This window comes from Boudabousia marimammalium (assembly GCF_001936115.1).
Lineage (GTDB): Bacteria > Actinomycetota > Actinomycetes > Actinomycetales > Actinomycetaceae > Boudabousia > Boudabousia marimammalium.
On record NZ_MPDM01000004.1, the window covers coordinates 1 to 57,671 of the forward strand.

Genomic DNA, 57,671 nt, shown 5'->3' on the forward strand with positions numbered 1-57,671 from the left:
CGACTTGCATGTGTTAAGCACGCCGCCAGCGTTCGTCCTGAGCCAGGATCAAACTCTCCGAACAAAAAACCATACAAAACATACAATCTTTCAAAAACGGAAAGAAAAACAACAAACACAAGACACCCAAAAAGACACCCAGCATCCATCATCAATCCCAACCAAAAAAACAGAATCATCAAAAATAAAGAAATCAACAAAAAATCAAAAAATAACAAAAACAAAACCACACAACCAAAAAAAGGCCATGCAATCCCATCAAGACATAAAAGAAAAAATAGACACACTATCGAGTTATCAAACAACACCCCCACAAGCCCCAAAAACGCGCAAAAACACACGCAATCAAAACAAGGAGGAAAACCCAGAAACCAGAAAAACCAGCCCCGGCAACCGCCACAATCACTCGCGACGACTGGATTAACTTTAGTGGAACTGCGTCCCAAACGCAAACCCAGAAGGAGTGCCCTCCGACACATTTCCCTATCCACCTGAGTCTAGCCGAAAGATAAGCTTCCGTCTAGTACCTTTCCGAAATTGAGAAAACCGCTCTCTCACCTGAAAAATGGTCAGAAAGCGGTTTCCCAAACGAAGCTATTACTTCACATGTCCAACACCCATATTGCGTCGCCCCTTCCGGAACAACACTAGATCACCAGGCAAAACATCGGCACTGGTTAACGGCGCATCCTCATCCTCGGCCTTCTCCCCGTTAACGTAAGCACCACCGGAAGCAACCGTGCGACGAGCAGCCCCACGCCCCTTTTCCAAGCCGGAATCGACCAAGAGATCAACGATAGTAGTCTCCCCCAGCACCACATCAGCAGAAGGCAAAGAAGCCGTCGCATCACGCAACGTACGCCCATCAAGGGTACGTAGATCTCCCTTCCCAAACAGAGCCTCTGAAGCGGCAATGACCTGGGCAGTCGCCTCCGCACCATGTACGAAAGTGGTTACCTCAGCTGCCAGACGACGCTGACCAATCCGCTGATGCGGCGCAGCGGCAGACTCAGCCACTAGCTGCGCAATCTGCTCGCGACCCAAGAAAGTGAACACCTTCAACAAGCGCTCAACGTCAGCATCCTCAGTACCCAGCCAGAACTGGTAGAAAGCGTAGGGTGACATCATGTCGGCATCCAGCCAAATCGCACCCCCCTCAGACTTGCCAAACTTAGTGCCATCCGCCTTCGTAATCAGCGGAGTAGTCAGCACATGCACCGACTTGCCCTCAGCCTTGCGAATCAAATCAGTGCCGCCAATCAAATTGCCCCACTGATCATTACCGCCAGTTTCTAAGACACAGCCGTAACGACGGTAAAGCTCTAGGTAGTCATTTGCCTGCAAAAGCTGATACGAGAACTCGGTGAAAGAAATACCCTCATCAGAAGCGAGGCGGCGGGCTACAGTATCCTTCGCAATCATGGTGCCCAAACGGAAATGCTTACCCAAATCACGAAGCAAGGAGATTGCAGTCATCTCCCCAGTCCAGTCATAGTTATTCACCATGCGGGCGGCAGCAGGACCCTCAAAATCAAGGAAACGCTCAATCTGCGCCCGAAGCTTCTCAGACCATTCGGCGACCGTCTTGGCCTCATTCAAAGTCCGCTCACCAGACATGCGCGGATCACCAATCAGACCGGTTGCACCACCGACCAAAGCCAAAGGCTTATGGCCAGCCATCTGCAAATGACGCATCACCATAATCTGAACCAAATGGCCATGATGCAAAGATGCGGCCGTTGGATCATAGCCGGTATAGAAAGTAATCGGACCTTCCTGCATCAACGCACGCAACTCGTCAAGGTCAGTGTGCTGCGCAATCAGTCCGCGCCACTCCAACTCATCTAGGACATCAACCACAAGAAACTCCCATGTGAAAACAACAGTTAACCAAATACCAAGATACTACTTCACCAAGCATCCGGCAGAGCAACGTGAGAAATGCCTAGGCGCGCTAAGAAAGACTAATCGGAGGTACCCGTGAAGGAACTCAACACCTTCATCAGTTCCTCTTGGAAAGCGCGTGCGGATTCTTCAGACTGGCAAATCACCAGTACTGTGTCATCACCAGCGATCGATCCGAGCACTCTCGGATCTTCGGCCTCGTCCAGCCCTGAGGCCAAGAACTGGGCTGCACCAGCATGGGTGCGTAGCACCACCTGATTGACTGCCTGCCCGGTGGAGACAATCAGCTCTGCAGCCAGTCGGAACAGGCGCTCAGACAGCTCAGCCACTTCTTTGTCTACCGCAATCGGGGAAATCCGGTACACCAAGTCCCCGTGCGCATCACGCACACGCGCGGCGCGCAACTCAACTAAGTCACGAGACACGGTAGTTTGAGTAACCGAGAAACCTAGCTGAGCCAGCCTATCAACCAACTGAACCTGGCTAGAGACCCGCGTAGTTGACAAAAAGTCCCTAATCGCGCGCAAACGCCCGGTTTTCGTCAATGGATATAACTCACTCATCGTGTTTTGTTTCCTCCTGCAGAGTAAGCAAACAGCTTAATATGACAATGATAGCCAGAACTAATAGCTTACGTCGTCCCAATCCACAAAATGTCAATTATGACAACTTTACCCAAGCAATGCGATAAACCCTTCAGACGCAAAGCGCTCTCCGTAACCTAGGCGGAACGGTGCTCTGCCCCGAACCGCTTGGCTAACGAAGCTAAAACCCGCTCCCTCACCGTTGCCTGCTCCTCAGCAGTCAAAGTATGGTCAGAGCCACGAGTCTGCAAGCTGAAAGCCAAAGACTTCTTGCCTTCGGGCAACTGGTCACTTCGGTAAACATCGAACAGGTAGGCATCCTCCAGAAGTTCCCCGCCAGTGCGCATAATATCAGCTAACAACTCACCAGCGGTAATCTGCTCATCCACAATCACAGCGATATCTTCCTTACCCATCGGGTAGGTGGAAATCGGTGAGACCTGCAACGGAGACAATCCAGTAACCTGTCCAAGGGCCTGCAAATCCAATTCGAAAGCACAGGCTCGCCGTGGCAGATTAAAAGCATCCACCACCCGAGGATGGAGCTCACCGGCGTACCCCACGGTCTGCTGTTTCTTACCGACCTTGATTCGCAACTGGGCGACCCGTCCCGGATGGAACGGAGCCAAAGAATCACGGGTAACAACCTCAATGCCCTGCCCCTGCAAGGCACGCGGATTAATATGCGCCGGCACTTCGCCCTCAAGAATCGGTTGCGCTACCAAAAGCTCCACCCCAATAGTCGAAGCAACCAACTGGGCTGATTCGATCGCGTCAGCCCAATCATAAGAACGGCGATCAACCAAGACGCCCTCGGGAGCAGTACTACCTGCCAACACGCCACCAACATGCCACGGTTGAGCCGGAACCTGAGACCTAATCGCCGCAACTTGCTCTACCGAGGGGGTCTGCACCTCAGGCATCACGGCTGCCGGGGTACCTGCCGGCCGCGTCACCATTCCCAGTTCGTACAAAGAAAGAGAAGAGTTACCGCGGGCGATGTTACGCTGCGCCACCGTCAAAAGAGTGTCCAAAATCGAAGTCCGCAACCTCGGCGCATCATTGGCAATTGGATTCGCCAGAGCAAGCGCCTGACGACGCGGATCATCCTCGGCGAAACCCTGCAAATCATGAGACTGCCCAATGAACGGATAGGAAATAACCTGCGTATGACCAGAGGCAGCCAAAGCTTGCGCGACCTGACGACGCAAAGCCACCGAGTCGGATAACCCGGCCTCGCTAATCCTTGCCTGGGGCACCACGGAAGGCAACTCATCGTAGCCGCCCAAGCGGGCAATTTCCTCCACCAGATGCGCTGAACCGACTAGGTCAGGACGCCAAGTTGGCGGCACCACGGTGAGGACATCTCCCTCACCAGAAACTTCACAGCCAATCTTGGTCAGAGCCGAAACAACATCATCACGGGAATACTCCACGCCAATCAGTTTCGTTGCGGCATCCACTTGGAACTCCAGCGAAGGCATCGCGACAGTATTGTCCTCATCGAAAACCTCAGGGCCAGCGATACCACCACCGTACTCGACCAAGAGGTCTACTACGCGCTGCGCAGCCACGGCCGGGAGCTGCGGATCCACGCCCCGCTCAAAGCGCTTGGATGCCTCACTGGGAAGATGATGACGACGCGCAGCACGAGCGATAGTAATCGGATCGAAATGGGCTGCTTCAATCAGTACATCCGTCGTTTTGTCAGTGACTTCAGAGGAAGCACCGCCCATTACACCGGCGAGGCCGAGGGCGCGTGAGCCTTCACCATCCGGCGAATCTGTAATCAACAGATCCTCAACATGAAGCTCACGTTTAGCCTCGTCCAAAGTAACGAGAGACTCTCCCGCTTTCGCGCGGCGCACCACAATGGGAGCAGACACTTGAGCTAAATCATAAGCATGCAGAGGCTGACCCAAATCCAACATCACATAGTTGGTAATGTCAACGGTCAAAGAGATTGGACGCATACCAGCGGCAACAATTCGGCGCACCATCCAATCAGGGGTGGGGGCCGCAGGGTTAACGCTACGGACGATTCGAGTGACAAAGCGATCACAGCCGATATGTCCGCGAATGGGGGCATCATCCTTAATTAGAACCGGAAAGCCCTCCGCATTGGCCGCAGGTACTTCCTTGACCAGATTGCCGACGAGGGCAGGGTCATGGAACTGAACGCCAGTCGAATGAGAATACTCACGGGCCACACCACGCATGGAGAAACAATAGCCACGGTCTGGCGTAATGTTGATTTCGAGGGTTTCCTCGCCCAAACCCAGCAGTTTGATTGCGTCAGTGCCAGGAGCAGGAACCTCTCCAGGCAGGAACTCTTCCAAGACAATGATGCCTTCAGCGCTGTCAGCCAGCCCCAGCTCAGCTTCTGAACAAATCATACCGTCTGATACATGACCATAGGTTTTGCGTGCTGCAATCGCAAAATCTCCGGGCAGAACTGCACCAGGCAAGGAAACCACCACATGGTCTCCGACTTTGAAATTGTGCGCGCCACAAATGATGCCACGGCTAGGCAATTCAGAAGGCTCAGCGCCAGTACCCGGAGCATCATTGAACTGTTCACCCACATCAACACGGCAATAATTGATTACCTTCCCGTTCGATTGTGCTTTGGGGTCTAGTGTCAATACCTTGCCGACTACCAGCGGGCCTTGCACTGCAGGAGGAACGATTCGTTCTTCCTCCAGACCGACCTTCACCAAATCGGCGGCCAGTTCAGCAACAGTGGCGTCAGCGGGGACATCAACATGCGCGCCCAGCCATTCAAGAGATACATATGGCATGATTATTTACCCTTCCCGGTGATACCGAACTGCTGAGAGAAACGAACATCGCCTTCGACAATGTCGTGCATGTCTGAAATGCCATGGCGAAGCATCAAGGTACGCTCAACGCCCATACCGAAGGCAAAGCCCTGATAAACCTTGGGGTCAATTCCGCAGGCGATTAGCACATTGGGGTTAACCATGCCGCAGCCACCCCATTCAATCCAGCCGGGACCACCCTTCTTTTGCGGGAACCAAAGATCCATTTCCGCGCTAGGCTCAGTGAAGGGGAAGAAGGAAGGACGTAGTCGAGTCTTCGCCTCTGGACCAAACATGTGGCGAGCAAAAGCATCCAAAACACCCTTCAGGTGCGCCATTGTCAGGCCTTTATCTACCGCGAGGCCCTCTACCTGGTGGAATACTGGGGAGTGCGTCTGGTCCAGCTCATCAGAACGGAAAACCTTACCCGGGCAAGCCAAGTAGATTGGAGGCTCCTGACTGGTCATTACGCGCGCCTGTACCGGTGAGGTATGAGTACGCATCACCAGATGGGAGGAATCTGCACTACCATCAGCCACAGAAGCAGGGTCCACATATAAAGTATCCTGCATCTGGCGGGCAGGATGATCGGGATCCAAGTTGAGGGCATCGAAGTTGAACCATTCGTGCTCAATCTCCGGTCCTTCACCAATCTGCCAGCCCATTGAACTGAAGAAGTCAGCAATCTCATCCATGACTAGCTCAAGCGGGTGCCGTCCCCCCGGCAGATGGCGCGGAGAAGCCACAGTCACATCCACTGTTTCCTCACGGAGCAGACGTTCTTCCGCCTCAACCTCAAGCACCTCGGTTCGGAAAGCTACCGCACGCTCAATAGCACCCTTCGCTTCACCTACCATTTTGCCCACTACCTTGCGGTCAGCCGGCGGCACATCCTTAATGGACTTCTTTGCATTAGCCAAGACTGAGCCTTCGCCCAGTGAACGATTCCTAACCTGTTTTAGTTCGGCGATAGAAGTGGCTGCTTCGATTGCAGACACGGCCTCCCTCACAGCTGCCTCGATCCGATCGGCCGATAGGACGTCGGAGTCGCGATCTGGCACTGTCATGGGTCCCCCTTGGAATAAGATTTGCATAGCAACGTGTAACATTCTAACTCTCTTAACAGACATTGACAGGGTTCGGCTTACGCGAAGCGTAAAATGCTAGGCAGGGAAAGCGCATTCGGGCTCTCATTGAGGTAATCTACAGGCATGAATTCACGAATCTTAGAACTAGCGCGCCGGGCCCCCCTCGGCAATCTGACCCCCGGAAAAATCTCCCCAATGCGTAGCGTTCCCGCTAGCATTGAGCGTCCCGAATACATGTTCCACGACGGACCAGAGGTGGTTACCGCATCAGATGTGAAGAGCCCCGAAACCGTTGAGAAGATTCGCCGCGCTGGAACCATTGCCGCGAATGCAGTGATGTTGGCGGGTTCCCTTGCGAAGCCCGGAGTCACCACCGAAGAACTAGACATAGCCGCCCATGAATACTTGATTTCTCAAGGCGCCTATCCGTCTACTTTGGGATACATGGGATTCCCGAAATCTTGTTGCACTTCAGTCAACGAAGTGATTTGTCATGGCATCCCCGATGATCGTCCCCTTGAAGACGGAGACATCATTAACATCGATATCACCGCCTATATCGATGGCGTTCATGGTGATACCTGCGCAATGTTCACCGTGGGTGAGGTTGATGAGGAATCCCAGAAACTAATCGATGTCACCTACAAGTCAATGATGCGTGCCATCAAAACAGTTAAACCGGGCCGTGAGATCAATGTAATCGGCCGCGTGATTGAATCATATGCGAAACGATTCGAATACGGGGTGGTACGCGACTATACCGGTCACGGTGTTGGTGAAGCTTTCCACTCCGGCCTGATCATTCCCCACTACGACTCAGCACCCGCATACTCGCAAATAATCGAACCCGGCATGGTGTTCACTATCGAACCGATGCTCACCCTTGGGACCATCGAATGGGAGCAGTGGGATGATGAATGGACGGTAGTAACCCAAGACCGCTCTCGCACTGCCCAGTTCGAACACACCATTGTGGTGACCGAGGACGGCGCTGAAATTCTGACCCTACCCGACAACGGACTGCCGCATGCAGCCAGTCAGCTTTAATCTGCATTGTTATCAAAGGAGATAATTATGAAAACCGCATTCGGTATCGATATCGGAGGCTCCGGTATTAAAGGCGCCCTCGTCAACCTAGAAACCGGCGGGTTTATTGGCGAGCAGTTCCTGATTCCCACACCCCAGCCTTCCACCCCGGAAGCAGTCACCGACGCCTGCGCTGAAATGATTTCTCATTTCAACTTGGCCCCAGACATCCCCGTAGGTATCACATTCCCTGCACCAGTTAAGAATGACACCGTTCGGTTCGTTGCCAATCTTGACCAGTCCTGGACCGGCGTTAACGTGCGTGACCTGATGCGGCAGCGGATTGGGCGCACGGTTACGGCTGTCAATGACGCCGACGCAGCTGGCTTCGCCGAAGCAGTCCTAGGCGCCGCTAAAAATGTTAAGGGCCTGGTCATTGTAACTACGCTGGGCACCGGGATTGGCTCCGCTTTCATCTACAACGGGGGGCTGATTCCCAACACGGAGCTGGGCCATGTCACATTGCGCGGGGACTCCGCTGAGAAGTATGCGGCTGCTTCCGTGCGGCGGATTGAAGATTTGTCGTGGCCAGATTGGACTGCCCGTTTGCAGGAATACTACGGCCATATCGACATGCTCTTCTCCCCCGACATGTTCGTGGTGGGCGGAGGGGTCTCAGAGAGGGCAGATATGTTCTTGCCTCACCTGAAGCTATCATGCCCAATTGTTCCCGCGAAACTACGCAATACTGCTGGAATTGTTGGCGGCGCAGCCTTGGCCGCCAAAGCTGAGGGACTAGCTTTCTAGATTCCTCAGCTAGGCTCCAGAGTAATTATCTGAGCAGACATGGTTGGGGATGAGTCGCCCGATACGCCGGGTTCTGTATTCGGTACCGTTACCGGTATTCGAATGACGGCCATTTCTCTAGGGCCTGTGTTACCACAGGTCTCAAGCAACCTACCCGTGAACTAGGCGAGCAGCTTACATTCACTGTTTGGTCTTGCTCCCGATGAGGTTTACCGTGCGAAGCCAGTCACCTGACTCCCGGTGGTCTCTTACACCACCGTTTCACCCTTACCCCTGCCGAAGGTATAGGAAGAGGCGGTCTGTTTTCTGTGGCACTATCTCGCGGGTCACCCCGGGTGGCTGTTAACCACCATCGCGCTCTGTGGAGCCCGGACGTTCCTCGGCAACACGAAGTGCTGACGCGACCGTCTGGACGACTCATCCGGTTCAACTGTACTATGAAAATCTGATGTTGATATTGTTACCGCCCAGTGAAGGCAAGAATTTTGATTCGGTTGAAGGCGATCGCCTAGACCTCGACGAACTGAGTTTCCCGCAGCTTAAACCAGTTAGAGAGCTACTTTTAGATGAGCTAATTGACCTATCTGAGAGCGGGTTCGCGCGTGAAATCATAGGCGTCGGCCCGAAAAAGGCTGCTGAGGTTGCATTCCATGCCCAGCTCCGGAGCGCTCCGACGCGTCCCGCCGCCGAAGTGTACTCTGGCGTCCTTTATGAGGCCGCCAGATGGGCTGATTGGCCGCTCAATGATGCCGCCGAAACCGTTTATGTTACTTCAGCTCTTTGGGGATTGGTCTCCCCCATTGACATGATTTTGCCGTACCGGCTGTCGATGGGAGTTAGCCTTCCGGAGGCAGGCGCAGTGAAGCAGCTTTGGAAACAGGCCCTGACACCGGTCCTTGATGAGCGGGCGGCCAATGAAATCGTCCTAGATTTCAGATCTGGCGCTTATCAGGCGGTTTGGCCACCCACACTGTCCACTGCACGCAGGGCAGGCACCAGTTTTGTCACCGTGCGCGTGGTAACTCGAAAAAACGGCGTGGAAAAGGTCGTCTCTCATCACGCTAAGCACGCCCGAGGCGAGCTGGCAGGGTACCTAATCTCAACAAATACCATGGTCACCTCCGTTGCAGAGGCTTTCCGAGCGGCGCAGGACCTTGCCGCAGCAGGTACCTCCACAGTAATCGAGGCAAGGCTTGAAGGCGCCGAGGGCGTCCACCAACTGACTCTGGTGACAGCCTAGAGCACGGTGAGAAATAGCGCTTTAGCGTCCAAGTTCTGGATCCAGCGCGGCAGCCACTAAAGTTACTTTACCGTCGGCGTGCCGACGCAAAATCGTGGTGGAAGCAAGCGGAATCTCCAAGCCCGCGATTACCGGCCCAGGCCAGTGCAGAGCGTAGGCGGCAATCACCCTAGTGACAATCTCGTGGCAGGCCACTACTACGGTTTCGCCTTCATGTCGTTTCCAAACATTCTCAGTGAACGAACCAAGCCGCTCGATCATGCTGCCTAGAGACTCCAGCCCGGGCCAGATGTCTTTTTCAAAGCGCATCCATCGTTTAGGCAGATCCGGATGGGTTGCGAACAGCTCAGTGATGGACTTCCCCAGCCCTTCGCCTACGTTAATTTCACGCAGTCTCTCATCAGTCTGAACCGGCAGTGCTAGGTTCTCGCCCAGTAACTCCCCAAGTTGCGCCGCCCGTTTCACCGGCGAGGCATACAGGGTAGTAGGTTCAGGAATCCAGCTGTACACGGTTTTGCCCAGTTTCTTAGTCAAGGCAGCCGCTCCTGAGATCTGGTGAAGGCCGGCTTCTGATAGCGGGGGATCAATTTCGTCGTATCCGCCACAAAGCAAGCCCGCTTCGGTATATTTGGTAGCTCCATGTCGTACTAAAACTAGGTAGGTGTCAGTAGCGGTTTCGGTAAGGGTAGATGACTGCGCAGCCATAGTGTTTTGATCCTCCTTGATCGGTGCACTCTGCTCTTCAGATTTTTGGGTTTCATCTAGGTTAGCAAAGATTTCACCATCTAAGGCAACTTGAGTAGCGTTCTCATTCGCGTTCAGAGAAGATAACGCCTTCTCAGAAGTTGCAGTCAGCTTTCGTGCTTGCGCGGCTTGGTCCTTTGCCGCTTCGGCAGCGGCCTGAACTTTATCCGCATCTGCTGGGTCATCTGGATTGAATCCTCGGTCCATGGCTTCATTAGCAAGGGCGTCTGCATGCTTGTTTTCCGCCCTCGGCACCCACTTGTAAGTAACCAGGCGGGCCGGATAGGCCCGTTGCGCGGCAATCGCTAAACGCTGCAGTGAACTGTCCTTAATCTTCCAGTTCCCGGTCATCTGTTCGACCACCAGTTTGGAATCAGCTCTGACCATGACTTGAGCAGCTTCCCCCCACTCTTTGGTCAAGGCAGCAACCTGCATTAACGCGTCAACTAGAGCCGAGTACTCGGCCACATTATTGGTCGCCTCGGCGATAAACACAGACCTGGTTAAGATTTCCTCTTCCGTGTCGGCATCGACAATCACTAGGCCATATCCGGCGATACCTGGATTCCCGCGAGAGCCTCCATCGGTATTAATAACCAGACGGCGCATCAGTCTTCCACCCGAACCAAGATCCACTCCATATCTTCACTGGTAATGACTTCGTCAGGAGCCGCACTACGAATCCGTTCCCACTCAGTAGCAGTGAACTGGATTGACATGCTTTCAACGACCCTGCCCCGTAAAGCAACCGCTCCGAGGCCGCCGGTGGATTTACGGATAGCATCATATTCTGCGGTGAGTTCAGGACCCACAATCTCCATCGCGGCGCGGCGCTTATCAATCAGCGGCTGAGCCTGAGATTTCAAGTCAGCCAGCAGCTCATCACGGTGTTTCATGGTTGCGGCAACATCCTCGTTGAGCGCAACTAGCTCTTTCTTACCGTTCTCCAAGCGGGTTTCCAGCTCAGCGATTGTTTCATCGCTTTCCATCTGCTGGTATTCCACCTTTTCTAGGCGCTTAGCAATGGTGTCAAGCTCATCTTGCATCCGCTGGAGCTCCTTCATATCACCTAGGCCTTTATCGAGACGTTCTTGAGTGAGTGCCTGACGGGATTTGAGACGTTCAACGTCAGCGGTGATTTTCTGTGCTTCTCGGCGCTGATCTCCCAGCTCAGATTGGGCGGTCGCAACGAAACGTGTCATATCGTCTCTACGGCCGGTGATCTCAGCTAGTTTTTTGTGTTCGGGCAGGTTTTGCGCATCATAGGTTAAGCGAGCGAGTTTAGTATCGCACTCTTGCATTACCAGCAGCTCCAGTTGCTGTCGCGGGCTTGCTTTCATTATTCACTCACTTTCAGTTGTGGGTAACCACAGAGTCCATGGTTCGGTTACAAGGTCGGATACTTTTACTTCACATGCCAGATTAGCGGCAGCGAATTCGCGTCGCAAACTCTTCGCCGCCACTTCACACCAAACCGATTCAGTGGCCCAATGGGAGGCGTTGATCAGGTAGGGTTTACCACCTTCTAGGTGCTCCGAGGCGGGATGATGTCGCAAATCGGCCGTGACGTACACGTCCGCTCCAGCAGCGCGCGCAGCGCCGAGGAAGCTATCACCGGACCCGCCAGATACGACCACCTTCTGAACTAAGTCCTCTAAGTCGCCACCGACGAGGAGGCCATTGGGGCCACCGGGCAGAGCTTTAGCTACTTGCTGCGCAAAAGCTCTCAGACTGATAGCTTCGGGAAGCTTGCCAACCCTCCCCAGCCCCGGATGCTGCACATCATCGCTGGGAACTAACGGCTCATTCGTTTGTAGCCCAATCCTTTCTGCCAATGCTTGAGCTACGCCTTCGGCGGCGGCATCCGCATTGGTGTGAGCATTCATTAAGGCGCAGCCGTTCTTGATTAGGCGATGCACTAGCGCGCCCTTAGGGTCGTTAGCAGGAAGAAATGAGGTTCCGCGCAGGTAGAGCGGGTGGTGGGTAAATAGTAGATCTACACCTTCCGCAATTGCCTGATCTACTGTGGCTGCTACTGGATCAAGAGCGATGAGGATACGCTCTACTGGTTGCTGGGGGTCGCCGGTAATCAGTCCAACTTTGTCCCATTCTTCCTTCAACTTTGGAGGATACAAGGAATCTATTAGGCTCACTACCTGCTCAAGAGAAGGGGTGTTATCGCTATTGCTCATGCAACCATCTTAACGGTAGTGGAATGAAAAATGTGTGGGCCCAGCCGGATTCGAACCGACGACCCCTTGGGTGTAAACCAAGTGCTCTAACCAACTGAGCTACGGGCCCTATCTAACTAAGAACGTACTGGCGAAGGTGCGCTCTCAGAAAGACAAGCATCCTTTTACGGACACCGGAACAGCGTACAGCAATCTCAACTGCTGTGCCACTTGAACACGGGAACAGCAACACTGACCTGCAGTTAGATATGGAGAAGTCTATTTACGAGGGCGTGACATCAACCTAGTGCCAGCCCAGCGTTTTCCTAGCGAAGCAGTTGAAGTTGTGGAAAGACCGGCGACCTTTGCGGCCTCAGCAATTATGAAAGGTTCCACATAAAGATCCTCGCCGGCTTTCGGCGTCAGCACCCAAATCAGCCCGCCATTATCGAGATTGCCGGCGGCGTCAACTAGCAGGTCAGTTAAGTCCTCGACCTCGCCATCTTCGGAACGCCACCAGATTAAGGCACCATCAACGACGTCGTCATAGTCTTCATCAACTAGTTCTTCACCAGTTTCTTGTTCGATTAAATCACGAAGCGTCGTTTCAGCGTCGTCATCGACGTAAAACTCTTGAACTACCGCACCTTTCGCAAAACCAAAGTGAGCGCGTGCGTTGTCGGCAGACACGGAAGGCTATCCCCTTTCATAAAAGCCGGAACTTCCGGCTTGTTTGCATTAAGCATAACTAATCAAGTTTTCATTGTCGATACAAGCAAATACAGATAACAAAGCGATAATTTAGTTATCTAGGACACCAGTCCTAGACTCGCTCCCCCTTTAAGCTATGGACTGTGCTCAAATTGTGGGTAAACTTAGGAAAGAAATTGGGTTGCCCGAAGACGGAGCAGCCGAGGCTATTGAAAAGGACCGTGAAGTAAGTGAGCGACACCAGCCCCTTGATTGATGGATTACTCAGCCAGGTTCCCGATCATGATCCCGAGGAGACCAGCGAATGGCTTGAGTCTCTAAGCGGACTGATTGAGGAGAAAGGCGGCCCCCGGGCCCGATACATTCTGTTGTCGATGCTCCGTGAGGCGCGGCTACACAATGTTTCCGTACCTACCTCGCTGAACACCCCGTTCGTGAACACCATTGGCGTTCACCAAGAACCTTACTTCCCCGGCGACGAAGTAACTGAACGTCAGATCCGCCGCTGGATTCGCTGGAACGCAGCTGTGCTGGTTACCCGCGCACAGCGCCCCGGCATTAAGGTGGGTGGACACATTTCCTCCTACGCCTCCGTGGCAACACTGTACGAGGTTGGTTTTAACCACTTCTTCCGCGGCAAGGATCACCCCGGCGGCGGCGACCATGTCTTCTTCCAGGGGCACTCTTCGCCCGGTAACTACGCTCGCGCCTTCTTAGAAGGGCGTCTCTCCGAAGCTGACCTAGACGGTTTCCGTCAGGAACACTCCAGTGAAAACGGTATCCCCTCATACCCCCACCCGCGCATGATGCCTGAGTTCTGGGAGTACCCGACCGTCTCCATGGGTCTGGGACCAGCTGAAGCAATCTACCAGGCATGGTTCGACAAGTACCTACACATGCGCGGCATCAAAGACACTTCACAGCAGCACACTTGGGCCTTCCTGGGTGATGGTGAAATGGATGAGCCTGAATCACGCGGCATGCTACAGCTAGCTGCCCAGCAGAAGCTGGACAATCTAACCTTCGTCGTGAACTGTAACCTCCAGCGTCTGGACGGCCCGGTTCGTGGTAACGGCAAGATCATTCAGGAACTCGAAGCCTTCTTCCGCGGGGCCGGCTGGAATGTCATCAAGGTGGTCTGGGGCCGTGAGTGGGACGTCTTGCTGAACGCTGATAAGGACCGCGCCCTCGTCAACTTGATGAATGAAACCCTTGACGGTGACTACCAGGCATTCCGCGCTAATGACGGTGCTTTCATTCGCGAGAACTTCTTCAACCGTGATCCGCGCACCAAGGAAATGGTGAAGGACTGGTCAGATGACGACATCTGGAAGCTCAAGCGCGGCGGACACGACTACCGCAAGGTTTACGCTGCCTACAAGGCAGCCATGGAGCATACCGATCAGCCGACAGTTATCTTGGCTCATACGGTTAAGGGCTACGCCCTCGGCACCCACTTCTCCGGCCGTAACTCAGCCCACCAGATGAAGAAGATGGCTGTTGACGACCTGAAGGCAATGCGCGATCTGCTGAAGATTCCTTTCACTGATGAGGAACTTGAGCGCGACCCTTACCAGCCCCCGTACTACCGCCCATCCGATGACGATCCGGCTTTGCAGTACATGATTGAACGACGTCGCGCACTGGGCGGCTTCCTGCCCTCCCGCCCGGTTCAGCATGCTGAGCTGGAAATGCCGAAGGAAAAGGTGTGGGGCGCTCTCAAGGGTGGCTCTGGCAAGATGGAAGTGGCCACCACTATGGCTTTTGTCCGGATGCTGAAGGACCTGTTGAAGGATAAGAGCTTCGGCAAGCACATCGTGCCGATTATTCCCGATGAGGCTCGCACCTTCGGTTTGGATGCTATCTTCCCGAGCGCGAAGATTTTCAACACTTTGGGCCAGAACTACACCCCGGTTGATGCGGAAATGATGCTCTCATACCGTGAAGCAACCAACGGTCAGATTCTGCACATGGGCATTAATGAGGCTGGTTCTGCCGCTGCCTTCCAGGTGGCTGGCACTTCCTACTCTACCCATGGTGTACCGATGGTTCCCGTTTACATCTTCTACTCGATGTTCGGTTTCCAGCGTACTGCCGACCAGTTCTGGGCAGCTGGCGACCAGTTGGCTCGTGGCTTCATTATGGGCGCAACCGCTGGTCGCACCACGCTGGCCGGTGAAGGCACCCAGCACATGGACGGCCATTCGCCGTTGATTGCGGGTACGAATACCGCTGTAGTACAGTACGATCCAGCCTACGCCTACGAGATTCCTTACATCTTCCGTGATGGTTTGGAGCGCATGTATGGCCCGAAGGGTGACCGCGATCCGAACGTCATGTACTACCTGACCATTTACAACGAGGCTATGCACCAGCCTGCAGAGCCAGAAAACTTGGATGTGGAAGGCCTGCTTAAGGGTATCTACAAGGTTGCTGAGGCCGAGGGTGAGGGCCCGCAGGTGAACCTGCTGGCTTCTGGTGTTGGTGTGCCGTGGGCAATGAAGGCCCGTGAACGTCTCCGTAACGAGTGGGGCGTTAAGGCTACCGTCTGGTCTGTGACCAGCTGGAATGAACTGCGTCGCGACGGCTTGGAGGCCGATAAGCACAACCTGCTGCATCCTGAGGAAGCTCCGCGCGAAGCGTATGTGACTACGAAGCTGTCTGGCGAGTCCGGCCCGTTCGTAGCTACCTCTGATTACGATAATCTGGTGCAAGATCAGATTCGTAAGTGGATTCCTGGCGAGTACGCGGTGCTGGGCGCTGACGGATTTGGTTTCTCCGATACCCGTCCTTCTGCTCGACGCCACTACTTCATTGATGCTGAATCAATGGTTGTATCTGCTTTAGCTAGCTTGGAAAAGACCGGACAGTACCGCGCTGGTGCTGCTCGCGAAGCGATTGAGAAATACGACCTGTTCAACGTCAATGCTGAGTCGACACAGAACCTAGAGTAACTCTAGACATAAAGTTTGATGGGGCGGAAAGGATTTCCTTTCCGCCCCATCAGTCTATTCAGGAGTGCGCGTAAGCTTACAAGCTAGGTCCCCTATACCCCATAGTCAGGGATGGGAAGGATTGGGGCAAACTCATCTGGCACAATATCGTCATCTTCGGGAATCTCAATAGTACCCGTGTACTGTGGCCGGGCCAGGTTCTCAGGCGAAAGTATCTCATCTACTTGTTCCTCACTGAGAAGACCCTTTTCAATAATCAGCTCACGGATTCCTTTCCCGGTTCGGGCTGCTTCCTGACCAATCATGTCACCGTTGTAGTGACCGATAATGTCATTGAAATAGGTGACGATGCCAATCGAGTTCATTACATAATTACGACCGGATTCCTCATTTGCTTCGATCCCCTCCACACAGTATTCACGCAGTGTCCGAACCGCCTGGGTAAGTAGGCTAAGGGACTCATAAAGCGATTGCCCAATCACTGGCTCCATAACGTTCAGCTGGAGCTGACCCGCCTGAGCTGCCATGGTGACTGTAATATCATTGCCGAAGACCTTGAAGCAGACCTGGTTCACTACTTCGGGAATCACCGGATTCACCTTGGCCGGCATGATCGATGATCCGGCGGCGCGCTGCGGCAGACGAATCTCCGCTAGGCCCGCCCTCGGCCCTGAAGAGAGCAAACGCAAGTCGTTACAAATCTTCGCAAGCTTCGTCGCGGTGCGCTTCAAGGTGCCGTGCATGGAAACGTAACGTCCTGTATCCTGCGTTGCTTCAATCAGGTTGGTAGCGCCCACCACCGGAGCGCCCGTAACCTCACGAAGACGCGCCACGACCCGTTCCTGGTATCCCGGAGGCGTGTTCAAACCGGTACCGATTGCGGTCGCACCTAGGTTAGTTTCTAGCAGTAGGTTCGCATTGTTCTCCAGCCTGCTATCTTCTTCCGCTAGGTTCACCGCAAAAGCCGCGAACTCTTGACCCAAAGTCATCGGGACGGCATCTTGCAGCTGGGTGCGCCCCATCTTGAGGACGTCACGGAACTCTAGACCCTTGTCTGCGAAAGCCTCGACCAGTTTCGCTAACTCGAGGCGGAAATCCTGCACGCCTTGATAGACTGCCAAGCTCAAACCGGTCGGGAAAGTGTCGTTAGTCGACTGTGAGCGGTTCAGGTGATCATTCGGGTCCAAGACATCGTAGTCTCCGCGCGGACGCCCCATCATCTCCAAAGCTAGGTTGGCAATAACCTCATTGGTGTTCATATTGACTGAAGTGCCGGCTCCACCCTGAAACTGGTCTATGGGGAACTGATCCATGCAAAGACCCTTGTCCAAAATTGCATCACAGGCGTTGACAATAGCGCGAACTCGCCATCTACGCATTGTGCCTAAGTCTCCGTTGGCGAGGACGCAAGCCTTCTTGACCATCACCATTGAGCGAATCATCGCCGGATAGTCATTGAGGGTTCGGGCAGAAATCTGGTAGTTCTCTATTGCCCTGAGAGTGTGAATACCCCAGTAGGCGTCTTTCGGGACTTCTCTGGCTCCTAACAAATCACGCTCTGTGCGCGTCTCCATTTTTCACTCCATCGTGTAGATAGTGTTCCGAGGGGATAACGGGCTTGGAATCACAAACCCGCATCTAGGATGTTCGTCCTAGACTTTACTTTACCTTCTCTTTCCAGTTTTGGGGAGCGATAATCGCTCTATATTTCTTGGATTGTTACCAGAATATCTCCAATGCTGTGCCAAGCTTCTACGTCTTGGTCAAGAAGTTCTACCTTTAGTTCGGTTTCAATGGTCGAAGCGATGGCACATCTGGCGATTTTTCCAATCTCAAGAGAGTCAAGGGAGGTCTCAGCAGTGAGCAAACTCGGATCAGTGTCAGTGTGCCTCAGTATGGCTGCTGTAGCGGTCTCCAGAGCTTTCTGGGTAAATGAGTCTGCCTCCGGCTGAGAAGCCACCGTCGTATCTTCATGAACCTCTGTAGGCGCATCCTCAGTCTCTGCTACTACCGGCTGGTCGCCTTCTTCTGCTTCTAGTTTCGCTTTAAACGCGGAGAGGGCAGATAAATCCACTACGGTCACCCCACCCGGTGCAACCAGCGCACTGGTACGCCGGCTCCCGCATAGCGGAAGGGTTCAAGTTCTTCATCCCAAGCCTGCCCGAGGGCTAGGTTGAGGGCTGCGCGTAGTTCGCTGTCACTATTAGCGCTTTCGAGGGCTCCTCGAACTCGCTCTTCTGAGACGACCGCATTCCCGTGCGCATCCATTTGGGCGTAAAAGATTCCGAGGGAAGGTGTATGGGACCAGCGGCCTCCATCTGTTCCGAGGGTGGCTTCTTCGGTGACTTCATAACGAAGGTGCTCCCACCCTCGCAATGCTGAAGCCAACCGTGCCCCTGACCCCACTGGACCAACCCAAGAAACTTCGGCCCTGAACATGCCGGGGGCTGCCGGTTGCTCAGTCCAGTCGAGGCGAACCGGAGCATTCAAGACGTCTGATGCAGCCCACTCCAGATGCGGGCACAGCGCCCGTGGCGCTGAGTGCACAAAAAGCACACCGCAGGTTCTTGACTCGTTCATGCTGTCTCCTTATACCTGAGAGTCGTCTTCCCCTACGTTCTCAGTTCGGATAGCCACGTGTCGGCGGTGTATCAGTACTCATTATACACAGATGGGGCGAAAAGCATACACCTACTCTCCCGCCCCATCTGGGTACCACTCAACTCTTTATTTCTCCTTAGGAGACTTTACGTTTAGCGGCGTAGATTCCGGCCGCTCCAAGCATCACTAGGACAGAGGAAAGCAATGCTATACCGCTACCCGCAATGCCGGTAACTGGCAGAGTACCAGCGCTTGGACCGGAGACAGTCGAGGTTGCTGTTGCCTCAGGAGAAGACACAGTGGCCTCAACAGAAGGCTCACCAGTTATTTCTGGGCTCGGATCTGGAGTGGGCACCACAAAGTTCTCTAAGCGACAAAGATCAATGTCTTGTAAAACCTTAGTCCCAGTATTTTCACTTCCATCTCCCTGCAAGAACTCAACTTGCTGAGCAGAACCACGAATCACCCAACGCCCCGGCACAGGCTGTAACACCTTAGGATTCCAAGTCTTAGCATCAACCGTTTGGGTATTAAAAGGATGCATAACCGCCGTACCGCGAATAGCTACCCTATTTTCTTCCGGAGTTGCTACGCTCAAATCACAGCTATCAAAATAGTTCACATTTACGGCGGGAGCCCACACATGCTTTACATCAAAGTCAGCATTAAAGTTCTTAGCGCGATAATCGTAGGAGTTACCTCCTGCGACCAAGACGTTCTCAACGGTAGAAGTAGTCGGGAACAGCGACAGCGGCTCCCCCGCCGAGTTAATCACCTCACCCACGTTACTAAACAATGAGGCGCTACCGCCGTCCACAATAGTTTTCACATTATTTTGTCCGATATTGTTTGGGTATAGGTAATAGACTGAATCCTCAAGAACCCTGATGAAGCTCTTTCCTGTATCGGATTCGCCCAGAGTCGCACTCCCGATAACCGCTTCATTACCTTTAAAAGTTATCTGCGAATCTGTGAGAACCACGCCATGACCTGCATCAGTCGTGTCTGAGCCTGAATGATCAATGATTCCTACCAAAGTGTTTTCAAAGTTTAGGTTAGCACCCTCTGCAGTCAATGCTTTCATCATGGAGCATGCTACTGGTTCCGGGGGTTTCTGGCAGGCAGGGATTCTTTGATTAGGAACATGTACGTCAAAGGTTGAGTCAACAGCTTGAATGGAAGCTCCGGGTTTCAAATCGACTGCGGCCTTCGCATTAGCACTAACATGGAAATGGCTATTAGAGATGTTTATAGGAGCCTCAGAGATAAAGGCACTATTCTCAATATTCCCGCCTTCTTGAATTATATGAAGGTAAGAGCTGTCTACTGCAACCTGTTTTACTCCGGCCCCGAAAACCATTGAATGCTCGGTGGTATCCAATGCCTCACTAACAAAAAGACCGCTGTCCTTGATGGAGAAAGTGCCATTCTGATTAGCTGCATCCACGCCTATTCCACTAGTGTATTTCGCACTAATGGAGCTGTCACCCACACCGTCACCAACGATAGACACATCAGCATTACCAGACACTTTAATTGCACCGTTCTTGGCATAAAGTATGTTGATTTCACCATGATTTAGCAACTCTAGATTGGCCGTAATATCCAGACCAGGTGCGCTCGGGCCGTTTACACTAACAACTACACCGTCATCAATTCTCATAGTAGTAGCCACCGTAACCTTAATCCCGCTGGTTAGAACTACGTTCTCCGAAAAATGAATGACACTAATATTAGGATCAGCAATAGCAGCGTTAATCTGCTCAGCCGTTGTCTGACTCGTCACTTCGAAAGTATTTTCATCAGCAGATGCCACGTCGACGCCAGCGCCGAGTAAAAGCGCAATTGCTGCGCCAACAGATAGTAATTTATTCATTTCTTTCCCCTTGCACTATTAGCCTAACAAAAACCTATTTACGTGCCCGTGATCTACGAGCAACAGATAAACTCAAAGCACCCCATAGTCCCAGCAATGCTATAGCCGCAAAACCAACCTGCAAGCTAACACCCGTGACAGGCAAAGTAGCACCGGCCGGACGAGATACAGTCGGGCTTACTGTTCCCTCAGGGGAAGACACAGTAGCCTCAACAGAGGGCTCGACAGTCATCTCGGGACTTGACACAGTAGCCTCAACACTTGGCTCAGTAGTAGGCTCAGGAGTTTCAGAAGTCGGCTCAGGAGTTGACTGCGGAGGCTTGGGGCAGATATCCAAATCCTGCAGGACAGTGGTTGCCTCAACTGTTGCGGTTGTAGCCTCATAGAAGGCTTGTTCAGGGCTAACTCCCATCACTACCCATTCTCCGCCTTCGACAGTAGTTGCATTGAAGTCGTTCTCAACTGCCGTACCGCGGATCAACTGCTTACGAGATTTCGGGGTGCTGGCCGGGGACGCATCGCAGGAAGCAAAGTAGCGTAAGTTTACTGCAGGAGCCCACACATGCTTATTTGCGTCCTCTGACGTTTTCGTAACATTGTAGGTGTAGGCATAGGGGTCGGAGATGCTGATACTGCCACCAGTCGCCTTAGAGACGAACTCTGTAAGAGCTTCTGCACCCGAGTTAATCACACCTGAAGTAGTAGGAGGCAACACAACAGTGCCAGAGTCTACCGTGGTCACAATTCGTGGGTCTAACGAAGCGCCATTACCGGCCCCGATTTCAACTTTTGAATCGCCATTAATTTTTAGCGTACTACCACTAGTCTGCTTGGCATCCACACCTGCTGAGTCAGCATAGACATGACTATTCGAAATTATGTAGTTTGCATCCTGGAACTGTAAAGACTGATGGGCCGCATTTGGATTGCTCCCTCCGGTAGTTTCTACACGCAGTTCCGAATCTTGAATGGTGACAGTATTACCTGCAGTGTTCAAGCCCACATAAGGCTTACAAACTGTGAAAAAGAAGAGTCTGTTACACTTTGCTTCAGCATTATTGGAGGTATGCAAAGAGATACCAGACCGCAAAATATTCAAAGGCGCACCATTCACAATGGAAAGATTGTAGTCGGAAGCCGTCTCTGACTGTAAGCTGCTGTCAATAAACTCAACAGGAGCCTCGGAGTAGATAGCCGCTCGCCAAGGTTTCACACCATTTTGTTTTAAAACATTGACTGAAGCGTTTTCAAAGGTGACCTGAGTGACCCCCTGATTGAAAATCATGGGGCCCTCTTTACCCTCTTGAGGCGACAGCACGAACAGGCTCACATTAGATACTTTAAAGAGCCCTTCTTGGCCTTGGGAATCAATACCGTAGCCACGGTTATTCGCAACAGTGAAGACACTGGAAGCTAGGTCATCACCAATCAAAGTGAAGTTAGCTTTCCCGTTAACATGAATGCCATAGTTCTTGAACTCATTTACTATCACTCTACCGTGATTCCGGAAGACCAAATCACTGGTCACGTTAAACCCGCGGCTGATTTTGTGCGCATTTCCGCTCAGATTAACTTCAACACCTTTGTCGACAAAAATCTCCGTCGGAGAACTGATGTTTATGGTACCGGTCAAATTCTTATTCTGCCCGAAATGAATCTGGTTGATTGCAGGATCTGCAATAGCCGCATTAATCTCTTGCACAGTCGTATCTGCACCCACATCAAAGACAGTAGGATCAGCTGACGCTAAAGCGACACCGCCCCAGATCCAAATCAACAGAGCTACCGCTCCAGCGACCACCTTTTTCATATTCAATCCATTCATAAACTCAGTTCACACATGAATCACAATAGCAAATATTGACTGCACATCAGGCACTTATAAGATATTTCACACAAAATATTTCTTTGCAAAACAATTAAGGACTACGCTAAAGCGTCAACTATCCCATCCTCAAGGCACCTCCAAAAAAAATCGGCCCTAGATCACAAGTCAAGGCCGCAAGCCCAGAATGAGCTGTCCGGTAGAATCTTCTACCTGCCAGAAGCATCCAGAGACAGTCCCTGAAGGGAAAGGAGAATGCACTTTGCTCACGCCTCCAGATTCGGTCGCACAACGCAAACCGCCGCGCGTCCTCAACATCTGAACGCGCGGCGGATACGTACTAGTGACTAACTACTTACTAAAGAAAGATGAGCTAGGGGAAGACTTTGTGGGTTCCATAATCTTACGAACCTCACGCATTGCTTTTGAACGTAGCTTGGGACTGAGACGATCTAGATAGAGATGCCCGTCGAGGTGGTCAGTTTCGTGTTGCAGAGCCCGAGCCATTAGCTCTTCACCCTCAACCACAATCTCATGCCCGTCAAGGTCGATGCCGGTTACCCTTGCATACCAAGCACGCTTGGTTGGGAACCAAAGCTCTGGAACCGACAGACATCCCTCATCGCCATCTTGATACTCTGAAAAATCTAGATCAGCAATTACGGGATTCAGAATGTATCCGACCTCGCCTTCAATATTCCACGAAAAAGCCCGCAAGCTAACACCAATCTGATTGGCGGCAAGACCAGCCCTTCCGTCCATATCTACCCCCTCCAGCAGATCCTCCACAAGGATTCGGACTGCCTTCGATTTCGGGTCGGTGATGGGAGCACAAGGAGTGCGTAGAACCGGATCGCCAATAATACGAATATCTCTAATGGCCATTACTTTGCCGCCTTTGCTGCCTTGATTTCGCTCAAAATAACGTCGACTGCGTCCTCGATCCGCAAAACGCGCTGCTCCCCGGTCTTACGGACGCGGAACTCGACTTCCCCGTCACGTAATCCCCGTCCGACCACCAACACATAGGGCATACCCAAGAGCTCAGAGTCGGCAAACTTTACACCAGCAGAAACCTTAGGGCGGTCATCCAGCAGCACATCCAGCTCTCCAGTCAGCAAGTCAGAGAGAGACTGAGCGGTGTCAAAGATCTCCTGGCCCTTACCGGTAGCCAAAACATGAATATCAAAAGGCGCCAAACCAAGCGGCCAGGCCAGCCCCTTCTCATCACAGTTCTGTTCTGCCAAAGCCGCCATCACACGGGAGACGCCGATGCCGTAGGAGCCCATGGTAACAACCTGAGATTTACCGTTCTCATCAAGTACCGTCAGGCCCAAAGCCTTGGCGTACTTGCGACCCAGCTGGAAGATATGTCCCACCTCAATGCCACGGGCCAGCTCCAAAGGACCAGAACCATCAGGAGCCGGGTCGCCAACGCGAATCTCCGCGGCCTCCATCGTGCCATCGGCCTCAAAGTCACGTCCTTTAACGACATGGAAAATATGAGCGTCAACCTCATTACCACCGGTGATCCACTGCGTGCCGTCCACCACGCGAGGATCCAAGAAGTAGCGGACTGAACCGCTCAGATTACCGTCCTTGTCCGTGGTGCGGTTAGCTGAGTTCGGACCCAAAACCTGCGGGCCCACATAGCCTAGGACCAGCTCAGGATGCTTCGCCAAGTCTTCCGGGGTGGCCATTTCAACCTCTGCGGGAGCAACGGAAGCTTCTAGACGCTTCATGTCAATCTCTCGGTCACCTGGAAGGCCAACACAAATAACTTCACGCTCACCGCCGGCATGAATCAACGTGACAAGCACATTCTTCAAAGTATCCGCAGCTTCCCACGGACGATCCTCCCGCGGAGCGATCTGATTAGCCATCTCCACTAGGTCAGCAATAGTCTTAGCTCCCGGAGTGGGGCGCTTCACCGGTTCCGGCTGTCCTGCAATCGGCAGGGCGTCAGGAACAACAGTAGTAACCGCCTCAGCATTAGCGGTGTAGCCACCAGGTGAACGGACGAAAGTGTCCTCACCGATCGCACAAGGATGCAAGAATTCTTCAGAACGAGAACCACCCATAGCGCCGGAAGTTGCTTTACAAATCGCTACTTCCAAACCCAGCCGGGCAAAAATCCGCTGATATGCGGCCCGCTGATTATTGTAGGAAGCGTCCAATCCTTCATCGGTCAGATCGAAAGTGTAGGCATCCTTCATAACAAACTCACGGCCACGAATCAGGCCCGCGCGCGGGCGCGCCTCATCACGGTACTTGGTCTGGATTTGATACAAGGTCAAAGGAAGATCCTTGTACGAGGAATACAAATCCTTCACCAGCAAGGTGAACATTTCCTCATGAGTGGGGGCCAACAGGTAGTCATTCTGGCGACGGTCCTGCAAACGGAACAGGTTCGGGCCGTACTCAGTCCAACGATCTGTAGCCTCATAGGGTTCACGCGGCAACAATGCGGGGAACAGAACTTCCTGCGCACCGGAAGCGTCCATCTCTTCACGCACAACCTGCTCAACCTTACGCAGTACCCGCAACCCAAGTGGCAGCCAAGTGTAAACGCCAGGTGCAACCCTGCGGATATAGCCTGCCCGAAGCAGTAGCTTATGGCTCATCACCTCAGCATCGGCAGGATCATCGCGCAAAGTGCGGACGAAATAAGACGACATCTTGTTTAACATTGCTAACCTGTTCTTTCCTGAAGCAAACGCCTACGCGATTACTTCTACCTCACCAGAGCCCTCTTCAAGGCCCATTTCTTCAGCTAATTCATTCGCTTTCGCGATTAAAGTCTCAACAATCTGATCTTCTGGCACAGTCGCCACGACTTTGCCCTTAATGAAAATCTGACCCTTTCCGTTGCCGGAAGCGCAACCCAAGTCAGCTTCCCGAGCCTCACCTGGACCATTAACGACACAGCCCATCACCGCGACCCGCAAAGGCACCTTCACGTCTTTTAAGCCTTCTGTGACTTCCTCGGCGAGGGTGTACACGTCCACCTGAGCGCGGCCACAAGAAGGACAAGACACAATCTCCAAAGTTCGCTCACGCAAACCCAGCGACTGCAGAATCGAAATACCAACCTTGACTTCCTCAACCGGAGGAGCCGAAAGAGAAACACGGATGGTATCGCCGATACCCTGGGACAACAGTGCACCAAAAGCAGTAGCAGACTTAATTGTTCCCTGGAAGGCAGGTCCAGCCTCAGTCACACCCAAGTGCAAAGGCCAGTCCCCCGCCTCAGAGAGCATCTCATAAGCACGAACCATGGTGACCACGTCATGATGCTTAACCGAAATCTTAAAATCATGGAAACCATGCTCTTCAAACAAAGACGCTTCCCAAATCGCTGATTCCACTAGTGCTTCAGGAGTGGCCTTACCATATTTCTTAAGCAGGCGTGGATCCAAAGAACCGGCATTCACACCGATACGCAAAGAGCATCCGTAGTCTGAAGCTGCCTTACAAATATCTTTCACCTGATCGTCAAACTTGCGGATATTACCGGGATTAACGCGAACTGCCGCACAACCGCCCTCAATGGCCTGGAAAACGTAGCGAGGCTGGAAATGAATATCCGCAATCACCGGAATATTAGACTTGCGAGCAATAACCGGCAGCGCTTCAGCGTCCTCAGGACGGGGGCAAGCCACGCGGACAATATCGCAACCAGTGGCAGTCAGTTCAGCAATCTGCTGCAAGGTGGCACCAATATCGTGGGTCGGTGTAGTAGTCATCGACTGAACAGAAATAGGTGCGTCACCACCAACGTACACGTCTCCAACCTTGATTTTTCGGGTCTTCTTTCGAGGACGAAGCACTTGCGGGGCTTCCTTCACCTTAGGAATTCCTAGGGAAACTTCTGTACTCACACCTAATTCCTGTCTTATGCCGATGCTTATCAAACAATTGGAGCTACAAAATCTGCTACTACCAGAATAACGGTCATTAGCAAAAGTAGCCCACCGACAAGGTAAGAAAGCGGAATTAATCGCGCTACATCAGCCGCCCCGACATCAGATTTACCCCGCATTCGGCGCCATTCTCGGCGAATCCACTCAAAAATCGCGCTAACTACATGGCCCCCATCAAGTGGCAACAAAGGAATCAGGTTAAAGATAAACAAAGCCATATTAAGGGAAGCCAGCAGCAACAAAATCATGCCGATCCGGTCAACGACCGAAACTGCCGGGTTCTCGGTGCCACCGATGCTGGCGCCCATCTGCACAATACCAACCACAGAGACAGGAACATTCCGGTTGTCTTGCTGCATGCCAAACATCTGGCTAATACGCACCCAAGTGGCCTGCGGTAGGCGCAACACCAAGCCAGCCGTCCCTTTGGCCTGCGCCCAAACGGTCTGCGCTACCTCAGAAACGCTGGCCTTCTCCTGCACGAAAGCCGGGGTAATCCCGACCAAGCTGCGACCAGCAGAAGCGTATGGAACCACCTGTAGGACTTGAGCATCCCCACTCCTGCTAATGGTCATCTGCAACGGCTCCCCCGCAGGGGCGGCACTGATCTGAGCGACTAGCTCATTCCAGCTAGCTACAGACTTACCATCCACCGCTAGGACCTTATCGCCGGCCTGTAAGCCTGCTTTCTGAGCGGGACACTGGCTACTCTCAGACTGACACACAGTCACCGAATCCACCACAGTCGTCGGAGCTGGCTGTCCGATCCCCAGCAGAGAAACGAAAGTCAAAATGATAGCCAAGAACAGGTTCATGAAGATACCACCAGCCATAATGACCAGCTTCTTCCACGGTGCAAGGAGATACATGGGGGCGAGCCCCTCATTCTCCTCCAACTCTGCCCGCATCTGCGCACGGGTCTCGTTAGCGATTTTAGCACCCCAGCTACCAATTAAACCACGATTCGAGACAACCGGCGTCGGACGAATCATACCTACAATCCGGACGAAGCCACCCAACGGGATGGCTCGAAGATGATAGGTGGTTTGTCCCCATTTGCGATGCACCAGGCTAGGGCCGAAGCCTACCGAATACTGCGGTACCCCGACACCAAATAGCTTAGCTGGAACCATGTGGCCAAACTCGTGCAAAGCCACTGAGACCACTAGGCCGAAGATTAAAGCAAGGGCGCCTAGCAAAACTCCCATTGTGCACCCCCGTAACAAAAACTGAACATTCTAAAGCCAATCATCAAAATAGTTTAGCGTGTAGCAATTAGGTGGCGGGCGTAAGACTGCGCCCAAGTGACCGCCGTAGATACCTCTTCGTGAGAAGTTCCCGGTAACGTCTCATGCTCAGAGCAGACCTCCTGAACCCTAGCAACGATGTCTAGAAAACCGATTCGCTCATCTCTAAAGGCCTGCACGCATACCTCGTTGGCAGCGTTCATTACTGCCGGCATTGTGCCACCTGCCGCGGCGCACTCTCGAGCAAGCTGCAAAGCTGGGAAAGTCTGCAAATCTACCGGCTCAAAATCCCAACTGAACGGAAAATCAAACAGGTTTGCTGGAGCGACCGCTTCCAAACGGTCCGGCCATGAGAGCCCTAAAGCAATGGGAATCAGCATCGAAGGAGGAGAAGTCTGTGCGATAGTTGACCCATCCTTCCACTGCACCATCGAATGGATATGCGACTGAGGATGGACTACCGGAATGATGTGTTCGGGAGCAATATCAAATAGCACGTGAGCCTCAATTAGCTCGAGCGCCTTATTCATCAGCGTCGCAGAGTTGATAGTAACCACTGGACCCATATCCCAAGTAGGATGATTCAAAGCCTGCGCGACGGTCACTGTTTCTAGCTCGGCACGAGTTTTACCCCGGAAAGGCCCACCAGAAGCAGTCAGGACTAAGGAAGACACATCAGTCTTTCCAGATACTACCGGAACCGTCAAGCCGCGCTCGTGACGTCCTGACCGTAAGCACTGCGCGATGGCGGAGTGTTCAGAATCAACCGGCACGATTTGTCCTGGACGTTGCAAGGCTGAACGTATCAAGGGAGCGCCAGCCACCAGCGACTCCTTATTCGCAAGCGCTAAGGTCGCTCCCGCTCGAAGCGCAGCGAGAGAAGGGTCAAGCCCAATAGCGCCGGTAATCCCGTTGACTACCACAGTGTCGGCAGAGGAAGAAGCTGCGCATTCAGTTGCCGCCCGTTCCCCCACTAGAATCTGTAGTCGTCGAACGGGCAGTCCCTCTGTCTGAAAAGCTTGTCGTAACTCAGCTTCAAGCTCAGCTTTGTCACCGTCAGCGATGGCGACGATTTCCACACCCAATCTCACGCATTGTCTTGCCAGTAGAGCAAGATTATGGCCACCTGCGGCCAAAGCAGTCACCCGATATAGGTTCGGATTACGTTCAATAACTCGAATGCATTGGGTTCCGATAGATCCCGTAGAGCCGAGGATAACTACAGGACGTTGGCTGGAGGACATAAAATATCCGTCTACTCTACTGCAAGCATCACTTCAAGAAGCGCGTTCAGGTAAGCGTCTACGCTGACCTCAGAGTATGCTTTGTCACCACGCTTTGCCTTGAATACGATATTGCGAACATCGCGCGCTGAAAGAGGCTGCCCCTCATTGAAGAAAGCCACTACTCGAGTCAAGAACGCGTCCACCTCAGCAACAGAATAACCGCTTTCGCCCTTTTCTGGATGTGTGAAGCGCTCTCCCTCGGGACGACTCAAACGGGGATAAAGCACGGTGGCCCGATCAGCGACATGGTCTAGCCAAGCCTGCTGTCCATGGCGGGCCACATAGTCCGCACGGTCACGCTTCACGAAAGCCGCAGCGAGACGGTCGAGCGTCGCATCTACTGAGACCCGCTTATATCCACCCTTCTGAGTCGAAAAAGCCGCAGCGAGAACCGAACGCGCGTTAATTTCACTGGAGGAACCCTCATATGAGGCGCGCGCCCGTGCCATAAAGTCATCTACTTCATCGATGGCGTAGCCTGCACGAAGCCCACCGACCTTATTGAACATTTCTGACATTTGCCCTCCTCGTTGCTGCCTTTTGGCTATTTACTTCAGTCGCCAGCTGACCGCAGGCACCGTCAATATCTGAGCCACGGGTATCACGGATGGTAGTCCGGATTCCCGCTGCCCTCAATTGTTGCACAAAAGCATCTTGTTGTTCAGGAAGTGAAGCCGTCCAGATCGATCCCGGAGTGGGATTCAACGGAATCGGATTCACATGAGCCCAACCGCGACCGCGCTGATTAAGCTCGTCAGCAAGCAGTTGTGCTCTCCATACATGGTCATTCATATCCTGAATCAACGCATATTCAATGGATACACGCCGACCAGTTACCGAGTAGTAATGATATGCCGCGTCCAGCAAATCGCCAACTTTCCAGCGACTATTCGCCGGAATCAGGTCATCACGAAGCTCATCATCTGGGGCGTGCAAAGAAACCGCCAAGGTAACGGGCAGACCCAAATCTGCAAGCTTATAAATGCTGGGTACCAAGCCAACCGTAGAGACTGTGATATTACGCGCCGACAGACCGAAGCCCTCCGGGGAGGGATCAATCATGCGGTGCAAAGCCTCCACGATTGCTCGGTAGTTCACCAAAGGTTCACCCATTCCCATGAACACCACATTGGTGAGACGATTCGGACCAATCTTAAGCTTGCCATCCTGCGCTGTGAGCATCGCGTGACGTACCTGCTCGAGAATCTCACCAGTGGATAAATTACGGATGAAGCCCATCTGACCGGTTGCACAGAATGGGCATGCCATTCCACAACCTGCCTGAGAAGAGACGCACAGAGTGACCCTGTCCTTGTATCCCATCAATACGGATTCAACCCGAGAATTATCAAAAAGTTCCCACACGGTCTTAAGGGTACGCCCCTCATCAGCAACCAGTTCACGTGCCGAATTAATCAAAGTCGGGAGCAAAGTATCAGTCACAATGTCGTGCATGGAGGCTGGCACGTCGGGCATCTTATCTACTTCGGCAACGCAACGCCCAAAATAGTGGCGGGAAATCTGATCCGCCCTAAAGCCAGGTAATCCAGCAGATTTCAAAAGCTCTTTCCGAGCTTTCACATCTAAATCAGCTAGGTGCGAGGGAGGGTACCCACGCCGCTGCGCGGTGAATGAAAGCATTGGTTTTGCATCGGGAGTGGTGGCCCCCTCAGGAGGCTGATCCGTAGGCAAAACCTGCCGTGTAGCCCGGCGGCGGAGATCTTCAACAGAGAAAGTAGTTTTTTGAGTCACGTAGTTACCAAGAGAGAGCGAAGTGCATAATCAGATAGCACGCGGGTGCTGAAACCAAAAGAGAATCCAGTCGATCCATGAACCCGCCATGTCCAGGCAGGATACTGCCCATGTCTTTCAATCCTAAATCGCGCTTAATCAGTGATTCAGCCAAGTCCCCGGTTGTCGCGGTAATAGCGATTGCAATTCCCAGAATAACACCCCACCACGACGATGCGCCCAGCAGGTGCATTGAAATCGTGCCAATAGTGATAGTTGCCGCAATTGATCCGGCAAAACCTTCCCATGATTTCTTAGGTGAAATAGAGGCAGCCATCGGATGCTTACCTTTCAAGACACCCGCGATATACCCTCCAGTGTCGTTTCCGACCGGCAAGAGGACAAAGACAATCACAGCCCAGTATCCACCATTAGTCAGCATGCGCACCGCGAAGGCAGCCAGAAGCGGCACATACCCCAGTAAGAAAACTGAGGCGGCAGAGTTTCTAGTGGTCTCACGCACCGGAGAATTAGCGAGCACATGCCATACAATGGCTACGCCCGCAGCAGCGTAGAAAGAGATAAAGGCCGCTTCCATTCCCAAGAAGTACGCCGAGGTTAAGATACCTACCGCACCTACAGCTAAGACCGGATATGCCACGTTCAAATGAGCGCGCGCACAAGCATTTTTCAGCTCATACAAGGCATAAACACAACCGACGCTACTCAGCCCCAAGAACCCGATTGGGTGAATCAGAATGGATAGCAAAAATAGTGCCGCCAAACTGATGCCAACCGTAATAGCTGCCCGTAAATCCCGGCCTCCTTTGTACTGTTTATCCGGTTTCGGGGCATCAACTGGGACGGGTGCGTCCGCCGCACGCAGTCTATCGCGGCGGCGTTTGAGAGTTTCAGAGTCTAAAGGGCTCATCTGCTTTGCCTAAATCAGACAGTGAGTAGTTCAGATTCTTTCACAGAGAGAACTTCATCAACCTGGTCAACATGACGCTTAGTGAGAGCTTCCAGCTCTTTTTCAGCCCGCTCTACCTCATCTTCGCCAGCGTCACCGTCCTTCTTTAGCTTGTCTAAAGCATCCTTAGATTTACGACGAATACCGCGAATCGAGATGCGGGACTCTTCCGCCTTGTTCTTGGCCTGCTTCACATACTCCTTACGCCGTTCTTCAGTCAAAGCGGGTAGGCTAACGCGGATAACCTGTCCGTCATCAGTGGGGTTCACCCCAAGGTTTGACTCGCGGATAGCCTTAATGATTTCGTTTACAGCTCCGCGATCATAAGGGCTGATAAGTACGGTACGGGCCTCTGGAATCTGGAAAGAAGCCAGCTGCTGCATCGGAGTGGGAGCACCATAATAGTCCACGGTTAAGGAGCTGAACATACTGGAGTTGGCGCGTCCGGTGCGAATATTCGCAAACTCTGAACGGACAGCATCAATCGCCTTGCCCATCTTTTCTTCTGCTTCAAGCAGGATTTCGTCAATCACTTCTCGTTCTCTTTCTGCTGTGAGGTAACCAAAGTACCGATTTCTTCACCCAAAAGGGCTCGTTTTACGTTGCCTGGCTCATTCATACCGAAGACACGCATATTAACATTATTGTCCATACATAGTGAAAATGCTGCCGCATCAACGACTTTGAGTCCCTGAGCTAAGGCATCTTGATAGGTAAGGTCACGTAGCAGCCGCGCATCCGGGTTAACTCGAGGATCATCAGTATAAACACCGTCGACGCCATTCTTCGCCACCAGCATCTCATCGCACTTAGTTTCAAGTGCGCGCTGCGCGGCCACCGTATCAGTGGAGAAGTACGGAAGACCCGCACCAGCACCAAAGACCACGACGCGTCCTTTTTCGAGATGACGAATGGCACGCAACGGAATGTATGATTCAGCCACCTGCCCCATGGCGATAGCGGTTTGCACGCGAGTGGAAACACCAACCTGCTCAAGGAAATCCTGCAAAGCCAGCGCATTCATTACTGTGCCAAGGATTCCCACATAGTCAGCGCGGGCCCGGTCGAAGCCACGCTGGCTTAGTTCCGCACCACGGAAAAAGTTTCCGCCGCCCACAACGATGGCGATTTGGACACCAGCTTCGCGAGCTTCTTTGATTTGATTAGCAATCTGGGAAATCACGTCAGGATCAAGGCCGACGCTCCCACCACCGAAAACTTCACCTGATAATTTCAGTAACACTCTGCGAGGCTTGGTCGTTTCCGACATTAGCGTCCTTTCGGCCGGTTTCATTCTTCCTGTCCATCATAGTTGATAGATAAGGAAACAGCTCTGGGACACGTCGCCCCAGAGCTGTTTCTGATTAGTAGCTTAAGCTATCTCATGCACCGACATGGAAGCGGACGAAAGCTACGACCTGGCCACCAGTTTCCTCGACAATCTTGCCGACAGTGGTCTTCGGGTCCTTAGCGAAAGCCTGATCCATCAGGGTGTTCTCCTTGAAGAAACCGTTCATGCGGCCTTCAACAATCTTCGGCAAAGCAGCTTCAGGCTTGCCTTCGGAGCGAGTCAGCTCTTCCAAAGTGGTGCGTTCCTTCTCAATCACGTCAGCGGGAACGCTGTCACGATCGAGGTACTCGGGCTGGTATGCAGCAATGTGCAAAGCGATATCATGAGCAACCGAAGCCGCCTTCTCATCGGTACCAACTAGAACGCCAACCTGCGGAGGCAAATCGGGGTTAGAGTGATGCAGGTAAGAGGTAACTGCGGGAGCCTCAACGCGAGCAATGCGGGAAACCACAATCTTTTCGCCGATTACTGAAGCAACACCGTCGACCATGTCCTTGACAGTGCCTTCAGCAGCCGGAGCGGCCAAGAGCTCTTCAGCGCTCTGAGCGCCAGACTCAACAGCGGCGGCAAGAACCTTGTCCGCGAACTCGATGAACTTTTCATTCTTAGCAACGAAGTCGGTTTCGGAGTTAACTTCCACCATGATGCCTACCTGGCCGTTGTCCTGATCAGCAATGTGAACTAGAACGAGGCCTGCGGAGGCAGCGCGACCTTCACGCTTAGACAGGGACTTGATACCCTTCAAGCGAATGATCTCTAGCGCTTTTTCTTTGTTACCTTCAGCTTCGTCAAGAGCCTTCTTAACGTCCAGCAGTCCGGCGCCAGTCTGCTCGCGCAGGGCCTTAATATCGGCAGTAGTGTAGTTAGCCATAAGGGTTATTACCTTTCGTAGGTGTGTTTAGGCTTCGGTGTTCTCGTCAGCTTCAGCTTTAGGAGCTTCAGCTTCCTCGGTCTTAGCTTCTTCGGCCTTGGGCTCTTCGGCCTTGGGCTCTTCAGCTACCTCAGTTTCTTCGGACGCATTGAGGAGCTCACGCTCCCACTCGGCTAAAGGCTGTTCGCCAGCTTCTGCTTCCTGACCGGTCTTGGACTTTGCTTCGCTGCGGGCAACAAGGCCCTCAGCGCAGGCATCAGCAACAATGCGAGTGAGCAAGGCAACGGCGCGAATGGCGTCATCGTTTCCGGGGATCGAGTAGTCGATTTCATCCGGATCACAGTTGGTGTCAAGAATAGCAACTACCGGGATGTTGAGCTTGCGAGCTTCAGCAATCGCAAGATGCTCCTTCTTGGTGTCTACGATCCAGAGAGCGGAAGGTACCTTAACCATGTCACGAATACCGTTCAGGGTACGGGACAGCTTGTCCTTTTCGCGACGCATCATCAGCAGTTCCTTCTTGGTGTACTGAGAAGCAGCAACATCCTCGAAGTCAACCTGTTCCAGTTCCTTCATGCGCTGAATACGCTTGGAGACGGTCTGGAAGTTAGTGAGCATACCGCCCAACCAACGGTGGTTCACGTAGGGCATACCAACGCGAGTAGCTTGCTCTTCAACAGCGGACTGTGCCTGCTTCTTGGTACCAACGAACAGAACGGTACCCGAGTGAGCAACGGTTTCCTTCAGGAACTCGTATGCCTTATCAATGTGGGTTACAGTCTGCTGCAAGTCAATGATGTAGATGCCGTTACGCTCAGTCAGAATAAAGCGCTTTACCTTCGGGTTCCAACGACGGGTCTGGTGTCCGAAATGCACACCTGCCTGAAGGAGCTCACTCATCTTTACGACTGCCATATTCATTCCTTTCCACACGCTCATGCGTGCGAGGGCGAAACGCCCTTTGGTTGTTCTCGAGTTTTGTGTCGAACACGAATGTGTCCAACCCTAGTGCTCTAATATGTTCCGCCCCGTAGGGACCGCCGGTTCATATCCGCCGCCGCGCGATTAAGCATTTGACCCAATCAGCTTTAGCAAAAGAGCACGCGAAGTCACCCAAAACAGTCGGGTGCTAGATTCATTTTAGCCTAGTAATCACAGGCGTGATAACGCAGACCACAGTTTCGGATTAGAGATTAGTCACCTTCTCACCGTTGCTTACTGGCCGGATCTCCCTCGGCAGGGCAAATCTCGGCACGTAAACTCATTAAACCTAGGCAAGAGGGCGTAACCTTGAAGGAACAACTGGAGTGTTTACGAGGAGGAAACTACTTGTCCTGGAAAGAACATATGCAATGGTGGCATGTCTACCCCCTCGGAGCTTTGGGAGCTGACACAACCGGCCAGGATTCCACCTGCCATCATTCCCTCAAGGAACTGATTCCATGGTTGGACCATGCCCGTGATCTCGGGCTGAATGGCATCGCTTTGGGGCCTATATTCGCTTCTGAACTGCACGGCTACGACACGCTTGACTACTTCCAAATCGATCAGCGTCTAGGCAATCTCGAAGATTTCCACGCCCTAGTTGCGGCCGCCCACGAACGCGGCATGAAAGTAATGTTAGATGGCGTATTCAACCATATTTCGCGCAACCACCCCCTCCTTGAGGACCCGGCGCAGGCAATCGAAAACGGCCTCGTCCATGCCGACAATACCGGCCAGCCGCGCGCTTTTGAAGGTCACGGACAGCTGATTGAACTGAAGCACTCCTCCCCTGCCGTCCAAGACCTGATCGTGGAAATCATGACGCACTGGCTGAGTATGGGAGCTGATGCGTGGCGTTTGGATGCCGCTTACACGCTGGCGCCCGAACTCTGGAAACCGATCTTGGGCCGAGTCAAAGAACGCTATCCAGATGTCTACATTATGGGCGAGGTGATTCACGGCGACTATATTCATACCGTGACCGCCAGCGGGATGGATGCAGTCACCGAATACGAGCTTTGGAAAGCTATCTGGTCATCTCTTAATGACCAGAACATGCATGAGCTGGCATGGACGCTCAAGCGTCACAATGAGTTCACTGAAGCTTTTTTGCCATACACTTTTGTGGGCAACCACGACGTCACCCGCATCGCTACGCAGGTGCCTGCCCCGCTCACCGATTTGACTTACGTCATTTTGACTACAGTTTCTGGCACTCCCGCGATCTACTATGGTGATGAGCTTGACTGGACTGGCCACAAAGAGGAGCGCTTTGGTGGCGATGACGCGATCCGTGCTGCCCTGCCGCCCTTCCCACCCGCCCCGGCTGAGCGCCCTGATAGCTACCGGCTGCTACAACACCTGCTCAGCATCCGTCGGCGCGTTCCCGAACTAATCCATTCACGGACCCGGCCGATTGCGGTGGACGGGCCCGTGATTGCCTATGTCTGCGAATCTAACCCGGAGGGGCGACCCTTGCTCACCGTGGCTTTGAACAGCGGGGAAAATGCTGTCGACGTGGAATGCGAAGGCGGCAATCTGATTGCCCACCGCGACGCGCATCAAAACGCTGACGGAATCCACCTGGGACCTGCCGGCTGGGCGATTCTTGCCCACACTATCTGAGAGGAAAACCTTGGGGTATCAACGCGGCAAGCGTCAGTTTTCAAGACCCGAACCAGTGGATTCAGACCTGAGTGGACTACTCAATGCTTTAGAGAAAGCCGATGGGCGTAACTATGGCGCCTACAAATCCATGATTGGGCAGTACCGGATGGATATTTGGCGGCCGGGCGCTGTCCTCTATCTTGATAGAGTCCAGTCCGATCCTTATGCGCCGCCTTCGGATTTTCGTCTGCGTTTGGGGCCGCAGCAGCTTCCTTTCGCTGATCAATGGTGGGAGGATGACACCGCCCGTGAGGCGATTGCGGACTATCTGGCGCGTCGCCTCTGCTCGGTGATTCACAGCTTTAGTCCGGCGCGCCCCCATTTCAGTATGGCTCAGCCGGGGCAGGAGATTTTACGTCGCTCCTCAGTCATGTTGGCCCCGCACCCTGATATTCCGGGCTTGCCGAGGGGGATGGAGTTACGTTTTCGGATGCAGTTGCCTGCCCGAGGGCGAAGCATTTTGGGAAAGACAGCCGCAGATTTAATCGAATACGACCTGATTGATATTCTGGACGAAGCTATCTTCCGAGCTCCCAAGCAGCAGCTGGAAAAGCAGATCCAAGTCTTGCATGACTACCGTGTGGCCAGAAATGAGTTGGAGCAGCGGGGACTGGTGGCATTCATCGCAGATGGCTCTTTGCTGGCAAGAGAAAGCGGCGTGAGCGATCGTCCTCTGCAAAATGCAATCAAGACTACGGCGCCAGAGTCTTTAGCAGTAACCATGGACCTTCCCTACGCTGGGCCCACCCGCGGTTTAGGAATCAAGTCAGGGCTAACATTGATTGTGGGAGGTGGTTTTCACGGGAAATCGACGCTTTTGCGCGCGGTTGAGCGAGGCATCTATCCGCATATTCCTGGTGATGGCCGGGAGCTAGTGGTCACCAATCCAACCGCGATGAAGCTCAGGGCCGAGGATGGTCGTCCCGTCCAAGCCGTCTGCATCAACGATTTCATTAGCGACCTGCCCAGCGGCGTTGACACCCTGAGTTTCTCCACAGAGAATGCGTCTGGCTCCACTTCGCAGGCCGCCGCAATAGTGGAGGCAGTCGAATCTGGTAGCAAGGTATTGCTCTTAGATGAGGACACTTCTGCCACAAACTTGCTGATTAGAGATCCACTCATGCGGTGTTTGGTCCCCTCCGAGCCGATTACTCCTCTAGTTGATCGGGTTGAGGAAATGGTCGCCGCGGGTTTGTCCTTGATTATCGTGATGGGTGGCTCTAGCGACTACTTGCCCCTAGCTAATCAGGTGATTCTGTTAGAGGACTATCTTTTGCATGATGTGACCGAGCGAAGTCGTAGCCTGTTTCTGGGAAAGGAAACTGAGGTTACAAATCGGCGGGGAGACGCTCAAAAGCTGGCCCTGCTGAGCGCGCACCGGCCTTGGCCACGCGCCACCAGATTAGGCGATCGACTGAAGTTGAAAACTCAAGGGGTGGATGCTTTCAGTATCAACCATGAGCTAGTTGATCTCAGGGCTGTAGAGCAACTGGTGGATTCAGCGCAGACAGCCTTGCTGGCGCGAGTGATCGTCAGTATCCTGGGGCGAAGTCACCAGCTGAGAGACCAGAATGACTCCCTGACGCAACTGATTGACTCACTACTGTCCGAAGTGAGACAGAAGGGCCTAGGCGCCTTGGGAACACAAAACCCCTTGAGCGGCGACCTAGCTGAAGTACGCACCCAAGAAATCCATGCCGCCTTGAGCCGGCTACGAAGCCTACGTTTCGAATGATTTAACGACGCAAACGCGAAGTGGCGTCCAAGTTCCAGATTGTTGCCACCCCAGCTAGGCTCACGAAAGCAGCCAAGATTACTGCGGTAGTAATGCCGGGGATCTTACCCAACCAGTCCACTAGCGGGCCAGCGCCCATCGCGCCCAGAGCCACACCCAGATTCACAACGGCGATGACCCAGCCATTAGCTTCCGCTAAACGAGTCGGCAGGCAGGTCCTTTCCACCATTTGGAATCCGGCAGTCAAACCAATCGGAAATGCCAAACCGGAAAGCACTGAAAGCACGCAATACAGCCACAAGGGCGCTCCTAAGAAAGCCAAAGGCGCATAGCCGACAGCCACAGCCACTCCGATGAAAGAGATCTGTCGCAGGTTCATGGTGCCGGTTTTGAGTTTGGAGACGGAGAGCGCCCCCAGAGTGCCACCACACGCATAAGCTGCGAAAGCAAATCCGGAAGCGGTAGCTGAGCCATGAAACTCACCATAATTCGTGGCGGCGATAGCTTGCACACCGACAGGTACTCCAAGTCCAAACATGAAGATAAGCAGCCGAGTGAAGAAAGCATCGCTAATCAATGACTGATGCTTAACGATACCGGCGGGAGCTGCTTCCTCGGCCCGTTTTGCGGGTTCTGGAATCAGCGCAAAGGCGAGCGCACCAAATAGGCCGATTGCTACAATGCCCCAAAGGTTCCCACGCGAACCCAGCCAAGCAATCCCGAGAGCCGAAAGTAAGGGACCAAACACATAAATGAGCTGCTGCCCCATCAGATCCAGACCATAAGCCTGATCGAGCTGCGTGCCGCGTTTCATCATGCGTGGCCAATAAACCCGAGCGGCCGACTCTAGCGGTGGCGTTGCGAAACCTGCGATAGCCCCAAGCGGCAACACTAACCAAACCAAGCCCGTAGGGGTGAGCGCTAAACCGGCAAAAGCCATAGAGGCAATGGTACCGGTCCCAATAATAATCCTGGCCGAGCCAAAACGATCAATAAGTCGTCCAAACAGTGGCTGTCCTAAGGTACCGGCAATCACAAAAGTCGACACTAAGGCTGACGCGTAAGCGAAGCTACCGCCCTCATCACGGATGAACTGGATAAAAGCCAGTGAAACCATGCCCTGCGGGAGACGTCCGAAAAGCACTGTAACTAAAATCGCCAAGGTTCCCGGGACTCGAATAGCGTGTACGGTAGTTTCCTGTTTCTCTTCCATCACTGCAATATTCTACTGCGTCGCAGCCAGTTGCACCCGTCCCCAGACGCCTAGATGGTCACTATTAGGGATAGCGAATGTGCCTCCATCAACTGGAATCAGATTCCAAGTCAGCACGTGGTCAATCCGCGTGAAAGGGAGCTTAGTCGGCCAAGTCGCCTGCGGTTTCCACCAATCACCGGCCGTCACCGCATCGATAGAGCCAGCAGAGAGATCACGAAACTCCGGATGGCAAGTGGCGGCGTTAAAATCTCCAGCAGCAATAGTTGGCAGATTCTCGCTATCTACCCATTTACGTAAGAGAGACATCTCTTGGTTCCAGATAGCTGCTCTTCCCGGCATTGGCGGCATGATATGGGTCCCCGCAATACGGACGGGACCTTTACCGGTCTGTAGCTTGACGATGGGCACTTGGAAAGTAGTAGCGGCATTGAAGGCGTCGGCCAGATACTGCTGCGATTCCATGGGTAACCGGGAGAGAATCCAAGTTTCTAAAGCATCTTCATCTTCCGGGTCGCTCGTCCGGTACTTGTATTCAGGGAGCATCGGCACCAGCTTATTCGCGAAACTTTTGGTGGCTTCCACGATGACAATTGCGTCGGCAGAGACTTCCCTAGCCTGCTTGGCGATTGCGACTGGGTCCCCTCCCCCGAACTCCACATTCGCTGAAATAACGGTTAGTTCTAGCCGGCCTCCAGTCTGTTTCTCAAGTAGAGTCTCCATAGTGTTCTCCGCCCACCAGTATCGTGAGGAGACGGGCCCCGCCAGAGGGAAGAATAAGTATGTGCCAGCTAACAAAAGTGCTAGCAAGAGCGCCGCAATAGCTTTAGCTATCCGCAGTTTGAAGAGCGCAAATACGCCAATCCCTAGGGGCACTACGAAGAGGAAGCCGGCAAGGACCTGCGAAACCGAAATCCACCAGTAACCGCTACTGGGCACCCAGTAGAGGGCAATGGCTGTCAGTGTGATCAGCCAAGCTAGAAAAGTAAAGAACTTTCTCATTCCCGGGTCTCCTTTCGGAAATGATCCCAGCCTAGTACCGCAGGCGCGGGCATCTTGTCGAGGTATAGTTCTGTTTTCCCGTCTTCCACGCATTCACCAATGCGGTGGAAACGCTTGGGAAGCGGGACGCCGAGGGGGAAGGTCGCCAGCATTCCGTGGTCTTCACCGCCGGCTAGCACCCACTGTCTCACATCGGCGTTGAGCCAAGCCGCAAGCTTTGTTAAAGGCTCAATATAGTGTTTCAAGAGCACGGAATCTAGGCGCGCTGAAGTTTCGCTGGCCTGACAGATTCTCTCTAGGTCACGCAGTAGCCCATCCGAAACGTCCAGCATTGCGCTGGCACCAGCCTGCCTGGCTTCTACGCCCGCAGTCAAAGGCGGCTCAGCTGCTTTGAAGATTCTCAGACTATCCGCAGCTATTGCTCTTAGACTCTCAGGTAGTGTGTAAAGGTCCTCAGTTTGTATATATCCTGCCTCGCACAGCGAGAGCCCGGCAGCAGAGCGCCCAAGCGTCCCAGCGAGGGCGATAATGTCTCCCGCGCTGGCTCCGGAGCGAAGGACCGGCTCTGCCCCATCCAGATTCCCCGTAATGGTTGCAGAGGCGACAATCACCGGGGCACCGGAGAGATCCCCACCTGCGAGTCCTACCCCAGCTTCCCGACACCTTAGGGAGATACCCGCAGTGAAGTCTTTCACCCACTGCACTTCGAGGTCGCGGGGAACCCCTAAACACACCAGCAGGGAAGTTGGCTGAGCGCCCATAGCGGCACAGTCAGCCAAATTCTGGGCTGCTAGGCGCTGACCTACCTCGAAACCAGTAGACCAGTCACGACGAAAATCAAGGTTTTCCACCAGCATGTCAGTCGAGGTTACGAACCTAGCATCTGGGGCTGCGATTAACGCGCAATCATCGCCGGGACCAATCAACTGGGCTTGACCAGCCGGGAGGTCTGGGACAAAACAATTTAACAGTTCTGCTTCAGATAGTTCAGAGACTAACATGAGGATTCATCTCACCCTATGACTGGTGACGAACCCGCGCCACGGCGGAGGTGATAACTGCAGCAGCCGTAGCCACATTCAGGGATTCGGCCTCACCATACATGGGGATGGAAAGTAACTCATCGCAAAGCTCACGCTCATCTTCAGCTAAACCCCGCGCCTCATTACCGAAAACCAGAGCTACCGGGCCCTGTAGGGACTGGGAACGGGAGGCAAGTAGCTCATCCAGTGTCAAAGTCGCCTGCACCGCAGTACCAAAGACCTGATATCCGTCCCGCCGCAAAGCTGAGACGAGGTCTGAAAACTGTCCAGTGACAATCGGGAGGTGGAAAGCAGACCCGGCCGAGGCGCGAACCACTTTGGGACTGGTCATGTCAACCGTCCCCGAGGTGGCATAGACCGCCTGCGCGCCGAAAGCGTCAGCCACGCGAATCATGGTGCCGGCGTTCCCAGGATCTTGAATTCTAGCTAAAACCATAATCAATTCATTACTGGGAGCGGCGAACTGTTCCGCAGAAACAATAGGAAGCTGTTCCAGATTTGCTACCGCGCAAATTCCTTGTGCATCAGAACTCATGGCGTTGACTACCTGGCGAGTACAAGGATGCACAAAGTCAGTAATTTTACGTGCCTCAACCAGCAGGTCATGATGATGTTTGACGAGCTCAACGTCGACGTAAACATCACGTACTGCAGCAGGGGCGAAACGAACCAGCTCTCTAACTGCTTGCGGGCCTTCCACAAGGAGTTGTTCGTATTTGCTACGTGCTTTTCGGTTACTCAGATGAGCAACGAAAGAGACGCGTCCTGCGGTGGGATTATCTAGCAGGTCCACACGTTCAGAGAAGAGTGATGTAGTCATAGCTGTAAGTGTAACTGTTTTCTTGGTAAGACTGGGGTTAGAGGTGAAAAAAATAGATGACCCAGAGCTTAACTCTGGATCATCTATTTAATGTCTGATACTCAACTCAAGAGAACCGATTCAGGCGTTCTTAGGTGCGTTAACATCCTTGGGGAGAGCAGCCTTTGCGGTTTGAACCAATGCCTTGAATGCCTCGGGCTCGCTCACGGCAAGTTCGGCCAGCATACGACGATCGATCTCGATCTCAGCTAGGTGCAGGCCCTGGATGAACCGGTTGTAGGTCATGCCCTGAGCACGAACTGCAGCGTTGATGCGAGCAATCCAGAGACGACGGAAGTCGTTCTTGCGAGCTTTGCGGTCACGGTAGGAGTACACAAAAGAGTGTGTAACCTGTTCCTTAGCCTTACGGTACAAACGTGAACGCTGACCACGGTAACCGGAAGCGCGTTCCAATGTGACGCGACGCTTCTTCTTAGCGTTGACTGACCTCTTTACGCGTGCCATATCATTTTCTCCTTAACTTCGGGTCCGGCTCACTTGCCGAGCAGTTTCTTGATCTTCTTTGCGTCTGCAGGAGCCACAACCTGGTCCTTAGACAGGCGACGCGTACGACGCGATGACTTGTGCTCCAGCAAGTGACGCTTGCCAGCCTGCTCGCGCATGAGCTTACCGGAACCGGTACGGCGAATGCGCTTTTTCATCCCGGAGTGGGTCTTGTTCTTCGGCATGTTCTTACCCTCTGTCTATATCGGTGTGCCTTAGCGGCACATTATTCCCGGCTTTAACCGGAGGTCTACTTACTGTTCTTGAGATTTGGTGGTGCGTTCGGAACGCTGCTGGCGGCGAGCCCGACGTTCTTCTCGTACTTCTTCACGTCGCTTCCGCGCTTCATTAACCGCGTCAGCCTTCTTACGCAATGGAGCTACCACCATGTTCATGCGGCGACCATCAATCCGAGGACGGGTCTCCACGCTGCCGTATTCAGAAATCTCCTCAGCGAGACGTTCAAGCAACTTGACGCCTAGCTCTGGACGGGACTGCTCACGACCACGGAACACGATGACGACCTTAACTTTGTCTCCGCCTTTGAGAAAGCGAACCACATGTCCGGTCTTAGTTTCGAAGTCGTGATCATCAATCTTGAGCCGGAACTGAATTTCCTTCATCTGGGTGTTCGCTTGGTTACGGCGAGCATTCCGCTCTTTCTGAGCTGTCTCATACTTGAACTTGCCGTAGTCCATCAACTTAGCTACCGGAGGGTGCGCTTCAGGGGCAACTTCGACAAGATCCAAATCCGCTTCCTGGGCAAGGCGCATAGCGTCTTCAACGCGGACTACGCCAACTTGTTCTCCTTGGGGACCGACTAGGCGGACCTCAGGGACGCGAATACGATCATTAACACGAGGCTCAGTGATGACCCTTCTCCATTCTCTCAAGAAGTTTTCACACAGAAACCAAAAGGTCTTCGGCAACTGCGCGCGAAGACCACAAAACAACACAAAGTAAGACATCATCAGATGCCCCGACTACGCGATGTACCCGAACCCTATTTCTCACACATACTGTGTGCCGGATCCCAGGTGGGAGTGGCCTCCACTTACGTTAGGGCACAAATACCCTTGTCGTTCTCAACTAGTGTAGCAAATCTACAACCAGATAGTGCTTTATAAAGAGAGGTCTTGCACACAATCGCACTGCTAGACAGCTACGACGGGCTTCGGGATCACAGAAAGTTTCCCGCAGGCAGCGCCCACCCTAGGAAGTTCCCTAAACTCCTGTACCGCTTTCGTCACCTGCTCACGCGCCAAAGAAATATTGATATCGACCAGTAGCTCCAAGACGGTACCATCAATGGACGGCAAAAAACGTAATGCCCGCAATGCAGGATACTTCTCCAACACCTGGGTCATCTCTCTATTTAGGGGCTCATCATCCCAAGGGGCCACCCAAGTATCACCGGTTGCCAAAGCTGCCAGAGCGGAGAGGGGAACTACCAGATCCGGACGCCGGTCAATGACAACAGGTTGATTTGCTAGCGCGGCCGCCATTGCCAACTGTTGGACTGGAATCGGTACGGGCCGTGCTACTTCACTACTCTTGCTCAGCTCAGCAACTGAAGAGAAAGCGGAAATTAGCTGCACCCCGTCCAGTTCAACCCGAACCAGTTGCTCAGTAAGCGACGTATGATTCTCGTGGCTATCAGTGGCGTGAGGGAAGACCGGAATTAACAGTCGGGAATCAGATAGCGCAGCCACCACCGCGCTCAACCGAGCCGCGGCAGACTCGACCCGCAGGGCAGCAGCCATCTGTCTGGTTAAAGAACCATCGTCTAAGATGTTCTTCTGTCCCAACCGTTGACTCAGTTTGGCGCGCTGTTGGGGAGAAAGCTCAGGGAGGCCATTCATCTCAGTCCTTCTTGCCGCGGTTAAACCAAGCTTGCTTGATTGCCTGCAGAGTCGGCCACGCTGACTGCGAAGGCTCATAGTTGTTGTGGGTGAGTGGATCTGTCCGGCCGACCAGCAGATCCTCCACATCCTCGGCCATAGAAGACACCACTAGACCTCCATGCAAAGGCTCCACTGTTCCAGCCTTAGTGACCCGCCAAGCCACAATCTGACCGGCGACTGAAACCTCATCGTCTTCATCATCAACCCGGAGCCAAGACTGCGCCACAATCACGTTACGACCAATCACCTCAGCAATCCGCTGAGCTACCCTAGCTAACTCATCCGCAACGGGCCGGGCATCACCCAATAGTGCCGCAAACTCATCTTCCTCATCCCCCTCAAGGGAAACCGGCACCCAAAGCACCGCGCCCGTTTCGGTTCCAAGTGCCCGGCCAGGCAGTTTTTCTAGCTCAACAATTTTTTGTAAGACCTCATAATGTAACAGCTCCGTCAGAACCAGGCCGACACTACGTTTGCCGTCCTCAGCCGGACGAACCTCTTCAATCTGTAAGTCGGCGGGTGGAATCTCATAGGGAATCTCCGACTCCAAATCCGCGCTTTGCCCAGTAAGCTCCGTCCCAGCGTCGGTTCCGGACATAATCTTGTCGAACTCTTCATCAAAGTCCCGAGTCATCTAAGTCCCCCTATTAGTTCTGCTAGTTTCAACTTTACCAGCGTCAAGGCATTTCCCTGCAACTGATAGGACAACTCACCGTCCGCACAAAGACAGCGCGAAACAAGTATGCGAATATTGCAGTATGAAAATCGAAATCGTTGAAGTACGCGGAAATATTCGTCTAGGCCAGTTCCTCAAGCTTTCTGGCCTGGCAGATTCGGGCGCTCACGCCACTAGCCTCATCAAAGAAGGATTAGTAGCAGTTGATGGAGAGGTCTCCACCGCGCGCGCTCAGCAACTCCAGCATGGTGAAGTTGTCTCCCTACAGGTGGAAGATACACCTTTCGCCGCGCAAGTTGCGGTAATCGACTAAGCCCACGTGAAGGTAGCCACTCAAAACTAGTGCTACTGTTTAGCGATTACCCCTGACCCGAAACGCACCTTCAAATCAGAAATTAATGCACCATTCGGGTCTACCAGCATTCGGTCAAGTTCAAGCACCGTCACCTTGTGCCCATCTCGAATGCATAGCTGCACCGGAGATTCGCCCGGATAGTGGCTCAAGATATCGCGCATATCCAGCATGTTCTGTTCAGTGCAACTAGTGCCCGGTAAATCTAACTTGAAGGGGCCTTCGCCCGATGCGGTGGTTTCCACCACCGTCATCTCCGCCGCATAGATGGAAAGCTTGCCTTCTTCCCGGTTTACCCGTCCAGTCACCGAAATAATGGTGTCAGGAGCCAAGAAGGGAGCATAGGTTTCATAAGTGCGAGGGAAGAACAGGCATTCAATCGAGCTGGTCATATCTTCCACCGTGACAATCGCCCAGATAGCGCCTGCACGCGTGGTTTTGCGCGTTACCGATGTCACTAGGCCCGCAATCTTAACTGTACTGCGGTTAGGTGGGCCATCCTCGGCCGTGACCTCCGCAATCTGCTGATCTTGATGCCGGGCCAACGAGCGGTCCAAGCCATTGAGCGGATGATCAGAAATATACAGGCCCAGCATGTCACGCTCGTGCTGAAGTTTCTCTTTCCGGTCCCACTCTGCAATCGCAGGAATATCGAAGGAGAAGGAAGTGTCCTGATCTTCTCCCAGCCCAGAGAACAGCGCGAACTGTCCGATTTCCTCATTGCGTTTCAGGCTGGTAACTGAATCGACTGCATCTTCATGGATTGCGGAGAGCGCGCGCCGCGGAATCCCGAAAGAGTCGAAAGCTCCGGCACGAATCAAGGAATCAATCGTGCGTTTATTACAGACCGACAAAGGCACTTTGGAGAGGAAATCTGGGAAGGACGTGTAGGTGCCCTTTTCCTCACGGGCTTTGATAATGGCTTCCACAACATTCTCACCAACGTTGCGGATAGCTGACATACCAAAGCGAATGTCCTCTCCCACAGCAGAGAACATACTGGCTGACTCATTCACATCGGGAGGCAGCACCTTGATTGACATGCGACGACATTCAGCCAAGTAGACCGCCAACTTATCCTTCTTATCACGCTGGCTAGAAAGCAAAGCCGACATGTACTCAACCGGATAGTTCGCCTTCAGATAAGCAGTCCAGTAAGACACCAAACCATAGGCCGCAGAGTGTGCCTTATTGAAAGCGTAGTTAGAGAAGGGCACGAGAATGTCCCACAGCGTCTTCACGGCCTCTTCGGGATAGCCCTTCTCCAACATGCCCAAGCGGAAGTGAGTGTATTCCTTATCCAGAATCTCTTTCTTCTTCTTACCCATCGCACGACGAAGCAAATCTGCCTGTCCCAGCGTGTAACCGGCCAACTGCTGAGCGATTGCCATAACCTGCTCCTGATAGACAATCAGGCCGTAGGTTTCACCTAGGATGCCACTCAAGGCTTCAGCCAAAGCAGGGTGGATAGGCTCAATCTCCTGCAGACCATTCTTGCGTAGCGCATAGTTGGTATGCGAATCCGCACCCATCGGGCCAGGCCGGTAGAGCGCACCCACAGCGGAAATATCCTCGAAGTTATCCGGCTGCATCAGCTTAAGTAGCTCACGCATACCTCCCCCATCCATCTGGAAGACACCCAAGGTATACCCAGTGGAGAGCAAATCATAGGTAGCCTGATCATCAAGCGCCAAGTGTTCCAAATCGACAGACTCTTTGCCGTTAGCTACCACGTTTTCAAGAGCGTCCGAAATCACCGTCAGGTTTCGCAGACCCAGGAAGTCCATCTTCAACAGACCGAGAGTTTCACAAATCGGGTATTCGAACTGGGTGATAACCGCACTATCTTGGGGCCGAATCATCATGGGGATGATATCGGTGAGGGTATGTGAAGACATGATGACCGCACAGGCGTGCACGCCCCACTGGCGGCTCAAGCCTTCCAAACCCTTGGCCATGGTGACGACGTTTTGCACGTCCGGGTCACTGGCGTGTAGCTTCCTAAACTCTTCTGCTTCTGCGTAACGAGGATGATTCTTGTCGAAAATTCCCGCCACCGGGATGTCTTTGCCCATAACCGAGGGTGGCATCGCCTTCGTGAGGCGCTCCCCCATCTGATACTCGTAGCCCAATACCCGAGTAGCATCCTTAAGCGCCTGTTTGGCTTTAATCTTGCCGTAAGTAATCACCTGAGAGACCTTATCCGCACCGTATTTGCGGGTCACATAGTCGATTACCTCTCCGCGTCTACGTTCATCAAAGTCAATATCAAAGTCGGGCATGGAGATGCGTTCCGGATTAAGGAATCGCTCAAACAGCAGGCCGTGTTCCAAGGGATTGAGCTCAGTGATTCGCATAGCGTAGGCAACCATTGAGCCGGCGCCAGATCCACGTCCGGGACCAACCCGAATACCCTGATCTTTCGCCCACTGAATATAGTCAGCCACCACTAGGAAGTACCCGGGGAATCCCATTTGAGAAATAATCCCCACCTCATAATCAGCCTGTTTACGCACCTCATCAGGAATTCCATTCGGAAAACGGTAGTGAAGGCCTCTTTCAACTTCACGAACGAACCAGGAGTGCTCATCCTCGCCCTCGGGAAGCGGAAAACGCGGCATGTAGTTCGCGCCCTCCTTGGTGGTCCGGAACTCAACCTCGCACATATCAGCAATCAACAAAGTATTGTCGCAAGCCTCTGGTAGATCCCTGAAAGTCTCACGCATATCCTGGGCAGTGCGCAGATAGTAGTCGGAACCATCGAAACGGAAGCGGTCCGGATCAGATAGGCGCGAACCAGTTGAAATACAGAGCATAGCGTCTTGCACATCGCGCTCATTCGCGGTCACATAGTGTGAGTCGTTAGTAGCGACCAGAGGGGCACCCAGTTTCTTAGACAGCTCCAGCAAATCTCCAATAACGCGACGTTCAATATCGAGGCCGTGATCCATCAGTTCAACGAAAAAATAGTCTTTTCCGAAGATGTCCTGCAACTCTCCAGCTTCGCGAAGAGCCTCATCGAACTGGCCTAGGCGCAGCCTGGTTTGCACTGCGCCAGAGGGACAACCACTAAAACCAATCAGACCTTTCGAGTACTTAGAAAGAAGCTCACGGTCTGCACGCGGCCACTTACCCCATTGTCCTTCCAAAGAGGCTAAAGAACCCAAACGGAACAGATTATGCATACCTTCAGTGGTACGCGATAGCAAAGTCATATGAGTATAAGCGCCGCGGGCTGAAATATCGTCGCCGGCTTGCTGCTGCGCAGCGGTGCCCCAGTTCACCCTGGTTTTATCAAAACGTGAAGTTCCCGGGGTCATATAGGCTTCTAGACCGATAATCGGCTTAATCCCGACCTTTTTGCAGGCGGCATAGAACTCGTAGGCGCCAAAAAGATAGCCGTGATCGCTAATCGCCAGAGCGGATTGTCCCAGCTCAGCTGCCCTTTCCACCATCGGTTGAATTCGTGCAGCCCCATCCAGCATCGAATAGTCGGTGTGACAGTGAAGGTGAACGAAATCTTTAGCAGCCATGCGTATAGTTTACTGACCTTGGAGATAAATATCGACGTACTCTCACTGAGCGATATTGCCCCAGTGGCCACCGTGCGCGGCTTATCGCCATTCTGACCAGATTGTGAAGTATTGCACGTCCTATTTTTGTTTAAGAGCCCTAGTCGACTCTCCATATTGTCGGGCTTTTTCCAAAACGATTTGCAAATCCTCCGGATAGGTAGAGGAAAACTCCAGCGGCTCGCCGGTAACCGGATGAACAAAAGCCAGATTGCTAGCATGTAGCCATTGACGCCGGGCCGCGAGAGCCTGCGACAGCCGAGGATTAGCTCCGTACTGGCTATCCCCAATGCAGGGACGATGTAATGCTGCACAGTGAACCCTAATCTGATGGGTGCGCCCAGTTTCCAGTTCAATCTGCAACAGATCAGTCTCTAGATGTTTCTCCACTACCTGGTAGTGAGTGATAGCAGGTTTTCCATCGTTGCGAATAGCCATGCGGAAGTCTTTAGTACTACTGCGGCCGATGGGCGCGTCAATAGTTCCGTTCATATGCGGCATATGTCCCTGCACTAGTGCATGGTAGGTTTTCTTTACCTCACGGTGCTGGAAGGCAGTCTTAAGCGCCTGAAAGGCTACCTCAGTCCGGGCGACCACCATTAGTCCTGTGGTGGCGGCATCTAATCGGTGTACGATTCCCTGACGGTAGCTATCCCCACTGGTTTGAATGTCATAGCCATCCGCAATTAGTGCCCCCAGCACAGTTGGACCGTCCCAACCGTGGGCAGGGTGCGCAGCCATGCCCATTGGTTTATCTATCACGAGAATATGTTCATCAACGTAGTGCACTGGAAGCGGATACGGGGTGGGAGCCGCGGAGAGCTCTTCCAGCTCAGTTACCTTGGCTTCAATCTCGTCTCCCGCACGTAGGGAGTAGCTTTTCCTTACTCCTGCACCGTTAACCAAAACTTCACCGGCCAAGATGGCTTTATGCACACGTGAGCGTGGGATTTGCAGACTATCTGCCAGAAGGATATCCAGTCTGATGCCAGATTCCGCCTCTGTTGCTACAAATTTGAATGGGCGTTCAGTCACGTGTATCAGTTTCTGTCGTGGTTTCCGAGGGGGATCCGGTAACTGCAGAGATAGCTGGATTACCACTCGGAATCCCCCGAATAAGTAGTAAGGCAATAGCGGCAACGGCAAGCACGATATAAATATCTGCAATATTGCCGATGAACCAACCATTGTAACTAATCATATCTATCACATGACCTCGCCCAAATCCCGGGGACTGGAAGAGACGGTCAATCAGATTCCCCACCGCTCCAGCCAGAAGCACGGAGATAGAAATCCACCAAATTCGGTGTTGCATTGACCGAACTGCAGTCACCAAAGCAATGATGACTACGACAGAAATGACGGTGAAAATCCAAGTCGTTTCCTCGCCAAGGGAAAAAGCTGCGCCAGGATTTCGAATCAATCGTAGCGCCAGGAAATCTCCGATCAGGTGGATTGTCTGCCCCTTTGACAGGGAGCGAATAGCCCACAGTTTAGTGACTTGGTCTAGGAATACACCAAGTATAAAAATCAACCAAAACAGTGGTTTAGTTAGGGCACTTTTAGTCACGACTTGTCCTTAAAAATACGCTGGTGGCGACATGTTAGACATGTCGCCACCAGCGTTAATGAATGATTAGTTCTGGGGGCCCTGTTCCAAGTTGCCTAGCAAGCTCTCAAGATGGCTACGAACCTGTGAACGGTAGTCACGTTCGAAGGTCTTAAGCCCTTCGATGGTACCTTCCAACTCATCGCGCTGCTGCGCCAAGTTCTCTAGCACACCATCACGCTCAGTCTCTGCTTTGCGAACAATATCCTTGGCCTGTTCACGAGATTCAGCAATGATACGGTCACCTTCTTCGCGACCGTCCCGCACGTACTCATCGTGAACGCGCTGAGCAAGTGCCAGCATGGAGGTGGCGGAAGCGGGCTCTGCAGGAGTATGAGGCTCTACGTCGACCGGTGCCGATACTGGAGTAGCGACCGGCATGCCGCCGTCGCCTACCTCGTCGAGACGACGCTCAGCCGCTTCTAGTTTGGATTTTAGCTCAGTGTTCTCTTCCTGGAGCAAAACCATCGACTCGATGACCCTGTCCAGAAAAGCATCTACTGCATCCGGGTCAAAGCCTTCTTTGAACTTTGTCCGCGGAAATTCGTGATGAAGGATATCGTCAATCGTTAGAATTGCCAAAGTCTTTACCTCGTATCATTAGTTGTGGCCGGGAACCACAATTCGTGTTCTGTATTTGTATGTTCCAACATCGGCCAGATAGCTCGAGAGGTTGTCTCACCGACAAGTTTACACATCTTCAGCCAAGATGTGCGCTTAATCAGCGAGTTTTAGGAGATTGCCACCACCAAACGCTGCAAAATTCCGATTGCCAGTAACAACGCTACCAAGCTGAAATCAAAATAGATGCTCCCCATTTTGACCGGCGGGATAAATCTTCTAAGTAATCGCAAAGGGGGATCAGTTAGGGCCATCACAAAATTTCCTACAGTGGCGATAACCGCACCTGGCTCCCAGTCAGGAACAAAACTGAGCACTAAATCAAATACGAAACGAGCCAAAACCAAGAGCGTATAAGCCCACAGAATAAAGTAAGCGACTTCTGCTGCTACTGTCTGCATCTGAAACTTTACCGACGCTTGGAGGTCAGGTCTTTGCCCTCACCGTTGTAGATTTTTACACGTTCTGGGGAAAGCAGGTAGACCATTGAGGTCACGTGCTGCATATTGCCTTCCAGTACGTAAATGATACCGGACATGAAATCAAGCAGGCTCTGCTGTCCACGCTCATCGAGGTTTCCGATATGAACGATAACGGGCACACCGTCCTTGAGGGAATTAGCAATCGCCAAGGTATCTTCATCCCCATAGCGACTGGGTCGAACCGTCACAATCCGGGAAAGATCAGCAGCGGGAGCGTGCTGCGGCATAGGAACAACCTGGGCTGTCTCAGAATCTTCCCATGAGTCTTCCGCATAGGGGTACTCATCACTGTATGCGTAGTCACCCTCATAGGAGTCGTCATACTCCTCAGTTTCTTCAGGCGCGCGAAGATTCATTCTCTCCATCACGTTCCACAGTGCGTTCGCCATGATTGACCCCTTATAGAATACGGTTCAGTACTAGTTCTTAGATTAGTTCGCTTGCTCGCGTACCAGCTGATTTATGCTCGGCGAGTCATTAGGAGGAAGGCGGAGAAACAATAATTCCGCATTGGCGGCCAGTTCTTCCGCTCCGGCGGTAAGAGTAGAGCTCCTGGTGTTCGAAGGTGCACCGGCTATCCTCGTGCGCGAGCACCACTCCCGACTGCTCCAGCTGGGTGCGCGCTACAGCGCCCAAGTTGAGGGCAAGAGTACCCAGAGCTGTGCTCGCCGCAGCCATCGGCCAGACATCACACATTTCGGTGTAGGTTTGTTGATCAACCTCGTAATGTTTCGCGCAAATATGCGGGCCGAGGGCGGCCTGTAACTGGGTCGCCCCTAGCTTCCTTAACTTTTCTGCAGCAACCTTGATGATATTAAGAGAGATTCCTCTACGACCAGCATGAACGGCAGCGCAATATTGCGTATCTGTCGCGATGAGAACAGGAATACAATCCGCAACTAGCACCGCCGCGGCAAGCCCTTCACCTACTATCACCCCATCAGCGTTCACAGGCCCCCGTTGAGATACATCGGTTACTACAGCGACCTCACTGCTATGCGTCTGGTTCATCCAAACTACCGGGGTTCGCGCCCACTCCCGTAATGCCTGTCGATGGTCCTCTACCTGCACGGGGTCGTCTCCAACGTAATCACCAAGGTTGAAGTTCCCGTATCTCGATACGGGTGTGCCGCCTCCAGCATCTGTGAAGGCGGCACTAAACCCGGCTAGACCAAAATCTGGCAATGGACTAACGCAAGAAATCGGGGATATCCAGCCCATCATCTTCCTCGTTCTCATCGAACACACGAGGAACCTGCAAGCCCTGAGGCTGTCCAAATTCTCTGCCCTCAACCGGAGCTGAAGGCGCTTGAGGACGCGGAGCGGGAGCTGGGTTCACTCGAGACGGAGGAGCAACTGAGGAACGCTGACGGTGCGGAACAGGAGCATCGTAGCTTTCTTCGGCCTCATAACTGCCATAGCTGCCGGGAGCGGGCTTTGTCGGCACTGGTTCCTGCCACTGGGGAGCGGCCGGGGCGGGTGCTTCATTGGCCGCCTGAGGTGCCGGAGCTATCTGGGGTTCAGCTGATGCAATCGGCGCCCCCTTACGGGCGGTTCGACTGACCGGAGTCGCGGTCGAATTCTGGTTATCTTCGTTAAATCCTGCGGCAATCACAGTCACGCGAACCTCATCACCGAAACTGTCATCAATAACGGCACCGAAAATAATATTCGCGTCCGGGTGAGCTGCTTCCTGAACTAGGTCAGCAGCTTCCTTAATCTCAAAGATGCCAAGGCCGGATGCGCCTTGGAAGAAGATTAGAGCACCAGCAGCGCCATCGATTGAGGCTTCTAACAGTGGAGAGGCAATAGCGGCTTCCGCTGCCCGCAATACGCGGTTTTCGCCGCTGGCTTCACCAATACCCATTAGTGCAGAACCAGCATCCTTCATCACTGACTTGACATCGGCAAAGTCAACGTTAATCATGCCGGGAATCGTGATTAGGTCGGTAATGCCTTGTACGCCAGACATGAGCACCTGATCGGCGAGGATGAAGGCATCGGTCATGGAGAGATTCTTATCAGCTGACTCCAGTAGACGGTCGTTGGGGATAACTACCAGCGCGTCTACCTTCTCACGTAGCTCTTCAATACCCTTTTCAGCTTGGTTAGAACGGCGCGGACCTTCAAAGCTAAATGGACGGGTTACAACACCGATGGTGAGAGCCCCTAGTTCGCGGGCAATGCCGGCTACTACCGGAGCGGCACCAGTTCCGGTTCCGCCGCCTTCACCTGCGGTGACGAACACCATGTCGGCACCCTCGAGGGCTTTCCGGATTACCTCTTCATTCTCTTCGGCACTCTTGCGTCCCACGTTGGGATCAGCACCTGCACCAAGGCCGCGCGTAAGTTCACGGCCAATGTCAAGTTTTAGATCAGCCTCACTCAGCAGCATTGCCTGCGCGTCGGTGTTTATGGCAATGTACTCAACACCCGCCACCCCGGCATCGATCATTCGGTTCACAGCGTTTACGCCGCCGCCGCCGATACCAGCCACTTTAATGATTGCGCCGGATACTTCTTCAGTGTTCATCAGCTTCTCCTCATTCCCCAACCCTCAACCTCAAGTTGAGGCTGAAGCTATTTCGCCATTTATGCGCACTTAAACTACGGTCGAATTCACTCTCAAGCAAGACTGCTGGCGGCGTGTCTAAACATCATCACAAACTCGTCTTAGCTGACTCAGAAAATAAGCCATTTAGGAAGTTACTGGAGCGGTAGGAATACTGACATCATAGATTTTGGCGGGTTGCTTCAAGAGCACAGTTAGAACCCTAACCTTAAACTCAATCTCATCTCTGGAGCCCCATTTCACCACAGCCCCATTCTTAAGCACAAAATGAAAATTAGTTGGCGACAGAATCGTGTACTGCTTTACCTGGTCACGAATCTCCGGAGGGAGCTCACTGATCACACCAACTGCAGTCAAGACAGCTCGTTGTTGGTCAGCTTCGGTGGTTTGTAGTTCCAATAGGGGTAGCTCTAACTCAGCAGCATTCAAGTAGCTCAGTTCGGTCGCATCCTGATCGACAGCGGTCAACGAACCACCGCGCTTAATTGCTACTACGGGAACGCGCTCTTTCACCACCACGCTGGCGGAATTGGGGAAACTCCGATCGATTTCGACTTCACGCACCCAGACGTTCTCACGAAGCTTGCTCTCCCACTGGCTGACACTGATACCTACCAGCGGTTTCCCCACATACGGTTGCGAGTCTGCTAGAAGCTTCGCCGTATGTTCTTCGGTAGCACCTGTAATACTGAGTTTCTCTGCTTTGAGGGAAAACATGGGGGCAAACCACAACACGGCAGCAGCGGCCACAAAGACAGCTAGAACCGCGGCTACTGACAGTAGTGCAGTGTAGCGGCGGCGTCGTTTAGCACGTTTCCGCTCTTCCAAATACGGTCTCAGCTCGATGGTGTCGCCTTCAGTGCCGCTTTGACCAGACTTTGAATTCCGGTTGTGATTACGGGAACCTAGTAGCTCTGTAACGGAGTGAACTGCAGCTGCTGAAGCCTGCCGAGACCGTTCCATCACAGAATTCTTCTCCGGTTCTTTGCCGGCGGTATCAGAGGGGTCAGAAACAGTGTCAGTAACCCACTTTTTCAGCTCAGTTTCCAGGCTCTCTGCGGAGATTCTCTCAGTCGGAGTTTCATCAGGGCTCTGAAGCTCAACTTCAGGCTCTGAAACCCGTTTTCTGCGCGCCGCTAGACGGCTCACTCCATCGGCTAGCTTCCCCGCACCGTCACTTAGTTTACTCACCCATCCGGCGCTCTCCGAGGCCGGTTTGAGAGCTGAGTTTACGGCAGGCTTTTCTTTATTCGAAGGGCTCTCTTGCGCAGAGAAGGCAGGGACAGGACCATTCGGCCGCAACTTCCTGCCTGATTGCTCTGGCTTGGGCTGGGCCGAATTAGGCTGAGGCGCCTCTGTCTGCCCGCTATGGGGGCGCCGAGGGGGACGCGGTGGGGTCGGTCGTTTCATTACTTCATACCGCCCGACTGCGCCTCTCGAGCTTTAAGTAGTTTTAGAATCTGCGGACCGGCAGTAGTGATGTCACCCGCGCCCATTGTCAAAACCACATCACCCAAACGCGCCTGCTCAGCAACCTGTTCAGCAGTATCCGCCAAAGAGCCGCTCGGCACAGCGCGCTGAGCCAAAGTGGTGATCGTAGTGGCGTCAACGTCGTCTCGTTCGTCCTCACGCGCCCGATAAATATCGCTCACAAAAGCCAGATCCGCCCCGTCCAAAGCGTCCGCGAACTCTTGGGCGAAGCTCAAAGTACGAGAGTATAGATGCGGCTGGAAAGCTACAATCACGCGCCCTTCTCCCGCGACTTTACGTGCCTGCGCAACGGCCATCGCTACCTCTGTCGGGTGGTGAGCGTAGTCATCGAATATTCGCACCCCACAGGCCTCTCCGCGAGGATCAAAGCGGCGCGCGGTGCCGGTAAAGGCAGACAGTGATTCAGCAGCGGTTTGCGGATCAACACCCAGCTCACAAGCGGCAGCCCATGCGGCTGTTGCGTTGCGTGCGTTATGGATTCCTCCGACCGCCAGATTCAGAGTGTACTGCCCCTGTGCTGACTGAATCTTCACGGCCTGCCCGAGGCCGGTATCGGCGCATTCTCGGATCTTGACATCCGCACTGTCGCTCTGACCGTAGGTAACTACCCGACGCGAAGCACGCGTTTGCGCAGCTAGTTCAGCCGAACCTGGATTATCCGCGAATGCCACTAAGACTCCCTCAGAAACCAGGTTCTCAGCAAAGTTAGCGAAAGCGGTCTTCACCTGCTCAAAGGTACCGTAGAAATCAAGATGGTCGGGTTCTACGCTAGTGACAATCTCCACGGTGGGAGAATAGTTCAAAAATGAACCGTCTGATTCATCTGCTTCCGCCACAAAAATATCACCGGAGCCAAGATGAGCGCCCGAGTTATAGCCCTTGACTATAGAGCCGACCGCGAAGGAGGGATCTAGCTTCGCCTGTGAAAGCAGGACGGATAGCATTCCCGAAGTGGTGGTTTTGCCGTGCGCGCCAGCAACCGCTACGAAACGCATGCCCGTTGCAGCTAAAGCCAATGCTTGGGACCGGTGAATCACCCGTTGCCCACGGCGTCTGGCCTGCGCCAATTCGGGGTTGTTATCTCGAATGGCGGTAGAGACAACCACGACGGCATCTTCAGGAACTTGAGCGGCATCATGGCTACTGTAGACCGAGATCCCCTGTTCTTGTAGCTGGCGCAAAATGGCAGAGTCGCTTTGGTCTGAGCCTGAAACTTCCGCGCCCGCGTCGTGAAGGAGCTGAGCCACCACGGACATTCCAGCTCCGCCAATGCCGATCAGATGAAACTTAGTCATAGCTGTACAGCCTACCTTAACTGCTCCACGAGGGAGGCAAAGCTACTAGCTGCATCCCTTCTCCCGCACCGCGCTGCAGCTAGTGCGCTTTCCTGCAGACGTGCCTTATCCAGCGCCCAAGGCACTACCACATCACCGATGGTTTTAGCCGAGAAATCCCTATCGGAAACCAGCTTCGCCCCACCGGCAGCAACCACTTCAGCAGCATTTAGCTTTTGTTCACCGTTTCCAATCGGAAGTGGCACATAGACGGCCGGCAACCCTAAAGCAGTCATTTCTGCTACGGTCCCAGCACCTGAACGACACACTACGAGGTCTGCGCAGGCCAGCACTTGTTCCATTTCCATGGAGTATTC

The 57,671-nt window shown here is 53.2% G+C and carries 52 protein-coding genes, 1 tRNA gene, 1 rRNA gene and 1 other RNA gene (1 of these 55 running past the window's edge); 7 read left to right on the forward strand and 48 right to left on the reverse strand.

Going from position 1 to position 57,671, the window contains the following annotated elements; genetic code table 11:
* The 5 genes from BM477_RS04205 to pheS form a co-directional block, all read right to left on the reverse strand.
* A 16S ribosomal RNA gene (locus tag BM477_RS04205) occupies window positions 1-64 on the reverse strand; the annotation flags it as partial.
* 533 nt (window positions 65-597) lie between these two features.
* The gene (gene tyrS, locus BM477_RS04210) at window positions 598-1,860 is read right to left on the reverse strand and encodes a tyrosine--tRNA ligase (RefSeq protein WP_075361437.1); all 1,263 of its coding nucleotides are present in this window, start codon (window positions 1,858-1,860) and stop codon (window positions 598-600) included.
* Window positions 1,861-1,964: 104 nt separating this feature from the next.
* Window positions 1,965-2,468, reverse strand: coding sequence for an arginine repressor (locus tag BM477_RS04215; RefSeq protein WP_075361438.1), 504 nt, complete (start codon window positions 2,466-2,468; stop codon window positions 1,965-1,967).
* 158 nt (window positions 2,469-2,626) lie between these two features.
* Window positions 2,627-5,290: a phenylalanine--tRNA ligase subunit beta gene (pheT, locus tag BM477_RS04220; RefSeq protein WP_075361439.1), complete on the reverse strand. Its 2,664-nt coding sequence runs from the start codon at window positions 5,288-5,290 to the stop codon at window positions 2,627-2,629.
* Window positions 5,291-5,292: 2 nt separating this feature from the next.
* Window positions 5,293-6,378 carry a phenylalanine--tRNA ligase subunit alpha gene (pheS, locus tag BM477_RS04225; RefSeq protein WP_075361440.1) on the reverse strand — a complete coding sequence of 362 codons (1,086 nt, stop codon included), beginning with the start codon at window positions 6,376-6,378 and terminating at the stop codon, window positions 5,293-5,295.
* A 216-nt stretch (window positions 6,379-6,594) separates the two neighbouring features.
* Here pheS and map point away from each other — a divergent pair, with 216 nt between their 5' ends.
* Both map and ppgK read left to right on the forward strand, forming a co-directional pair.
* Entirely contained in the window at window positions 6,595-7,446 is an 852-nt protein-coding gene (gene map / locus BM477_RS04230) for a type I methionyl aminopeptidase (RefSeq protein ID WP_075361611.1), read from the forward strand.
* 27 nt (window positions 7,447-7,473) lie between these two features.
* Window positions 7,474-8,232 (forward strand): polyphosphate--glucose phosphotransferase, encoded by a 759-nt coding sequence (gene ppgK / locus BM477_RS04235; protein ID WP_075361441.1) that lies wholly within the window; start codon window positions 7,474-7,476, stop codon window positions 8,230-8,232.
* A 46-nt stretch (window positions 8,233-8,278) separates the two neighbouring features.
* Here ppgK and rnpB read toward each other — a convergent pair.
* An RNA gene (gene rnpB / locus BM477_RS04240) (RNase P RNA component class A) lies at window positions 8,279-8,652 on the reverse strand.
* A gap of 28 nt (window positions 8,653-8,680) precedes the next feature.
* Between rnpB and BM477_RS04245 the strand changes: the two genes are divergently transcribed.
* Complete coding sequence (locus tag BM477_RS04245; RefSeq protein WP_075361442.1) at window positions 8,681-9,472, forward strand: YaaA family protein; 792 nt, start codon at window positions 8,681-8,683, stop codon at window positions 9,470-9,472.
* 21 nt (window positions 9,473-9,493) lie between these two features.
* Here the strand turns inward: BM477_RS04245 and BM477_RS04250 are convergent, their stop codons facing one another.
* The 5 genes from BM477_RS04250 to BM477_RS04270 form a co-directional block, all read right to left on the reverse strand.
* Entirely contained in the window at window positions 9,494-10,825 is a 1,332-nt protein-coding gene (locus tag BM477_RS04250; protein WP_075361443.1) for a histidine phosphatase family protein, read from the reverse strand.
* A complete protein-coding gene (locus tag BM477_RS04255; RefSeq protein ID WP_075361444.1) occupies window positions 10,825-11,556 on the reverse strand; it encodes a zinc ribbon domain-containing protein in 732 nt (243 codons plus the stop codon). Before BM477_RS04255 ends, BM477_RS04250 begins: the two co-directional genes overlap by 1 nt.
* 3 nt (window positions 11,557-11,559) lie before the next feature.
* Window positions 11,560-12,408: a Nif3-like dinuclear metal center hexameric protein gene (locus BM477_RS04260; protein ID WP_075361445.1), complete on the reverse strand. Its 849-nt coding sequence runs from the start codon at window positions 12,406-12,408 to the stop codon at window positions 11,560-11,562.
* Between the two features lie 35 nt (window positions 12,409-12,443).
* Window positions 12,444-12,517, reverse strand: a tRNA-Val gene (locus BM477_RS04265).
* A 149-nt stretch (window positions 12,518-12,666) separates the two neighbouring features.
* Complete coding sequence (locus BM477_RS04270; protein ID WP_075361446.1) at window positions 12,667-13,077, reverse strand: DUF3052 domain-containing protein; 411 nt, start codon at window positions 13,075-13,077, stop codon at window positions 12,667-12,669.
* A 251-nt stretch (window positions 13,078-13,328) separates the two neighbouring features.
* Here BM477_RS04270 and aceE point away from each other — a divergent pair, with 251 nt between their 5' ends.
* A complete protein-coding gene (gene aceE, locus BM477_RS04275) occupies window positions 13,329-16,052 on the forward strand; it encodes a pyruvate dehydrogenase (acetyl-transferring), homodimeric type (protein WP_075361447.1) in 2,724 nt (907 codons plus the stop codon).
* 92 nt (window positions 16,053-16,144) lie between these two features.
* On the opposite strand, the gene aspA is transcribed toward aceE, so the two are convergent.
* From aspA to rpsB, 17 genes are all read right to left on the reverse strand, one after another.
* Window positions 16,145-17,626, reverse strand: coding sequence for an aspartate ammonia-lyase (gene aspA, locus BM477_RS04280; RefSeq protein WP_084543704.1), 1,482 nt, complete (start codon window positions 17,624-17,626; stop codon window positions 16,145-16,147).
* A 128-nt stretch (window positions 17,627-17,754) separates the two neighbouring features.
* Window positions 17,755-18,126, reverse strand: coding sequence for a S1 domain-containing protein (locus tag BM477_RS04285; protein WP_143230202.1), 372 nt, complete (start codon window positions 18,124-18,126; stop codon window positions 17,755-17,757).
* Window positions 18,127-18,131: 5 nt separating this feature from the next.
* Window positions 18,132-18,632 (reverse strand): DUF3145 domain-containing protein, encoded by a 501-nt coding sequence (locus tag BM477_RS04290; protein WP_075361449.1) that lies wholly within the window; start codon window positions 18,630-18,632, stop codon window positions 18,132-18,134.
* A gap of 157 nt (window positions 18,633-18,789) precedes the next feature.
* On the reverse strand, window positions 18,790-20,529 hold the full coding sequence (locus tag BM477_RS04295) for a hypothetical protein (protein ID WP_075361450.1): 1,740 nt from the start codon (window positions 20,527-20,529) through the stop codon (window positions 18,790-18,792).
* 34 nt (window positions 20,530-20,563) lie between these two features.
* Window positions 20,564-22,339 (reverse strand): RAD23 family protein, encoded by a 1,776-nt coding sequence (locus BM477_RS04300; RefSeq protein WP_075361451.1) that lies wholly within the window; start codon window positions 22,337-22,339, stop codon window positions 20,564-20,566.
* 366 nt (window positions 22,340-22,705) lie between these two features.
* Entirely contained in the window at window positions 22,706-23,239 is a 534-nt protein-coding gene (locus BM477_RS04305; RefSeq protein ID WP_075361452.1) for a peptide deformylase, read from the reverse strand.
* A complete protein-coding gene (locus tag BM477_RS04310; protein WP_075361453.1) occupies window positions 23,239-25,044 on the reverse strand; it encodes a proline--tRNA ligase in 1,806 nt (601 codons plus the stop codon). Before BM477_RS04310 ends, BM477_RS04305 begins: the two co-directional genes overlap by 1 nt.
* A 30-nt stretch (window positions 25,045-25,074) precedes the next feature.
* Window positions 25,075-26,235 (reverse strand): flavodoxin-dependent (E)-4-hydroxy-3-methylbut-2-enyl-diphosphate synthase, encoded by a 1,161-nt coding sequence (gene ispG, locus BM477_RS04315; protein ID WP_425425740.1) that lies wholly within the window; start codon window positions 26,233-26,235, stop codon window positions 25,075-25,077.
* A gap of 29 nt (window positions 26,236-26,264) precedes the next feature.
* Window positions 26,265-27,485, reverse strand: coding sequence for a M50 family metallopeptidase (locus tag BM477_RS04320; protein ID WP_075361454.1), 1,221 nt, complete (start codon window positions 27,483-27,485; stop codon window positions 26,265-26,267).
* Window positions 27,486-27,538: 53 nt separating this feature from the next.
* On the reverse strand, window positions 27,539-28,768 hold the full coding sequence (gene dxr, locus BM477_RS04325) for a 1-deoxy-D-xylulose-5-phosphate reductoisomerase (RefSeq protein WP_075361455.1): 1,230 nt from the start codon (window positions 28,766-28,768) through the stop codon (window positions 27,539-27,541).
* Between the two features lie 11 nt (window positions 28,769-28,779).
* Entirely contained in the window at window positions 28,780-29,328 is a 549-nt protein-coding gene (locus BM477_RS04330; RefSeq protein WP_075361456.1) for a cell division protein DivIVA, read from the reverse strand.
* On the reverse strand, window positions 29,309-30,562 hold the full coding sequence (gene rlmN / locus BM477_RS04335; protein WP_075361457.1) for a dual-specificity RNA methyltransferase RlmN: 1,254 nt from the start codon (window positions 30,560-30,562) through the stop codon (window positions 29,309-29,311). Before rlmN ends, BM477_RS04330 begins: the two co-directional genes overlap by 20 nt.
* A 4-nt stretch (window positions 30,563-30,566) precedes the next feature.
* On the reverse strand, window positions 30,567-31,472 hold the full coding sequence (locus tag BM477_RS04340) for a phosphatidate cytidylyltransferase (RefSeq protein ID WP_084543705.1): 906 nt from the start codon (window positions 31,470-31,472) through the stop codon (window positions 30,567-30,569).
* Window positions 31,473-31,486: 14 nt separating this feature from the next.
* Window positions 31,487-32,044: a ribosome recycling factor gene (gene frr / locus BM477_RS04345; protein ID WP_075361458.1), complete on the reverse strand. Its 558-nt coding sequence runs from the start codon at window positions 32,042-32,044 to the stop codon at window positions 31,487-31,489.
* The gene (gene pyrH / locus BM477_RS04350) at window positions 32,041-32,781 is read right to left on the reverse strand and encodes a UMP kinase (RefSeq protein WP_084543706.1); all 741 of its coding nucleotides are present in this window, start codon (window positions 32,779-32,781) and stop codon (window positions 32,041-32,043) included. Before pyrH ends, frr begins: the two co-directional genes overlap by 4 nt.
* A gap of 112 nt (window positions 32,782-32,893) precedes the next feature.
* On the reverse strand, window positions 32,894-33,733 hold the full coding sequence (gene tsf / locus BM477_RS04355; RefSeq protein WP_075361460.1) for a translation elongation factor Ts: 840 nt from the start codon (window positions 33,731-33,733) through the stop codon (window positions 32,894-32,896).
* 27 nt (window positions 33,734-33,760) lie between these two features.
* Window positions 33,761-34,648: a 30S ribosomal protein S2 gene (rpsB, locus tag BM477_RS04360; protein WP_075361461.1), complete on the reverse strand. Its 888-nt coding sequence runs from the start codon at window positions 34,646-34,648 to the stop codon at window positions 33,761-33,763.
* A 414-nt stretch (window positions 34,649-35,062) separates the two neighbouring features.
* Between rpsB and BM477_RS04365 the strand changes: the two genes are divergently transcribed.
* Together BM477_RS04365 and BM477_RS04370 are read left to right on the forward strand one after the other, a co-directional pair.
* On the forward strand, window positions 35,063-36,343 hold the full coding sequence (locus tag BM477_RS04365) for an alpha-amylase family glycosyl hydrolase (protein WP_222842278.1): 1,281 nt from the start codon (window positions 35,063-35,065) through the stop codon (window positions 36,341-36,343).
* A gap of 55 nt (window positions 36,344-36,398) precedes the next feature.
* Window positions 36,399-38,120, forward strand: coding sequence for an ABC-ATPase domain-containing protein (locus BM477_RS04370; protein WP_158024353.1), 1,722 nt, complete (start codon window positions 36,399-36,401; stop codon window positions 38,118-38,120).
* Window position 38,121: 1 nt separating this feature from the next.
* Here the strand turns inward: BM477_RS04370 and BM477_RS04375 are convergent, their stop codons facing one another.
* The 9 genes from BM477_RS04375 to BM477_RS08350 all read right to left on the reverse strand — a co-directional run bounded on the left by BM477_RS04375 (window position 38,122) and on the right by BM477_RS08350 (window position 45,279).
* Window positions 38,122-39,333: an MFS transporter gene (locus BM477_RS04375; RefSeq protein WP_075361464.1), complete on the reverse strand. Its 1,212-nt coding sequence runs from the start codon at window positions 39,331-39,333 to the stop codon at window positions 38,122-38,124.
* Between the two features lie 12 nt (window positions 39,334-39,345).
* A complete protein-coding gene (locus tag BM477_RS04380) occupies window positions 39,346-40,335 on the reverse strand; it encodes an endonuclease/exonuclease/phosphatase family protein (protein ID WP_075361465.1) in 990 nt (329 codons plus the stop codon).
* Entirely contained in the window at window positions 40,332-41,336 is a 1,005-nt protein-coding gene (locus tag BM477_RS04385) for a thiamine-phosphate kinase (protein WP_075361466.1), read from the reverse strand. Before BM477_RS04385 ends, BM477_RS04380 begins: the two co-directional genes overlap by 4 nt.
* Window positions 41,337-41,352: 16 nt before the next feature.
* The gene (locus BM477_RS04390; RefSeq protein WP_075361467.1) at window positions 41,353-42,198 is read right to left on the reverse strand and encodes a TrmH family RNA methyltransferase; all 846 of its coding nucleotides are present in this window, start codon (window positions 42,196-42,198) and stop codon (window positions 41,353-41,355) included.
* Between the two features lie 120 nt (window positions 42,199-42,318).
* Window positions 42,319-42,702 (reverse strand): 50S ribosomal protein L20, encoded by a 384-nt coding sequence (gene rplT, locus BM477_RS04395; RefSeq protein ID WP_075361468.1) that lies wholly within the window; start codon window positions 42,700-42,702, stop codon window positions 42,319-42,321.
* Between the two features lie 29 nt (window positions 42,703-42,731).
* The gene (gene rpmI / locus BM477_RS04400) at window positions 42,732-42,926 is read right to left on the reverse strand and encodes a 50S ribosomal protein L35 (protein ID WP_075361469.1); all 195 of its coding nucleotides are present in this window, start codon (window positions 42,924-42,926) and stop codon (window positions 42,732-42,734) included.
* A gap of 69 nt (window positions 42,927-42,995) precedes the next feature.
* Entirely contained in the window at window positions 42,996-43,712 is a 717-nt protein-coding gene (gene infC, locus BM477_RS04405) for a translation initiation factor IF-3 (RefSeq protein WP_245792868.1), read from the reverse strand.
* Between the two features lie 183 nt (window positions 43,713-43,895).
* Window positions 43,896-44,603 carry an SseB family protein gene (locus BM477_RS04410; RefSeq protein WP_075361470.1) on the reverse strand — a complete coding sequence of 236 codons (708 nt, stop codon included), beginning with the start codon at window positions 44,601-44,603 and terminating at the stop codon, window positions 43,896-43,898.
* Window position 44,604: 1 nt separating this feature from the next.
* Entirely contained in the window at window positions 44,605-45,279 is a 675-nt protein-coding gene (locus tag BM477_RS08350; protein ID WP_075361471.1) for a hypothetical protein, read from the reverse strand.
* A 124-nt stretch (window positions 45,280-45,403) separates the two neighbouring features.
* Between BM477_RS08350 and BM477_RS04420 the strand changes: the two genes are divergently transcribed.
* The gene (locus BM477_RS04420) at window positions 45,404-45,634 is read left to right on the forward strand and encodes an RNA-binding S4 domain-containing protein (protein WP_075361472.1); all 231 of its coding nucleotides are present in this window, start codon (window positions 45,404-45,406) and stop codon (window positions 45,632-45,634) included.
* Between the two features lie 32 nt (window positions 45,635-45,666).
* Here the strand turns inward: BM477_RS04420 and dnaE are convergent, their stop codons facing one another.
* From dnaE to murG, 11 genes are all read right to left on the reverse strand, one after another.
* Window positions 45,667-49,206, reverse strand: a complete 3,540-nt coding sequence (gene dnaE / locus BM477_RS04425) for a DNA polymerase III subunit alpha (RefSeq protein WP_075361473.1) — start codon at window positions 49,204-49,206, stop codon at window positions 45,667-45,669.
* 120 nt (window positions 49,207-49,326) lie between these two features.
* Entirely contained in the window at window positions 49,327-50,280 is a 954-nt protein-coding gene (locus BM477_RS04430) for an RluA family pseudouridine synthase (RefSeq protein WP_075361474.1), read from the reverse strand.
* Entirely contained in the window at window positions 50,273-50,815 is a 543-nt protein-coding gene (gene lspA, locus BM477_RS04435; protein WP_075361475.1) for a signal peptidase II, read from the reverse strand. The genes BM477_RS04430 and lspA overlap by 8 nt, the downstream gene beginning before the upstream one ends.
* 66 nt (window positions 50,816-50,881) lie before the next feature.
* Complete coding sequence (locus tag BM477_RS04440; protein ID WP_075361476.1) at window positions 50,882-51,436, reverse strand: DivIVA domain-containing protein; 555 nt, start codon at window positions 51,434-51,436, stop codon at window positions 50,882-50,884.
* Window positions 51,437-51,585: 149 nt separating this feature from the next.
* Window positions 51,586-51,876 (reverse strand): YggT family protein, encoded by a 291-nt coding sequence (locus BM477_RS04445; protein WP_075361477.1) that lies wholly within the window; start codon window positions 51,874-51,876, stop codon window positions 51,586-51,588.
* An 8-nt stretch (window positions 51,877-51,884) separates the two neighbouring features.
* Entirely contained in the window at window positions 51,885-52,346 is a 462-nt protein-coding gene (locus tag BM477_RS04450) for a cell division protein SepF (protein ID WP_084543710.1), read from the reverse strand.
* 88 nt (window positions 52,347-52,434) lie between these two features.
* On the reverse strand, window positions 52,435-53,181 hold the full coding sequence (locus BM477_RS04455) for a purine nucleoside phosphorylase YfiH/LACC1 family protein (protein ID WP_158024355.1): 747 nt from the start codon (window positions 53,179-53,181) through the stop codon (window positions 52,435-52,437).
* Window positions 53,147-54,490 (reverse strand): cell division protein FtsZ, encoded by a 1,344-nt coding sequence (gene ftsZ / locus BM477_RS04460; RefSeq protein WP_075361478.1) that lies wholly within the window; start codon window positions 54,488-54,490, stop codon window positions 53,147-53,149. Before ftsZ ends, BM477_RS04455 begins: the two co-directional genes overlap by 35 nt.
* A gap of 165 nt (window positions 54,491-54,655) precedes the next feature.
* Window positions 54,656-55,939, reverse strand: coding sequence for a cell division protein FtsQ/DivIB (locus BM477_RS04465; RefSeq protein ID WP_084543712.1), 1,284 nt, complete (start codon window positions 55,937-55,939; stop codon window positions 54,656-54,658).
* Complete coding sequence (murC, locus tag BM477_RS04470; RefSeq protein ID WP_075361480.1) at window positions 55,939-57,315, reverse strand: UDP-N-acetylmuramate--L-alanine ligase; 1,377 nt, start codon at window positions 57,313-57,315, stop codon at window positions 55,939-55,941. The genes BM477_RS04465 and murC overlap by 1 nt, the downstream gene beginning before the upstream one ends.
* A gap of 11 nt (window positions 57,316-57,326) precedes the next feature.
* On the reverse strand, window positions 57,327-57,671 hold the end of the coding sequence (gene murG, locus BM477_RS04475) for an undecaprenyldiphospho-muramoylpentapeptide beta-N-acetylglucosaminyltransferase (protein ID WP_075361481.1). 762 nt of this gene lie beyond the right edge of the window; only the last 345 of its 1,107 coding nucleotides appear in the window; its start codon lies beyond the right edge, outside the window; the stop codon is at window positions 57,327-57,329.

Bases quoted from the DNA above. Each gene is read 5' to 3' on its own strand.
- rpsB (WP_075361461.1), bottom strand. From the start codon at position 34,648: ATGGCAGTCGTAAAGATGAGTGAGCTCCTTCAGGCAGGTGTGCATTTC.
- infC (WP_245792868.1), bottom strand. From the start codon at position 43,712: ATGATGTCTTACTTTGTGTTGTTTTGTGGTCTTCGCGCGCAGTTGCCG.
- BM477_RS04455 (WP_158024355.1), bottom strand. From the start codon at position 53,181: ATGATGGGCTGGATATCCCCGATTTCTTGCGTTAGTCCATTGCCAGAT.
- dnaE (WP_075361473.1), bottom strand. From the start codon at position 49,206: ATGGCTGCTAAAGATTTCGTTCACCTTCACTGTCACACCGACTATTCG.
- BM477_RS04260 (WP_075361445.1), bottom strand. From the start codon at position 12,408: ATGAGCAATAGCGATAACACCCCTTCTCTTGAGCAGGTAGTGAGCCTA.
- ftsZ (WP_075361478.1), bottom strand. From the start codon at position 54,490: ATGAACACTGAAGAAGTATCCGGCGCAATCATTAAAGTGGCTGGTATC.
- BM477_RS04390 (WP_075361467.1), bottom strand. From the start codon at position 42,198: ATGACTACATCACTCTTCTCTGAACGTGTGGACCTGCTAGATAATCCC.
- pheS (WP_075361440.1), bottom strand. From the start codon at position 6,378: ATGACAGTGCCAGATCGCGACTCCGACGTCCTATCGGCCGATCGGATC.
- BM477_RS04255 (WP_075361444.1), bottom strand. From the start codon at position 11,556: ATGAAAGCAAGCCCGCGACAGCAACTGGAGCTGCTGGTAATGCAAGAG.
- BM477_RS04245 (WP_075361442.1), top strand. From the start codon at position 8,681: ATGTTGATATTGTTACCGCCCAGTGAAGGCAAGAATTTTGATTCGGTT.
- BM477_RS04320 (WP_075361454.1), bottom strand. From the start codon at position 27,485: ATGGGAGTTTTGCTAGGCGCCCTTGCTTTAATCTTCGGCCTAGTGGTC.
- rplT (WP_075361468.1), bottom strand. From the start codon at position 42,702: ATGGCACGCGTAAAGAGGTCAGTCAACGCTAAGAAGAAGCGTCGCGTC.
- BM477_RS04310 (WP_075361453.1), bottom strand. From the start codon at position 25,044: ATGTTAAACAAGATGTCGTCTTATTTCGTCCGCACTTTGCGCGATGAT.
- tsf (WP_075361460.1), bottom strand. From the start codon at position 33,733: ATGGCTAACTACACTACTGCCGATATTAAGGCCCTGCGCGAGCAGACT.
- BM477_RS04295 (WP_075361450.1), bottom strand. From the start codon at position 20,529: ATGAATAAATTACTATCTGTTGGCGCAGCAATTGCGCTTTTACTCGGC.
- BM477_RS04450 (WP_084543710.1), bottom strand. From the start codon at position 52,346: ATGGCGAACGCACTGTGGAACGTGATGGAGAGAATGAATCTTCGCGCG.
- pheT (WP_075361439.1), bottom strand. From the start codon at position 5,290: ATGCCATATGTATCTCTTGAATGGCTGGGCGCGCATGTTGATGTCCCC.
- map (WP_075361611.1), top strand. From the start codon at position 6,595: ATGCGTAGCGTTCCCGCTAGCATTGAGCGTCCCGAATACATGTTCCAC.
- BM477_RS04215 (WP_075361438.1), bottom strand. From the start codon at position 2,468: ATGAGTGAGTTATATCCATTGACGAAAACCGGGCGTTTGCGCGCGATT.
- BM477_RS04305 (WP_075361452.1), bottom strand. From the start codon at position 23,239: ATGGCCATTAGAGATATTCGTATTATTGGCGATCCGGTTCTACGCACT.
- aspA (WP_084543704.1), bottom strand. From the start codon at position 17,626: ATGGAGACGCGCACAGAGCGTGATTTGTTAGGAGCCAGAGAAGTCCCG.
- rpmI (WP_075361469.1), bottom strand. From the start codon at position 42,926: ATGCCGAAGAACAAGACCCACTCCGGGATGAAAAAGCGCATTCGCCGT.
- BM477_RS04300 (WP_075361451.1), bottom strand. From the start codon at position 22,339: ATGAAAAAGGTGGTCGCTGGAGCGGTAGCTCTGTTGATTTGGATCTGG.
- BM477_RS04380 (WP_075361465.1), bottom strand. From the start codon at position 40,335: ATGAGAAAGTTCTTTACTTTTCTAGCTTGGCTGATCACACTGACAGCC.
- pyrH (WP_084543706.1), bottom strand. From the start codon at position 32,781: ATGTCGGAAACGACCAAGCCTCGCAGAGTGTTACTGAAATTATCAGGT.
- BM477_RS04465 (WP_084543712.1), bottom strand. From the start codon at position 55,939: ATGAAACGACCGACCCCACCGCGTCCCCCTCGGCGCCCCCATAGCGGG.
- BM477_RS04250 (WP_075361443.1), bottom strand. From the start codon at position 10,825: ATGCGCCGTCTGGTTATTAATACCGATGGAGGCTCTCGCGGGAATCCA.
- ppgK (WP_075361441.1), top strand. From the start codon at position 7,474: ATGAAAACCGCATTCGGTATCGATATCGGAGGCTCCGGTATTAAAGGC.
- BM477_RS04445 (WP_075361477.1), bottom strand. From the start codon at position 51,876: ATGCAGACAGTAGCAGCAGAAGTCGCTTACTTTATTCTGTGGGCTTAT.
- dxr (WP_075361455.1), bottom strand. From the start codon at position 28,768: ATGTCCTCCAGCCAACGTCCTGTAGTTATCCTCGGCTCTACGGGATCT.
- BM477_RS04290 (WP_075361449.1), bottom strand. From the start codon at position 18,632: ATGAACGAGTCAAGAACCTGCGGTGTGCTTTTTGTGCACTCAGCGCCA.
- BM477_RS04410 (WP_075361470.1), bottom strand. From the start codon at position 44,603: ATGAATGGCCTCCCTGAGCTTTCTCCCCAACAGCGCGCCAAACTGAGT.
- BM477_RS04375 (WP_075361464.1), bottom strand. From the start codon at position 39,333: ATGGAAGAGAAACAGGAAACTACCGTACACGCTATTCGAGTCCCGGGA.
- BM477_RS04340 (WP_084543705.1), bottom strand. From the start codon at position 31,472: ATGAGCCCTTTAGACTCTGAAACTCTCAAACGCCGCCGCGATAGACTG.
- BM477_RS04330 (WP_075361456.1), bottom strand. From the start codon at position 29,328: ATGTCAGAAATGTTCAATAAGGTCGGTGGGCTTCGTGCAGGCTACGCC.
- BM477_RS08350 (WP_075361471.1), bottom strand. From the start codon at position 45,279: ATGACTCGGGACTTTGATGAAGAGTTCGACAAGATTATGTCCGGAACC.
- murC (WP_075361480.1), bottom strand. From the start codon at position 57,315: ATGACTAAGTTTCATCTGATCGGCATTGGCGGAGCTGGAATGTCCGTG.
- BM477_RS04385 (WP_075361466.1), bottom strand. From the start codon at position 41,336: ATGTTAGTCTCTGAACTATCTGAAGCAGAACTGTTAAATTGTTTTGTC.
- BM477_RS04420 (WP_075361472.1), top strand. From the start codon at position 45,404: ATGAAAATCGAAATCGTTGAAGTACGCGGAAATATTCGTCTAGGCCAG.